Source organism: Rhizobium sp. 32-5/1 (assembly GCF_029537235.1).
Lineage (GTDB): Bacteria > Pseudomonadota > Alphaproteobacteria > Rhizobiales > Rhizobiaceae > Pararhizobium.
In genome coordinates, this window is sequence record NZ_CP120638.1 from 3196201 (window position 1) to 3251267 (window position 55067).

General features: G+C 60.0%; 51 protein-coding genes, 1 other RNA gene and 14 pseudogenes (2 of these 66 only partly in view). 33 read left to right on the forward strand and 33 right to left on the reverse strand.

Going from position 1 to position 55067, the window contains the following annotated elements; all coding sequences use genetic code 11:
• Window positions 1-42: the 5' end (the start) of a Cu(I)-responsive transcriptional regulator gene (cueR, locus tag P6U16_RS15970; RefSeq protein WP_277701361.1), read on the reverse strand. The gene continues 402 nt to the left of window position 1, outside the view; the window shows 42 of its 444 coding nt (coding positions 1-42); the start codon lies at window positions 40-42; its stop codon lies beyond the left edge, outside the window.
• 54 nt (window positions 43-96) lie between these two features.
• Window positions 97-2579, reverse strand: a pseudogene (locus tag P6U16_RS15975) (heavy metal translocating P-type ATPase).
• Between the two features lie 287 nt (window positions 2580-2866).
• On the opposite strand from P6U16_RS15975, the pseudogene P6U16_RS15980 reads away from it, so the two are divergent.
• A pseudogene (locus tag P6U16_RS15980) lies at window positions 2867-3367 on the forward strand (IS5 family transposase); the annotation flags it as partial.
• A 240-nt stretch (window positions 3368-3607) separates the two neighbouring features.
• Here P6U16_RS15980 and P6U16_RS15985 read toward each other — a convergent pair.
• The 3 genes and pseudogenes from P6U16_RS15985 to P6U16_RS15995 all read right to left on the reverse strand — a co-directional run.
• Window positions 3608-3870: pseudogene (locus tag P6U16_RS15985) on the reverse strand (DUF2312 domain-containing protein).
• Between the two features lie 96 nt (window positions 3871-3966).
• Window positions 3967-4272, reverse strand: a complete 306-nt coding sequence (locus P6U16_RS15990; RefSeq protein ID WP_277701362.1) for a DUF1244 domain-containing protein — start codon at window positions 4270-4272, stop codon at window positions 3967-3969.
• A gap of 28 nt (window positions 4273-4300) precedes the next feature.
• Window positions 4301-5097 (reverse strand): annotated as a pseudogene (locus tag P6U16_RS15995) (N-formylglutamate amidohydrolase); the annotation flags it as partial.
• Window positions 5098-5392: 295 nt separating this feature from the next.
• On the opposite strand from P6U16_RS15995, the pseudogene P6U16_RS16000 reads away from it, so the two are divergent.
• Window positions 5393-5764 (forward strand): annotated as a pseudogene (locus P6U16_RS16000) (DUF1036 domain-containing protein); the annotation flags it as partial.
• Complete coding sequence (gene pyk / locus P6U16_RS16005) at window positions 5764-7203, forward strand: pyruvate kinase (protein ID WP_277701363.1); 1440 nt, start codon at window positions 5764-5766, stop codon at window positions 7201-7203. The pseudogene P6U16_RS16000 and the gene pyk, both read left to right, overlap by 1 nt.
• A 69-nt stretch (window positions 7204-7272) precedes the next feature.
• Here pyk and P6U16_RS16010 read toward each other — a convergent pair whose 3' ends face one another.
• From P6U16_RS16010 to P6U16_RS16035, 6 genes and pseudogenes are all read right to left on the reverse strand, one after another.
• Entirely contained in the window at window positions 7273-8238 is a 966-nt protein-coding gene (locus tag P6U16_RS16010) for an alpha/beta hydrolase (RefSeq protein ID WP_277701364.1), read from the reverse strand.
• A 162-nt stretch (window positions 8239-8400) separates the two neighbouring features.
• Window positions 8401-9006: a hypothetical protein gene (locus P6U16_RS16015; protein WP_277703872.1), complete on the reverse strand. Its 606-nt coding sequence runs from the start codon at window positions 9004-9006 to the stop codon at window positions 8401-8403.
• A 170-nt stretch (window positions 9007-9176) separates the two neighbouring features.
• Window positions 9177-9302, reverse strand: a complete 126-nt coding sequence (ykgO, locus tag P6U16_RS16020) for a type B 50S ribosomal protein L36 (protein WP_113242037.1) — start codon at window positions 9300-9302, stop codon at window positions 9177-9179.
• A gap of 192 nt (window positions 9303-9494) precedes the next feature.
• On the reverse strand, window positions 9495-10544 hold the full coding sequence (locus P6U16_RS16025; protein WP_277701365.1) for a 5-(carboxyamino)imidazole ribonucleotide synthase: 1050 nt from the start codon (window positions 10542-10544) through the stop codon (window positions 9495-9497).
• Window positions 10544-11008, reverse strand: coding sequence for a 5-(carboxyamino)imidazole ribonucleotide mutase (gene purE / locus P6U16_RS16030; protein WP_277703873.1), 465 nt, complete (start codon window positions 11006-11008; stop codon window positions 10544-10546). Before purE ends, P6U16_RS16025 begins: the two co-directional genes overlap by 1 nt.
• 49 nt (window positions 11009-11057) lie before the next feature.
• Window positions 11058-11260 (reverse strand): annotated as a pseudogene (locus P6U16_RS16035) (YdcH family protein).
• Between the two features lie 213 nt (window positions 11261-11473).
• Between P6U16_RS16035 and P6U16_RS16040 the strand changes: the two are divergent.
• On the forward strand, window positions 11474-11647 hold the full coding sequence (locus P6U16_RS16040; RefSeq protein WP_158474859.1) for a DUF465 domain-containing protein: 174 nt from the start codon (window positions 11474-11476) through the stop codon (window positions 11645-11647).
• Window positions 11648-11834: 187 nt separating this feature from the next.
• On the opposite strand, the gene P6U16_RS16045 is transcribed toward P6U16_RS16040, so the two are convergent.
• A complete protein-coding gene (locus P6U16_RS16045) occupies window positions 11835-12095 on the reverse strand; it encodes a metalloregulator ArsR/SmtB family transcription factor (RefSeq protein WP_277701366.1) in 261 nt (86 codons plus the stop codon).
• Between the two features lie 100 nt (window positions 12096-12195).
• Complete coding sequence (locus P6U16_RS16050) at window positions 12196-12975, reverse strand: sulfite exporter TauE/SafE family protein (protein ID WP_277701367.1); 780 nt, start codon at window positions 12973-12975, stop codon at window positions 12196-12198.
• Window positions 12976-13078: 103 nt separating this feature from the next.
• Here P6U16_RS16050 and P6U16_RS16055 point away from each other — a divergent pair, with 103 nt between their 5' ends.
• The 7 genes and pseudogenes from P6U16_RS16055 to P6U16_RS16085 form a co-directional block, all read left to right on the forward strand.
• Window positions 13079-13732, forward strand: a complete 654-nt coding sequence (locus P6U16_RS16055) for a thiamine phosphate synthase (protein WP_277701368.1) — start codon at window positions 13079-13081, stop codon at window positions 13730-13732.
• Between the two features lie 33 nt (window positions 13733-13765).
• Window positions 13766-14889, forward strand: a pseudogene (locus tag P6U16_RS16060) (tetratricopeptide repeat protein).
• 120 nt (window positions 14890-15009) lie between these two features.
• Window positions 15010-15573 carry an elongation factor P gene (gene efp / locus P6U16_RS16065; RefSeq protein WP_277701369.1) on the forward strand — a complete coding sequence of 188 codons (564 nt, stop codon included), beginning with the start codon at window positions 15010-15012 and terminating at the stop codon, window positions 15571-15573.
• Window positions 15574-15644: 71 nt separating this feature from the next.
• Entirely contained in the window at window positions 15645-16445 is an 801-nt protein-coding gene (locus P6U16_RS16070) for an inositol monophosphatase family protein (protein ID WP_277701370.1), read from the forward strand.
• 175 nt (window positions 16446-16620) lie between these two features.
• Window positions 16621-17727: a MotA/TolQ/ExbB proton channel family protein gene (locus tag P6U16_RS16075; protein WP_277701371.1), complete on the forward strand. Its 1107-nt coding sequence runs from the start codon at window positions 16621-16623 to the stop codon at window positions 17725-17727.
• Window positions 17728-17730: 3 nt separating this feature from the next.
• The gene (locus P6U16_RS16080) at window positions 17731-18762 is read left to right on the forward strand and encodes a peptidoglycan -binding protein (protein WP_277701372.1); all 1032 of its coding nucleotides are present in this window, start codon (window positions 17731-17733) and stop codon (window positions 18760-18762) included.
• 108 nt (window positions 18763-18870) lie between these two features.
• Window positions 18871-20502, forward strand: a pseudogene (locus P6U16_RS16085) (FAD-binding dehydrogenase); the annotation flags it as partial.
• Window positions 20503-20524: 22 nt separating this feature from the next.
• Here P6U16_RS16085 and P6U16_RS16090 read toward each other — a convergent pair.
• Window positions 20525-21517 carry a tripartite tricarboxylate transporter substrate binding protein gene (locus P6U16_RS16090; RefSeq protein WP_277701373.1) on the reverse strand — a complete coding sequence of 331 codons (993 nt, stop codon included), beginning with the start codon at window positions 21515-21517 and terminating at the stop codon, window positions 20525-20527.
• A gap of 178 nt (window positions 21518-21695) precedes the next feature.
• Window positions 21696-23425, reverse strand: a pseudogene (locus P6U16_RS16095) (ABC transporter transmembrane domain-containing protein).
• Window positions 23426-23717: 292 nt separating this feature from the next.
• Between P6U16_RS16095 and rpmE the strand changes: the two are divergent.
• The gene (rpmE, locus tag P6U16_RS16100) at window positions 23718-23939 is read left to right on the forward strand and encodes a 50S ribosomal protein L31 (protein WP_158474842.1); all 222 of its coding nucleotides are present in this window, start codon (window positions 23718-23720) and stop codon (window positions 23937-23939) included.
• 244 nt (window positions 23940-24183) lie between these two features.
• On the opposite strand, the gene P6U16_RS16105 is transcribed toward rpmE, so the two are convergent.
• The 3 genes from P6U16_RS16105 to P6U16_RS16115 form a co-directional block, all read right to left on the reverse strand.
• Window positions 24184-24702 (reverse strand): DUF1465 family protein, encoded by a 519-nt coding sequence (locus P6U16_RS16105; RefSeq protein WP_277701374.1) that lies wholly within the window; start codon window positions 24700-24702, stop codon window positions 24184-24186.
• A gap of 347 nt (window positions 24703-25049) precedes the next feature.
• A complete protein-coding gene (locus P6U16_RS16110; protein ID WP_277701375.1) occupies window positions 25050-25238 on the reverse strand; it encodes a DUF1192 domain-containing protein in 189 nt (62 codons plus the stop codon).
• Complete coding sequence (locus P6U16_RS16115; protein ID WP_277701376.1) at window positions 25235-26548, reverse strand: MFS transporter; 1314 nt, start codon at window positions 26546-26548, stop codon at window positions 25235-25237. The genes P6U16_RS16110 and P6U16_RS16115 overlap by 4 nt, the downstream gene beginning before the upstream one ends.
• 167 nt (window positions 26549-26715) lie before the next feature.
• Between P6U16_RS16115 and P6U16_RS16120 the strand changes: the two genes are divergently transcribed.
• On the forward strand, window positions 26716-26871 hold the full coding sequence (locus tag P6U16_RS16120; RefSeq protein WP_277701377.1) for a hypothetical protein: 156 nt from the start codon (window positions 26716-26718) through the stop codon (window positions 26869-26871).
• 135 nt (window positions 26872-27006) lie between these two features.
• Here the strand turns inward: P6U16_RS16120 and P6U16_RS16125 are convergent, their stop codons facing one another.
• From P6U16_RS16125 to tkt, 4 genes and pseudogenes are all read right to left on the reverse strand, one after another.
• Window positions 27007-28032 carry a class I fructose-bisphosphate aldolase gene (locus P6U16_RS16125; RefSeq protein ID WP_277701378.1) on the reverse strand — a complete coding sequence of 342 codons (1026 nt, stop codon included), beginning with the start codon at window positions 28030-28032 and terminating at the stop codon, window positions 27007-27009.
• A 234-nt stretch (window positions 28033-28266) separates the two neighbouring features.
• Window positions 28267-29465, reverse strand: a pseudogene (locus P6U16_RS16130) (phosphoglycerate kinase).
• A gap of 171 nt (window positions 29466-29636) precedes the next feature.
• Window positions 29637-30638: a type I glyceraldehyde-3-phosphate dehydrogenase gene (gene gap, locus P6U16_RS16135; RefSeq protein ID WP_277701379.1), complete on the reverse strand. Its 1002-nt coding sequence runs from the start codon at window positions 30636-30638 to the stop codon at window positions 29637-29639.
• Between the two features lie 72 nt (window positions 30639-30710).
• Window positions 30711-32693 (reverse strand): transketolase, encoded by a 1983-nt coding sequence (gene tkt / locus P6U16_RS16140; protein WP_277701380.1) that lies wholly within the window; start codon window positions 32691-32693, stop codon window positions 30711-30713.
• A 338-nt stretch (window positions 32694-33031) separates the two neighbouring features.
• On the opposite strand from tkt, the gene P6U16_RS16145 reads away from it, so the two are divergent.
• From P6U16_RS16145 to ssrS, 3 genes are all read left to right on the forward strand, one after another.
• Window positions 33032-33304: a DUF4164 domain-containing protein gene (locus P6U16_RS16145; protein WP_277701381.1), complete on the forward strand. Its 273-nt coding sequence runs from the start codon at window positions 33032-33034 to the stop codon at window positions 33302-33304.
• A gap of 46 nt (window positions 33305-33350) precedes the next feature.
• A complete protein-coding gene (locus P6U16_RS16150) occupies window positions 33351-33728 on the forward strand; it encodes a cell division protein ZapA (protein WP_277701382.1) in 378 nt (125 codons plus the stop codon).
• Window positions 33729-33787: 59 nt separating this feature from the next.
• Window positions 33788-33946, forward strand: a non-coding RNA gene (ssrS, locus tag P6U16_RS16155) — 6S RNA.
• A gap of 599 nt (window positions 33947-34545) precedes the next feature.
• Here ssrS and P6U16_RS16160 read toward each other — a convergent pair.
• Window positions 34546-34764 carry a transcriptional regulator gene (locus P6U16_RS16160; RefSeq protein ID WP_277701383.1) on the reverse strand — a complete coding sequence of 73 codons (219 nt, stop codon included), beginning with the start codon at window positions 34762-34764 and terminating at the stop codon, window positions 34546-34548.
• Between the two features lie 269 nt (window positions 34765-35033).
• Between P6U16_RS16160 and P6U16_RS16165 the strand changes: the two genes are divergently transcribed.
• The 6 genes from P6U16_RS16165 (at window position 35034) to P6U16_RS16190 (ending at window position 39211) form a co-directional block, all read left to right on the forward strand.
• Window positions 35034-35609 (forward strand): 5-formyltetrahydrofolate cyclo-ligase, encoded by a 576-nt coding sequence (locus P6U16_RS16165; protein WP_277701384.1) that lies wholly within the window; start codon window positions 35034-35036, stop codon window positions 35607-35609.
• 13 nt (window positions 35610-35622) lie between these two features.
• On the forward strand, window positions 35623-36447 hold the full coding sequence (locus P6U16_RS16170; protein ID WP_277701385.1) for a TIGR00282 family metallophosphoesterase: 825 nt from the start codon (window positions 35623-35625) through the stop codon (window positions 36445-36447).
• 184 nt (window positions 36448-36631) lie between these two features.
• On the forward strand, window positions 36632-37420 hold the full coding sequence (locus tag P6U16_RS16175) for an MBL fold metallo-hydrolase (RefSeq protein ID WP_277703874.1): 789 nt from the start codon (window positions 36632-36634) through the stop codon (window positions 37418-37420).
• Between the two features lie 16 nt (window positions 37421-37436).
• On the forward strand, window positions 37437-37940 hold the full coding sequence (locus tag P6U16_RS16180; RefSeq protein WP_277701386.1) for a DUF6636 domain-containing protein: 504 nt from the start codon (window positions 37437-37439) through the stop codon (window positions 37938-37940).
• Window positions 37941-38025: 85 nt separating this feature from the next.
• A complete protein-coding gene (locus P6U16_RS16185; RefSeq protein WP_277701387.1) occupies window positions 38026-38772 on the forward strand; it encodes a YebC/PmpR family DNA-binding transcriptional regulator in 747 nt (248 codons plus the stop codon).
• An 88-nt stretch (window positions 38773-38860) separates the two neighbouring features.
• Window positions 38861-39211, forward strand: a complete 351-nt coding sequence (locus P6U16_RS16190; RefSeq protein ID WP_277701388.1) for a cupin domain-containing protein — start codon at window positions 38861-38863, stop codon at window positions 39209-39211.
• A 56-nt stretch (window positions 39212-39267) separates the two neighbouring features.
• Here P6U16_RS16190 and P6U16_RS16195 read toward each other — a convergent pair whose 3' ends face one another.
• A complete protein-coding gene (locus P6U16_RS16195) occupies window positions 39268-40269 on the reverse strand; it encodes an LLM class flavin-dependent oxidoreductase (RefSeq protein ID WP_277701389.1) in 1002 nt (333 codons plus the stop codon).
• Between the two features lie 172 nt (window positions 40270-40441).
• Here P6U16_RS16195 and ruvC point away from each other — a divergent pair, with 172 nt between their 5' ends.
• The 9 genes from ruvC (at window position 40442) to P6U16_RS16240 (ending at window position 45496) form a co-directional block, all read left to right on the forward strand.
• Window positions 40442-40954: a crossover junction endodeoxyribonuclease RuvC gene (ruvC, locus tag P6U16_RS16200; RefSeq protein WP_277701390.1), complete on the forward strand. Its 513-nt coding sequence runs from the start codon at window positions 40442-40444 to the stop codon at window positions 40952-40954.
• 55 nt (window positions 40955-41009) lie between these two features.
• A complete protein-coding gene (locus P6U16_RS16205) occupies window positions 41010-41276 on the forward strand; it encodes an AbrB/MazE/SpoVT family DNA-binding domain-containing protein (RefSeq protein WP_277701391.1) in 267 nt (88 codons plus the stop codon).
• Window positions 41260-41685 carry a type II toxin-antitoxin system VapC family toxin gene (locus P6U16_RS16210; RefSeq protein WP_277701392.1) on the forward strand — a complete coding sequence of 142 codons (426 nt, stop codon included), beginning with the start codon at window positions 41260-41262 and terminating at the stop codon, window positions 41683-41685. Before P6U16_RS16205 ends, P6U16_RS16210 begins: the two co-directional genes overlap by 17 nt.
• A gap of 3 nt (window positions 41686-41688) precedes the next feature.
• The gene (ruvA, locus tag P6U16_RS16215) at window positions 41689-42306 is read left to right on the forward strand and encodes a Holliday junction branch migration protein RuvA (RefSeq protein WP_277701393.1); all 618 of its coding nucleotides are present in this window, start codon (window positions 41689-41691) and stop codon (window positions 42304-42306) included.
• 74 nt (window positions 42307-42380) lie between these two features.
• Window positions 42381-42665 (forward strand): AbrB/MazE/SpoVT family DNA-binding domain-containing protein, encoded by a 285-nt coding sequence (locus P6U16_RS16220; protein ID WP_277701394.1) that lies wholly within the window; start codon window positions 42381-42383, stop codon window positions 42663-42665.
• The gene (locus P6U16_RS16225) at window positions 42662-43066 is read left to right on the forward strand and encodes a type II toxin-antitoxin system VapC family toxin (RefSeq protein WP_277701395.1); all 405 of its coding nucleotides are present in this window, start codon (window positions 42662-42664) and stop codon (window positions 43064-43066) included. Before P6U16_RS16220 ends, P6U16_RS16225 begins: the two co-directional genes overlap by 4 nt.
• A complete protein-coding gene (ruvB, locus tag P6U16_RS16230; RefSeq protein ID WP_277701396.1) occupies window positions 43063-44103 on the forward strand; it encodes a Holliday junction branch migration DNA helicase RuvB in 1041 nt (346 codons plus the stop codon). Before P6U16_RS16225 ends, ruvB begins: the two co-directional genes overlap by 4 nt.
• Window positions 44104-44976: a metallophosphoesterase gene (locus tag P6U16_RS16235; protein WP_277701397.1), complete on the forward strand. Its 873-nt coding sequence runs from the start codon at window positions 44104-44106 to the stop codon at window positions 44974-44976.
• A gap of 4 nt (window positions 44977-44980) precedes the next feature.
• A complete protein-coding gene (locus P6U16_RS16240; RefSeq protein WP_277701398.1) occupies window positions 44981-45496 on the forward strand; it encodes an NUDIX hydrolase in 516 nt (171 codons plus the stop codon).
• A 55-nt stretch (window positions 45497-45551) separates the two neighbouring features.
• Here the strand turns inward: P6U16_RS16240 and P6U16_RS16245 are convergent, their stop codons facing one another.
• The 5 genes and pseudogenes from P6U16_RS16245 to P6U16_RS16265 all read right to left on the reverse strand — a co-directional run bounded on the left by P6U16_RS16245 (window position 45552) and on the right by P6U16_RS16265 (window position 49908).
• A complete protein-coding gene (locus P6U16_RS16245; RefSeq protein WP_277701399.1) occupies window positions 45552-46481 on the reverse strand; it encodes a hypothetical protein in 930 nt (309 codons plus the stop codon).
• On the reverse strand, window positions 46478-46762 hold the full coding sequence (locus P6U16_RS16250) for a hypothetical protein (RefSeq protein WP_277701400.1): 285 nt from the start codon (window positions 46760-46762) through the stop codon (window positions 46478-46480). The genes P6U16_RS16245 and P6U16_RS16250 overlap by 4 nt, the downstream gene beginning before the upstream one ends.
• Window positions 46763-46921: 159 nt before the next feature.
• On the reverse strand, window positions 46922-47821 hold the full coding sequence (locus P6U16_RS16255; RefSeq protein ID WP_277701401.1) for an NAD(P)-dependent oxidoreductase: 900 nt from the start codon (window positions 47819-47821) through the stop codon (window positions 46922-46924).
• Window positions 47818-48692 (reverse strand): annotated as a pseudogene (locus tag P6U16_RS16260) (glycosyltransferase). Before P6U16_RS16260 ends, P6U16_RS16255 begins: the two are co-directional and overlap by 4 nt.
• Window positions 48689-49908: pseudogene (locus tag P6U16_RS16265) on the reverse strand (NAD-dependent epimerase/dehydratase family protein). The pseudogenes P6U16_RS16260 and P6U16_RS16265 overlap by 4 nt, the downstream one beginning before the upstream one ends.
• Before the next feature lie 128 nt (window positions 49909-50036).
• Between P6U16_RS16265 and ybgC the strand changes: the two are divergent.
• Window positions 50037-50510 (forward strand): tol-pal system-associated acyl-CoA thioesterase, encoded by a 474-nt coding sequence (gene ybgC, locus P6U16_RS16270; RefSeq protein ID WP_277701402.1) that lies wholly within the window; start codon window positions 50037-50039, stop codon window positions 50508-50510.
• Here the strand turns inward: ybgC and ligD are convergent.
• The 4 genes and pseudogenes from ligD to P6U16_RS16290 form a co-directional block, all read right to left on the reverse strand.
• Window positions 50484-53082 (reverse strand): annotated as a pseudogene (gene ligD / locus P6U16_RS16275) (DNA ligase D). The gene ybgC and the pseudogene ligD overlap by 27 nt on opposite strands.
• A 19-nt stretch (window positions 53083-53101) precedes the next feature.
• Window positions 53102-53959, reverse strand: a pseudogene (locus P6U16_RS16280) (Ku protein); the annotation flags it as partial.
• A 23-nt stretch (window positions 53960-53982) separates the two neighbouring features.
• Window positions 53983-54249 carry a hypothetical protein gene (locus P6U16_RS16285; RefSeq protein WP_277701403.1) on the reverse strand — a complete coding sequence of 89 codons (267 nt, stop codon included), beginning with the start codon at window positions 54247-54249 and terminating at the stop codon, window positions 53983-53985.
• 113 nt (window positions 54250-54362) lie between these two features.
• Entirely contained in the window at window positions 54363-54611 is a 249-nt protein-coding gene (locus P6U16_RS16290; protein ID WP_277701404.1) for a hypothetical protein, read from the reverse strand.
• A gap of 360 nt (window positions 54612-54971) precedes the next feature.
• Here P6U16_RS16290 and tolQ point away from each other — a divergent pair, with 360 nt between their 5' ends.
• A protein-coding gene (gene tolQ, locus P6U16_RS16295) for a protein TolQ (protein ID WP_277701405.1) crosses the window boundary here: on the forward strand, window positions 54972-55067 show its beginning. The gene runs 621 nt beyond the window's last position; the window shows 96 of its 717 coding nt (coding positions 1-96); it begins with the start codon at window positions 54972-54974; its stop codon lies beyond the right edge, outside the window.

Consider the following 55067-nt stretch of genomic DNA (forward strand, 5'->3'; position numbering starts at 1 on the left):
TGTCGAAACGCCGGTCGCTTTCGAGGCTTGCCCGATATTCATTTTGATATCCTTCCATGAGAGATGGGCGGCCAGCCGGAGCCGAACGCCCAGTTTTCAAGCGGGATTTGCCCGACGAAGCCGGAGCGCATTGCCGAGTACAAACACACTCGACATTGCCATCGCAGCCGCTGCGAATATAGGCGACATTAGGGTACCGTTCACGGGGTACAATACGCCAGCTGCAACCGGAATCAGCAGGACGTTGTAGGCGAATGCCCAAAACAAGTTCTGCTTGATGTTGAGGATGGTTGCCTTGCTGAGCGCGATTGCCTTCGGCACACCGTTCAAGTCTCCGGACATGAGCACGACATCGGCACTTTCAATCGCGATATCGGTTCCTGTCCCTACCGCCAGGCCGACATCGGCTTCGGTCAGAGCTGGGGCATCGTTGATACCATCACCGATGAAGGCCACCTTTCGGTTGTCGTGCCGGAGTCTCTTGATCGCCTCGACCTTTCCCTCCGGCAAGACCTCGGCGATCACCTCGTCGATGCCAAGTTGCCTGGCAATTGCCTCGGCCGTACGACGGTTGTCTCCGGTGATCATCGCCACTTTAAGGCCGAGGTTATGCAAGGCTTTGATCGCCTGAGGTGTCGTTTCCTTGATCGGATCGGAGACCGCGATGATGGCCGCCAGACGTCCGTCGATTGCCGCGTAGAGCGGAGACTTGCCGCTGTCGCCAAGCCGCTCGGCTTCGCGGGCGAACCTCGAAACATCGATCTTGTGGAGCTGCAGGGCGCGGTCGGCACCAACAAGGATGTCCGATCCGTCCACTGTCCCGCGCACACCAAATCCAGGTGTCGCCACGAAATTCGTCACGGTGGCCAAACCAACGCCCTTCGCCTTTGCTGCCGATACGATGGCTTCGGCAATCGGATGCTCGGACAAAGACTCCAGGCTGGCAACCAGAGCCAGAACCCGGTCGGCATCGAAACTGTCGGCGATGATGAAGTCTGTCAGCTCGGGGCGTCCCTTGGTCAGCGTTCCGGTCTTGTCGAGCGCGACGACATCTGTCTCACGCAGGCTTTGCAAAGCCTCACCCTTGCGGAACAGAATACCGAGTTCAGCCGCACGACCAGTGCCGACCATGATCGAGGTCGGTGTTGCCAAACCCATCGCACAGGGGCAGGCGATGATGAGAACCGCGACCGCGTTGACCAACGCAAATGTCAGCGCAGGAGAGGGGCCAAAGACGTACCAGGCAACGAAGGTGAGGACAGCCGCGAGGATCACCGCCGGGACGAACCAGCCGGTCACCTTGTCGACGAGCGCCTGGATCGGCAGTTTCGAACCCTGCGCGGCCTCGACCATCTTGATGATCTGAGCAATCAGCGTGTCGCTGCCGACCTTGGTAGCCTTGAAGGTGAAAGACCCTGTCTTGTTGATGGTGCCGCCAACAACCTCGCTACCCGACGACTTCTGAACGGGTACGGGCTCTCCGGTGATCATGGATTCGTCGATGTACGAGCTACCCTCCACCACAGTGCCATCGACCGGAATTTTCTCACCCGGTCTGATCCGGATGACGTCGCCGACGACAACTTCGCTGATCTGAATCTCGACGAACTCCCCGCCATGCGAGACGAAGGCCGTCTTGGGTTGCAGTCCGACAAGGCGCTTGATCGCCTGGCTGGTCCGGCCCTTGGCGCGCGCTTCCAGGTAACGGCCGAGCAAGATCAGCGTAACGATAACGGCCGCCGCCTCGTAATAGACGTTCGCGGTCCCTGGAGGCAGAAGGCCAGGCATAAAGGTTGCAACGACCGAATAACCCCAGGCCGCAGACGTACCAAGCACGACAAGCGAATTCATATCAGGCGTCCAGCGTAACAGGTTTGGCACGCCCTTCTGGAAGAACCTCAGGCCCGGACCAAACAGAACCACAGTCGCCAGCCCAAACTGGAGATACAGATTGTTGCGCATCCCGATGGTGTCCATGATCAGTTCGTGGACGCCGGGAATGAAGTGGGAGCCCATTTCCAACACGAAGAGCGGAAGCGTCAGCAACGCCGAAAAAACAGCAGGTTCTTGAGGGTACGTATCTCGGCCGTACGATGATCCGCACCTTCATCGCTGACGTCAGCGGTGGCCACCTTGCGGACGTCATATCCGGCACCCCGGATGGCCGCCTCAAGCGCTGTGGTCTCTGTCGCTCCGGAAATCAGACGAACGGTCGCCTTTTCCGTAGCAAGGTTCACAGAAGCGTCGATGACGCCGGGAACTGCCTTCAGCGCCTTTTCCACACGAGAAACGCACGAGGCGCAGGTCATGCCTTCGACCCTGAGTTCATGGATGACAATCTTGGGCTCGTACCCGGCCTTTTCGATCGCACGGAGTACGCCATTGGTGTCCGGCGAACCGTTGAAACGAACGGTCGCTCGTTCCGTAGCTAAATTCACATTGGCTGAAGCTACGCCGGGGACGGCAGCAATGGCTTTTTCCACGCGCACGACGCAGGACGCGCATGTCATTCCCTCGATGCCAAAATCGGTCGAGACGGGCACTGGAAACGCTGGTGTGATCTTCGATATTGCAGTCATCGGATAGTGTCCTTTTCCTTAACTGCATAGATAGATGCACCTTCCCAGCGTAGTAAGGTCAAGCGACGTTTTGCAAGCGGGTGGATGAAAGTTGCACATGTAGCGAATGCGGTGTTTGCTACGGATCAAATCTTCGAGCGATGGAGGGCGATATGAGGCAGCAAGAGGATTCAGCGACATCATCGGCCACAGTTGCGTTCATAGATATCGCGGGGTTTAGCGCCATTTTCGGACGTTTATGGTGACGCGGCTGCACTTGTCGTGCTTGAAGTATTCGAGAGCATGTCTTGTCAGGCGAGCGGGATTTCGAATTCGCGATGATCGACGGCACGATCATCCGCGTTCATCAGCACGGCATGGGGGCAAAGGGGGCTTGCCGTCAGGCCATCGGCCGCTCGCGCGGCGGCTTGACGACCGTCGCCCTCGTCGATGCGCTCGGAAATCTTGCCCGCTTCGTCCTGCTTCCCGGACAGCGCCACGACAGCATAACGGCACCCGACCTGATCGAAGGCATCAACATGGAGGCGCTGCTGGCCGACAAGGGGTTCGACAACAATCGTCTGCGTCAAATACTCTGCGAAACGCAAACACAGGCCGTCATCCCGTCGAAAGTGGATCGCAAAGACCTCATCCCTTGTGATTTCGCCATGTATCGCTGGCGGCATCTCGTCGAGAACTTCTTCTGCGATCTCAAACACTTCAGAGTCATAGCAACGCGTTACGACAAGACTGATGAAAGCTTCGCCGCTTTCATCTTCCTTCGCGCGATCCTGCTCGCAATCAAATGAATGTCAACGGGCCTTAGAGGGCTGGTCGCGGCCAGGCATGTCCAGTTCAGTCGGCGGCGGGCGTCCGCGAATCGTAGAACAGTTGGACGATGAGGCCGTACTGCGAGCCTTTATCGAACATGTTCGCAGTGGGCTCTTCGGATAGCGTAAGGAAATGTGGAGGAGATTATTCCTCCTCCACATTTTGGTTAGGGGCTGGGGGCAAACCAGCGGTTTTTTGTTTGTGCAAATGGCTGACGCCTATTCGGCTTCCGGCGCGTCGATCATGCCCAGTGCTGCGAGATAGGTGTCGAGGATGGCTTCCTGTTCCATGCGCTCATCCTTGTCCTGCTTGCGGATCGCGATGACCTTTTTCAGGATTTTCGTGTCGAAGCCCGTTCCTTGGCCTCGCCGTAGACATCCTTGATGTCGTCGGCGATGGTCTTCTTTTCTTCTTCCAGGCGCTCGATGCGCTCGATGAACGACCGAAGCTGGTCGCGTGCGACGCCGTGGGCATCCGACATGGTGTTCTCCTTTTCGGGATTGAATTTGTGGTGGTGACGTGCCGCGAACGCCCGGCAAGGTCAAGGCCCATTGCGCAACAGCACGGGAATTTCGGTCTATTCCTTCGGGCGGTTGATCTCAAAAGCCGCTTTCTGGCTGTCCGATGCTTCGCGCTGGTGCAGGGCCTGCCAGGCGTCGTAGGGCATGCCGTAAACGATCTCGCGCGATTCTTCCTTGCTGATCGGGATGTCGGCCTTTTCGGCCGCCTCGCGGTACCAGTTGGACAGGCAGTTGCGGCAGAAGCCGGCGAGATTCATCAGATCGATGTTTTGTACGTCGCTGCGTTCACGCAGGTGCTGAAGCAGGCGGCGGAAGGCGGCAGCCTCGAATTCGGTCTGCTGCGTCCGGGTGAGATCGGTCATCGCTTTGTTCCTTTGTCCGTGAGAACGCGTAGGGTCCCGTACGAGATGGATGGCGTTGGGTCGTATGGAGTTCGGGCATGGCGTTGAGTGCGGAAAAGATCGGTGCCAGGCGGTTTTCCCATTCCATAACGCCTGCCTCGTCGGCGATCAGGTCCTGTCGGACCTCGATCAGTGCGTGGGGGTGCCTGTCTCCATGCAATGCCGATACATCGTATCGCCGCGCAGGGCGCCGTCATAGGGTTCGTTGTCGCCAACGAGAATGTCGCCTTCCGCCTCGAGTGCCGCGATCAGCGGGCGCACGGCGCGGGGGTCGTTGTCCCACAGCACTGCCGCGTGCCAAGGGCGGGGAACGCCTTTCCAGGCCGGCGTGTAGGAATGCACCGAGATCACCAGAGGGGTCGCACCGCTGGCGACCGACACCGCGGCGAGCGTCTCGGACGCGGCGCGATGGTAGGGCCGGTGGAAGCGGTTCAGCCGGCTCTCCCATTCCTTGGCCGTAATCGGGTGGTTTCCGGGGATAATCGCGCCATCGGAGATCTTCATGATCAGCGTCGGATCGTCCTCGCCGCGGTTGGGATCGATCAGGAGACGCGAAAAACAGCCGAGCACCGCGGGTACGTCAAGCCGTGCCGACAGGCGCCGGACCAGCGGTTCGACACCGATATCATAGGCGATGTGGCGGGCAAACGCCGTCTCCGGCAGTCCCAGCCTGCCATATTCCGCCGGCAGCCGGTTCATGGCATGATCGGCCAGAAGCACGAGGCCGCGACGCGCATCGCCGGGAAGAATTTCGAAAGCCTGCTCGAAAGCCTGATTGTTCTGCATCGGTCTCTACTGTTGTTTTGCGCCTGTCACGGTTTGATGGCATGCAGTCCGGGCAATCGCAAGGCAGAGGGGCATTTGTCTGATTTACGCCAACAAAAAGCCGGATGTAATCGATTAGACTTGCGTTGACATTCACGGCGCACCGTCGCAAGAAAGTGCCACGACAAATCGCAATGGAGACCCATTGGAAACCGTGTCCAGACATGCTTTTCCCAGTTTGAACCGGCTCTGGCCTTTTGCCAGCACTGTCCTGTTTTTTCTGGCTTCCTTCCTGCCGCTGACGCTTGCCAGCGAGGCGCGCGCCGATTTCCGGGTCTGCAACGGAACGCAGAACTTGGTCGGGGTCGCCATTGGCTATCGCGCCAAGGACGGCTGGATGACGGAAGGCTGGTGGCAGGTTCCGGCAACGACCTGTGCGACCCTGATCGAGGGCGAGCTGCAGTCGCGCTATTATTACCTCTATGCGGAAGATGCCGCTCGCGGCGGTCGCTGGACGGGCGATGTCAACATGTGCGTTGCCGAAAACGAATTCAAGATCACCGGTGTGCAGGATTGCTTCGCACGCGGTTTCCAGCGCATGGGATTCAAGGAATACGACACGGGGCGTCAGGGGAGCTGGATGGTTCAGTTGTCCGATGCGCCAGGGACTCAAGAAAGTCAGAACTGATGAAGCGGAACAGAAAAGTTAAGATCCTCGCGACGCTGGGGCCGGCGTCCAGTGAAGAAGCGATGATCCAGAAACTGCACGAGGCGGGCGCTGATCTCTTCCGGATCAACATGAGCCATGCCAGCCACGACATGATGCGCACGCTGATCAAGCGTATCCGCAACGTCGAGGCACGCTGCGGCCGGCCGATTGGCATCCTGGCCGACCTGCAGGGCCCGAAGCTGCGCGTCGGCAAGTTCGTTGACGGCAAGGCCGACCTGGTGGCCGGCCAGACCTTCACGCTCGACAACAACGAAGCCCCCGGCGACAACGCGCGCGTTTTCCTGCCGCATCCGGAAATCCTGGAATCGGTCAAGGCCGGGCATCGGCTGCTGATCGACGACGGCAAGCTGCACCTGCGCGCTGAAAAATGTGACGGCAAGAGCATCGTCTGCACCGTCGTTTCAGGCACTAAAATCTCCGACCGCAAGGGCGTCAGCCTGCCCGATACGCTGCTCGCTGTCGGTGCCTTGACCGAGAAGGACCGCGCCGACCTTGATGCCGTGCTCGAAACCGACGATGTCGATTGGGTTGCGCTCTCCTTCATCCAGCGCCCGGAAGATCTGTCGGAAGTGCGCAAGGTCTCGCGCGGCCGCGTCGGCCTGATGTCGAAGATCGAAAAGCCGCAGGCTATCGAGCGCATCGACGAGATCATCGAACTGTCCGACGCCCTGATGGTCGCCCGTGGTGACCTCGGTGTAGAAATGCCGCTGGAATCGGTTCCGGGCCTGCAGAAGCAATTGATCCGCGCCTGCCGCCGCGCCGGCAAGCCGGTGGTCGTCGCCACCCAGATGCTGGAATCGATGATTTCGGCACCGGTTCCGACCCGTGCCGAAGTGTCCGACGTTGCCACCGCCGTGTTCGAAGGGGCCGATGCGATCATGCTGTCGGCCGAGTCGGCGTCCGGCGATTATCCGGTCGAATCGGTTGCGACCATGGCGTCCATCGCCAGCAAGATCGAGACAGACCTGCATTATCCGGGCATCATCTATGCGCAGCGCACACCGCCGGAAGCAACCGGCGCCGATGCGATATCGCTTGCCGCCCACCAGATTGCAGAGACGCTGAAGCTGTCGGCGATCGTCTGTTATACCTCGTCCGGCACAACCGGACTGCGCGCTGCCCGCGAACGTCCGCAGGTGCCGATCCTGGCTCTGTCGCCGGTCATCCAGACGGCCCGCCGCCTGGCGGTCGTGTGGGGCCTGCACTGCGTGGTCACCAGCGATGCCACGGATCTTGACGATATGGTCAACCGCGCCTGCCGCATCGTCGTTGACGAAGGCTTCGGCAAGCCGGGCGACCGCGTCATCATTTCGGCCGGGGTGCCGCTCGGAACGCCGGGTGCCACCAATATGCTGCGGATCGCCTATATCGGTTCGGACGGCCTCAGCGGCGTCTGATCGCGTTCCTATCGGAATCACCGAGGCCGCGCGTCCGAAAGGATCGCGCGGCTTTTACTTGGCTGATTCTCAGTTAAAATTGTCTGTCGCGATGCGCGCTTCCGCCTTTCGAGCCAGCCCATCCAGATTGCGCTTTTTCCCGGCAACCGTCTCGATGGCGGCAATGGCCAAATCTGTGACGACATAGTCGGGCTTGTGACCCAGATTGTGGACGGTGATCAGCCTCGACCCAGCTATGGCGTCATGCAGTCCCCGCGAGTGGATCTCGGGCAGGACGACATTGTCCCTGTCGCCGGTGATTATGATGGTCGGCACCTTGATCTCGCGGTAGCGGTGCGCAGTCTTCTTTACATATTCAAGCAGGTTTGCGACATCTATGGCATTGTTGCGGAAGGCGCGGGGCCGCAGCGCCAGATAGGCGCCTGTGCGCTCGATATAGTCGTCCGGCCGGCGGTTGGGCGCGAAGACCGACTTTGTCGCCTTGTCGATCACCACAAGGCCGGCCGGTGGCGCGACCAACGTCGCGAAAAGCCAGCCAACCACCGGGGCCTTCGTCACCTTGTAGTACCATTCGATGCCGCCGGGCCACGGGTGCGTGGCGGGCGAGAGGAAGACCAACCCCTCGACCATCTCCTTGTGGTTCAAGGCGAACGTAGCGGCGACCGCGCCGCCGAAGGAATGGCTGACGATGATTGCCTTCTTGATGCCCCGCTTCTTCATCAAGGCTGCAATCGCGTCTGCCTGGCCGTCCGGATAGCCGTTCTGCGGGCCGCCGCGCTCGGAAAATCCAAGGCCCGGACGATCGAGAAACAGCATGTCGGCGCGGCCCTCGAGCTTGTCGCGGAAAGCACCCATGGGATCGCGCAGATTGGCGCTGGCTCCGTGGATGAAGACCAGCGTCGGCAGGTCGGCAGATTTTGGGCGGGGGATGTAGACGCTGTTCATCCGGTAGCCGCCGACGTCGATCAGGTCTCCCTGAAGGCCGGTTTCTTTCTCAAATGCTGAGGCTTGATAGGAGCTGAAGGCAAAAGCCATGACTAAGGCGCCGGCGAAAAGCGAGGAAACATAAAACATGATTGTCCTGAAGGCTGGTCGCATCAAACACTCTCCAACTGAAGGCGCATGCTTTCAGCGGCCTGCAATGTTGTTTATGGATTGATACGATAATTGCAGCGGGCTAGTTTCCTGCCGCGAGGATTATGTGCGATTTCCCGCCAGTTTTTCCTCAAGTTCGCCCAGTTGCGATTGCGCATTGCGATCGGCGGGGTAGATGGCGAGAAACTGTTCCCAGGCCTTGAGTGCCAATTCGTCCTGCCCGGCGGATGTCAGGATTGCCGCCATGCCGGCAAGTGCACCGAAATGACGCGGCTCGATGGCCAGCACGCGATTAATGTCCGACATCGACTTGCGGTAATTGCCCATCTGGAAATGCAGGGTGGCGCGCTGATTCCAGCCCTCGACATATTGCGGAGCGAGGTAGATGACCTGGTCAAAAATATCCATGGCCGCCGGCTGTCGGCTGGTCTGGATCGCCTTGGAAGCCCATTGCATCAGCAGATTGACCGAGGCGCTGCCCGAATCCTGCCATTCCGTTCGGATGCGATCGGAAATTTCCCGTGCCTTGTCCGCGTCGCGCTCACGCTTCAATTCGACAAAGAGCGAATCAAGACGCTGCTTCGGCGTCGTCATTTCGGCGGCGGCAGGTTCGTTTGCCGTGTCTGCGGAGAGAGCCGGCGCTGTACCAAGAAGCAGCAAGGCCAGGCTTGCTGCGGGAATCAGAAGTGAAGACATGATTTTAGCCATGCCGGACATGGTAATCCGCCATGGCTGAAGATCAAATCAAATTTAGGACATCGGTCCGTTTGTAAACGGAAACGCCGCCTGATGCCGTTGGCACACGGATGTGCGTAGACAGGCGGCGTTCAAGCATTCCAATCCGAAATCAAGACAGTTTCGGATCGTGCCTGCGCAAATCAGCCCTGACGGGCCTTAAAGCGCGGGTTCAGCTTGTTGATGATGTAAACGCGGCCCTTGCGGCGAACCAGGCGGTTCTCGCGGTGACGGCTCTTGAGCGACTTGAGCGAATTTTTGATCTTCATTTTTCTGATCCGCAGTTTCGGGGAAAACATTCGCCCGGCTTTGACAATCAAAAGCGCGCCGCAGACCGATAAGGCCGAGCGCGCTCTTAGGGTGGCAGGCAAATAACCCGGCGTCGTAAAAGTGTCAACCGCAGCAGGCCTGTTTTCCTAGCCAGAACCGGCTTTTCTGTGGGTTTCCCCATCGTCTTTCCGTCAGACGAGCCAGGTGACGTGGCCCATCTTGCGGCCCGGACGCGCTTCCGCTTTGCCGTAGAGGTGAACGAGCGCATTCGGCCGCGAAAGCCAGGCGGGAACGTTGTCGATGTCTTCGCCGATCAGATTCTGCATCACGCAATCGGAATGCCGGGCGCCATCCGACAGCGGCAGGCCGGTGATCGCGCGGATATGCTGCTCGAACTGGGAAACGACGCAGGCCGCCTCCGTCCAGTGGCCCGAATTGTGCACGCGGGGCGCTATTTCGTTGGCAACCAGGCTGCCATCAGGCAGGACGAAGAATTCCACGCCTATGACGCCGACATAACCGAGCGAATCAAGAATGGCCTTGGCAGCACCGCGCGCCTTTTCAGCCGTGTCCGCACCAAGCGAGGCGGGCACAGTCGACGTATGGAGGATGCCGTTGCGATGGATGTTTTCGCCAGGGTCAAAGCACGAAACGGTGCCGTCGATCCCGCGTGCGGCGATGATCGAGACTTCGCGGTCGAAGGCAACGAAACTTTCGAGAATCAGCGGCACGCCGCCCAGTTCGTTGAAGGCGCCGGCCGGCAGATCCTGCGGCCCCCTGAATACCTTCTGGCCCTTGCCGTCATAGCCGAGCCTGCGGGTTTTCAGCACGCCTTTGCCTTCGAAATCCGCGAGCGCCGCTTCCAGCCCGGCCTGGTCGTCGACGGCGTGAAAGTCTGCGGTGGGGATGCCGCAATTCTGGATGAAGCGTTTTTCCGTCACGCGGTCCTGCGCCACTTCCAGTGCTTTCGGCGGCGGATAGACGGGTTTCGACCGGGCGAGAAATTCGGCGGCCGAAACCGGCACGTTCTCAAATTCATAGGTGATCACGTCGCAGCTTTGCGCCAGCGCTGCGAGGGCTGCCTCGTCGTCGTAGGCCGCAACAATCTGGCCGTTGGCGACCTGCGTCGCCGGGCAGTCGGCCTGTGGCTCAAGAATGATGGTGCGGAAGTTGAGGCGGGCTGCCGCAATGGCGAGCATGCGGCCAAGCTGCCCGCCGCCGATGATGCCGACCGTCCGCATCAGACTTCGTCCACCGGATATTCGGCCACGGCCTTCGTCTGGCGTTCGCGCCAGTCGTCGAGGCGGTCTGCGAGTTCAGGATCGCTAAGCGCCAGCACGGCCGCGGTCAGAAGGGCGGCATTAACCGCGCCGGCACGGCCGATGGCGAGCGTGCCGACAGGAATTCCGGCCGGCATCTGCACGATGGACAGCAGGCTGTCCTGGCCCGAGAGCGCCTTGGACTGAACGGGCACGCCGAAGACGGGAAGGGGTGTCATGGATGCGGCCATGCCAGGCAGATGGGCCGCGCCGCCAGCGCCGGCGATGATGACTTTGAAACCTTCGTCGCGCGCGCCCTTGGCGAATTCCACCAGCCGGTCCGGCGTGCGGTGGGCCGAGACGATGCGGGCGTCATAGGCAATGTCGAGCGCATCGAGCGTGTCGGCAGCATTCTTCATGGTTTCCCAGTCGGACTGGCTTCCCATGATGATGGCGACGGGCGGTGTTGATGGTTTCGTCACGTCTGGTTCCGCTTCAGGCGATGATGTCGGGGATGACCTGGTCTTCGATCGAGGTGATCCGGTCCTTGATCGAGAGCTTTTCTTCTTCATGCGCTGGATACGCAGGGCATCGCAGCCTGTCTGGATCATGGCATTTATAGCGACATCATAATCTTCATGTTCCTGCCTCAAACGCGCAACTTGCAGTCTGAGTTCGGCATGGTCCTGGTCTGGCATCCCTCAAGTCCCTGTCAGTACCGGTGGCGGCTGGACCGCCGTCCGGATCATTTCGTGCGTCGCTCTAGCATAGAATGTTTGGTAACGGGAAGTTATCCTTCGTCATCATTTGGCCTTCGACAAATGAAAAATAGCGTGGCACACTTGTTGTGTTACGACCTGGAACATCCGGCATTTACGGACCGGATGCAAGCAAAAGGAAGGGACTGCCAAATGACCATTGAGGCTCATCTTGCAACGCTTGAGAAAAAACATGGTGCTCTGGAACAGGAGCTCCACTCGGCCCTTATCCATCCTTCTTCCGAGGATCAGAAAATCGCCGATATCAAGCGCCGTAAGTTGCGTTTGAAGGACGAAATCGAAAAGCTTCGTTCATCGATTCACTGATCACCAACAGCATTCCAAGTTGCATCGGGAGACCTATAACCAGCGCCGGGATGAAATACAGGTTCTGCTATGAGGCTGTATTGCCCGGCGAGCGGCAGTGTTTAGCGTGGATATGATATCCGCAACGTACCGCAGGGAAACTGGTTTCCCGATGTAGGCTTGAGACGGTGGGGACGGGGCAGGTGTTCTAGGACCAGAACTGGTCGAGCCATAGATTGACCCGGTCGAAGCCGGGCTTGTTGATTGCGTAGATCCGACGCGTGCCACTGGCTGAAACGGATACAAGATTGCAATCCAGAAGCGCCTTCAGATGCTGAGAGACGGCCGGCCGGCTGATTGGCAGTCCGTGTGCAAGCTCATTCACCGTTTTCGGCGCACGACGCAGTTCCTCCAGCAGGTAGCGCCGGTTCGGATCCGCAATCGCATCGAAGGGGTCGGTTGTGGACATTGGGAAAAGCTAGGAGAAATCCGGCGCTCCGGCAAGCAAATTGTGCGGTGCCACAACGCAATTTTGCCTTGCAGCAACGTCAGCGGGCGAGCACTGCGCGTCACGCGCCGGCTATGACAACGGCAACGCCATCCCAGACCAGCTTTAGGCCCGCGAAAAACGCCATCGTGTACATGAACGGGTAGAAGACATCCGGCCGCATCCTGCGCACCAGCCAGGCGCCGCAGACGGTTGCCAGCATGGCCAGCGGGAATAGCGTCAGCGAGGTCTTGAGGTTGCTGAGATCGAGCTGGCCGAGCGCAAAATAGGGGATGAGCTTCACGACGTTGAGGACGGCAAAAAAGCGGATGATCGTGCCGGTATATTCCCGCGGCGGCAGTTTCAGCGGAAGCGCATAGATCTGGAAGGGCGGCCCTCCGGCATGGGCGACAAAACTGCCGTAGCCGGCAAAGGCGCCAAACAAGGTTGCCGGCACCGCGCGATGTCCCTTGGCTGGAATGATGACGCCTTGGCGCGCGCGCCAAAGGTTGTAGACGTAGCGCAGCACGAAGAGCACGGTGATCAAGCCGATGATCAGCCGCAGCGCATCGCGCGGCACATAGGCGGCGGTTGCCCAGCCGATGGCTATACCGACCATGGCGCCTGGCAGCATGATCTTCAGGGTTTTCATGTCCGCGTGTTTGCGCCACATCCAGAGCGAGACGAGGTCCATGGCAATGAGGATCGGCAGCAGAAGGGCTGCCGCCTGAACCGGCGAAACCGCGAGCGAGAGAAGCGGCACGCCCATCAGCGCCAGGGCCTCGCCCATGCCGCCTTTGGCCAGCCCGACAAGAAGAACCGCCGGAATGGCGATGGCATAAAAGTGCAGGTCTGGAAGCATGGGTATCGGTTGATCCTTTTGTCCGCAGGGTCTATCGCTTTTCTCCACTGAAATCGAGTAGGGGTTGCCGGATGGATGCCGGAAACCCGCAGGAACAGAAAACATGAGCCAGACCGACAATCGCTGCCGCCTCGTTCTCGTGGTGCCTGATATCGCCGATATCGCCGAGCGGACAAAGGTGCTGGGTGACGCCCTGCGCGGCGGGGACGTCGCCTCGGTCATCGTGCCGCAATACGGTCTCGACGACCAGACATTCCAGAAGCATGCCGAGGCGCTGGTTCCGCTGATCCAGAATGCCGGTGCTGCAGCGCTTCTCGCCGGCGATACCCGCGTTGCCGGTCGCGCCAAGGCCGATGGGCTACATATCGAAGGCAATGCCGAGGCGCTTGCCGAGGCCATGGAAAAATTCTCGCCGAAGCTGATCGTCGGCGGCGGCAATGCGAACGACCGTCATCATGCTCTGGAAGTCGGCGAAGCGCGGCCGGATTATATCTTCTTCGGCAAGGTGGAGGGTGACATCAAGCCGGAAGCGCATCCGAAAAATCTCGCTTTGGCCGAATGGTGGGCCTCGATGATTGAAATCCCCTGCATCGTCATGGGCGGCACCGATCCGGAATCGGCGCTGGCCGTGGCCGAAACGGGGGCGGAGTTCGTCGCGCTCCGGCTGGCTGTTTTCGGCGATGCCGCACAGGCCGCAAGTGTGGTCGCCAATGTCAATGCGCTTCTGGACGAAAAAGCGCCACGGTTTGAAGATTAAGACATTTGCATGTTGAACCGCTCCCGTCTTTCGATGCACCTTTTTCGATGCTTCCTGCTCTGCACCGTCCTGATCGTGCCGTCATTGGCTGCACGAGCGCAGGGCGCCGCGGAGGATGATACCGGTGCGGCGACGGACGGTGTCGATCCCAAGCGCGGTCGCATCACGCCCTTCAACGGCGCGGTGCTGCCGGAAGGCGAGCAGACGGTGGCGAAGCCGCCGGTGGATGAAACAAAGAAGGACGAGAAGCCGTCCGGTGGTGTCAACGTGCTGGATCGCATGGGCGCTACGCTTCCGGATCTGCCCCAGGAAAAGCCGTTTGACGGCAAGCCGGATGAAGCTTACGGCGCCTTCCAGCGCGGCTATTATCTGACGGCGATGGATCTGGCCCTTCCGCGGGCGCAGCTCGGTGATTCCGCAGCGCAGACCCTCGTTGCGGAAATCCTGTCGCAAGGGCTTGGCGTTGCCAAAAGCCCAAGGAAGCGGCCTTCTGGTACGGGCAGGCCGCCAAAAGCGGTGATCCGACCGCGATGTTCAAATACGCGCTTCTCCTGATGGAGGGCCGCGACGTCCCGCGCGACAAGAAGACCTCGGAAGAACTGATGAAGAAGGCGGCCGATCTCGGCAATTCTTCGGCGCAGTTCAACTATGGCCAGCTTCTGGTGGCCGACATGCCAGGCGAACGTGGATTGAAAGCGGCCATGCCATACTATGAGAAATCCGCCGAGCAGGGTATTGCCGATGCGCAATATGCCCTGTCGCAGATCTACCTGAATGTCGACGGCATCGACGAAAATAAGCGCTCCAAGGCCCGGGAATGGCTGCTGCGCGCGGCCCATGCCGGTTTTGATACCGCGCAGCTCGATGCGGCGATCTGGCTGATCGAGGGGATCGGCGGCGACCGCAATCTGGAGGATGGCTTCGGCTGGATGCGTCGTGCGGCGGAAAGCGGCAACACCGTCGCGCAGAACAAGCTTTCGCATCTCTATGTCAATGCCATCGGCACGCGGCCCGATCCAGTGGAAGCCGCGAAGTGGTACGTGCTGTCGCGCCGGGCCGGTCTCAAGGATTTGGCACTTGAGGATTTCTATCTCGGTCTGGACGACGATCAGCAGAAGGCCGCCCTTGCCGCCGCCAACAAATACAGAAGCTCCTGACGGTCATTTGCAGGCAAGACTTGAACTTTAGGGGTTTTTGTGGTCTTGAGGCCGAAAATTGGCCCGTTCCTGCGGTGCCGACGTCTTTAGGGAATGTTTTCCCAGGAAAACCGACAGACCATGAAAATCAACGGCAATGAAATACGCCCGGGTAGCGTTATCGAGCACAATGGCGGGCTCTGGGCCGCCGTGAAGTCGACGACGGTTAAGCCTGGCAAGGGCGGTGCCTTCAATCAGGTCGAGCTGAAGAACCTGATCGACGGAACGAAGCTCAACGAGCGCTTTCGTTCCTCCGAGACGGTCGAACTCGTCAGCCTCGAACTGAAGGAATTCCAGTTCCTGTTCGAGCAGGGCGAGGCGCTGGTTTTCATGAACATCGAGAACTACGAGCAGCTGGAGCTGCAGAAGGATTTCGTCGGCGACCGCGCCACCTTCCTGCAGGACGGCATGATGGTAACGGTCAAGCTCTATGATGAAAAGCCGATTGGCATCTCGCTGCCGGACCAAGTCGTTCTGACGATCGCCGAGGCCGATCCGGTGGTCAAGGGCCAGACGGCCGCCTCTTCCTACAAGCCGGCGATCATGGAAAATGGCGTGCGCGTCATGGTTCCGCCGTTCATCGCCACCGGCGAGCGCATTCTCGTCGATACCAACGAAATCACCTATCTTCGCCGCGCGGACTGATCTGCGGCGGCACAGTCAATTGATCCCGTCGGTTCACCCGGTCGTCGGTTCATAGTCCAAGGAAAGCCAAGATGGCACGTTCTGCTCTTCTCAATGTCATGGTTCAAGCCGCCTTCAAGGCCGGCAAGTCTCTGTCGCGCGATTTCGGCGAAGTGCAGAACCTGCAGGTTTCGCTGAAAGGTCCCGGCGACTACGTCTCCCAGGCCGACCGCAAGGCTGAGAAACTGATCCGCGAGGAACTGCTGAAGGCTCGCCCGACCTATGGTTTTCTTGGCGAGGAGAGCAAAGAAATCATCGGCACGGATGGCGCCCATCGCTGGATCGTCGATCCGCTGGATGGCACGACGAACTTCCTGCACGGCATCCCGCATTTTGCGATCTCGATCGCGCTCGAGCGCCAAGGCGAGATTGCCTGTGCTGTCATCCTCAACCCGGCAACAGACGAACTCTACACCGCCGAGCGCGGCGGCGGCGCCTTCCTCAATGATCGCCGGCTGCGCGTCGCAGCCCGCAAGAGCCTGTCGGACGCCGTCATCGCCACCGGCACGCCGCATCTCGGCCATGGCAATCACGGGACCTATCTTGTCGAACAGCGCCATGTAATGGGCGAAGTCGCCGGCATGCGCTGCCTCGGTGCCGCCTCGCTGAACCTGGCTTACGTGGCAGCCGGCCGTGTCGACGGTTACTGGGAGCGCGGCCTGTCGTCCTGGGACATTGCCGCCGGCATGCTGCTGATTCGCGAGGCGGGTGGCTGGGTGACCGATCTCGATGGCGGCAACAAGTCGATGGAAGACGGAACCATCGTTGCCGGCAACGAATATATCCGCAAGGCGTTGCAGGAAGTCGTGCGTCGCCCGATCCCCGGCAAGTAACGAAAAAATTCGCTAAATTCCGGCATCGGGCGCACTTGCCTGAATGTCGGCAATGCGTTGTTTTCCCTTCAATTCGGCACAAAGTTGATCTAGTCTCCCGGCAAGTGCGCAAGGGCCATCGGCCCGGGCGCCCTTTATCATGTGCATTCGTGCCTTAATCGGAGAGCAACGTCCTATGGCGAAACTGAAACTGTCGGGATGGGATGCCGCCGGAGAGACCGGGGAAGGTTACAATCCCAACAAGCTCTCCAGCCCGATGAGCTTCTTCTGGACGATGATTATCTTCCTCATCATCGTCGGCTTCGTTGGCGCCATCCTGTTTCGCCAGGCCCAGACCGCCTTCCTCGCCAATCCCGGACTGAACGGGCTGATCGCCGGTGTGCTGCTGATCGGTGCCCTTCTGGTCTTCAGCCATGTGCTCAGTCTCAGGCCGGAAGTGCGCTGGTTCAATTCGTTCCGCGCGGCGGGCAGTGCCGACAAGGTCGGTCGCGACCCGGTGCTTCTGGCACCGATGCGGGCGCTGATCGGTCAGCGTCATTCGATGACGATCTCGACCACTGCGTTGCGCTCGATCCTCGATTCGATCGCGACCCGTCTCGACGAATCCCGCGATACCTCGCGCTATCTCATCGGTCTTCTTGTCTTTCTCGGCCTGCTCGGTACCTTCTGGGGCCTGCTTGGCACCATCGGCTCGATCAACACCGTCATCCAGTCGCTTGATGCCGGATCCGGCGGCACGGAAGATGTGCTGGCGGCACTCAAAAGCGGACTTTCGGCGCCGCTATCTGGAATGGGCACGGCCTTTTCGACATCGCTCTTCGGCCTTTCCGGCTCGCTGATCCTCGGCTTCCTCGACCTTCAGGCCGGCAGGGCGCAAAATCGCTTCTATACCGAGCTTGAAAACTGGCTTTCCTCCGTCACCGACGTCAGCTCGGATCTTTCCTCTTCTTCTGACGGCCAAGGCATGGTTGCGCCGATCGAAGGGCTGCGCGAACTCACCGAGCAACTGTCGCGGCTCAATCATGATGGCGGGATGAACCAGCGGACCACGGCGGCCATGGCCAGCCTTGCCGAAGGCATTCAGGGTCTTGTCAAGAACATGCGCGGCGAGCAGCAGATGCTGCGCGACTGGATCGAGGCGCAGCAGGAAGAGGCGCGCTCCATGCGCAAGACGCTCGACAAGCTTGCCGCGCGCATCGGCCACACCGACAAGATTGCGGTCCATGCCGAAAAACCTGCGCATACCAAGCATGTGCGCGCCGACGAAGTCGGAGGGGAATAGCCGATGGCGCTGGCGCGGAAGGGCCGTTCCCAGAGAACCATTGATTACTGGCCGGGCTTCGTCGATGCCCTATCGACGCTGCTGCTCTCGATCATGTTCCTGCTCACCGTTTTCGTGCTTGGCCAGTTCCTGCTCAGCCGTGAGATTAGCGGTAAGGATGATGTGCTGAACCGGCTGAACAGCCAGATCAACGAATTGACGCAACTGCTCGCGCTCGAAAAGGGCAGCAACCAGGATCTCGAGGATTCGCTGGCCAATCTTCAGGCGTCGCTTGCCACCTCGGAAGGCGAGCGCTCGCGTCTGCAGTCTCTGCTCGATCAGGGCAGCGGCAGTTCGGAAGCTGCGACCCAGCGGATCGGCGACCTGACCGGCCAGCTGGAATCGGCCAATGAGGCCAGCACACGAGCGATGAGCCAGATCGACCTGCTCAACCAGCAGATCGCCGCCCTGCGCAGCCAGATCGCGGCAATAGAGGGCGCGCTCCAGGCCTCGGAGGCCAAGGACGAGTCGTCGCAGACGAAGATCGCCGATCTCGGCCGGCGCCTGAATGTCGCGCTGGCGCAGCGCGTGCAGGAACTCAATCGTTATCGCTCGGACTTCTTCGGTCGGCTGCGCGAAATCCTCTCGGACCGCGAGAATATCCGCATCGTCGGCGACCGCTTCGTCTTCCAGTCGGAAGTCCTGTTTCCCTCCGGCGGCAACGAGCTCAACCCGGCGGGCCAGGAAGAGATGGGCAAACTTGCGGCCGCCCTTCTCGACCTTGCCAAGGAAATTCCCGCCGAAATCAACTGGGTCCTGCGTGTCGATGGGCATACCGACAATGTGCCGCTCTCCGGTACCGGCCGCTACGTGGATAACTGGGAGCTTTCCTCCGCACGCGCGACATCGGTCGTCAAGTTCCTTATCTCCCGCGGCGTGCCTGCGGACCGCCTGGTCGCTGCAGGCTTCGGTGAATTCCAGCCGATTGCCGAGGGCGACAGCAAGGAAGCCCGCGACCAGAACCGCAGGATCGAGCTGAAGCTTACCGAGAAGTAGCGGTTCCCGGTGTTCTATTGGGCAGGAACAGTGTTCTGCCTGATTGCGCTTACGTTTACGTGTTCGTAAGCTGATGATCGATGCGGACAGGGAGGAGATGCGGATGAATTGCGACGTGCTTGTCGTTGGGGCAGGGCTTGCGGGGCTGGTTGCGGCCACGGAGGCTGCGGATCGCGGCCGCAAGGTGATCGTGCTCGACCAGGAGGGAGAGCAGAACCTCGGCGGGCAGGCCTTCTGGTCGCTGGGCGGCCTGTTTTTCATCGACAGCCCTGAGCAGCGCCTGATGCGCATCCGTGACAGCCATGATCTGGCCTTTCAGGACTGGATGGGGTCGGCGGGCTTCGACCGGCCGGAGGATCACTGGCCACGGCTCTGGGCCGAGGCCTATCTGAATTTTGCTGCCGGTGAGAAGCGCTCGTGGCTGCATGCCATGGGCATGCGCTGGTTTCCCGTCGTCGGCTGGGCCGAGCGGGGCGGGGGCTTGCCCATGGCCACGGCAACTCGGTCCCCCGGTTCCATGTGACCTGGGGCACGGGACCTGCGGTACTCGAACCCTTCATTCGCCGCGCCCGCGAAGCCGAAAGCCGGGGACTGATCCGCTTCCGCTTTCGCCACCAGGTCGATGAACTCATCATCATCAACGGCCGGGTCGTGGGTGCGCGCGGCTCGGAACTGCGGCAGGACGATTGCCTGCGCGGGCAAAGGAGCAACCGCGAAATTACCGGTGATTTCGAGATTGCGGCCGGTTCCGTGATCGTCACTGCCGGCGGTATCGGCGGCAATCACGATCTGGTGCGCCGCAACTGGCCGGTGGAGCGGCTGGGGCCAGCGCCGCAATCCATGGTCAGCGGCGTACCGCACCATGTCGATGGCCGCATGCTGGAGATCTCTGGTCGCGCACGCGGCGCGATCATCAATGCCGACCGGATGTGGCACTATACCGAAGGCATCCGAAATTTCGATCCGATCTGGCCGAACCATGGCATCCGCATTCTTCCCGGCCCATCCTCCTTCTGGTGCGATGCGGATGGAAAACGCTTTTCGGCGCCCGCCATGCCCGGCTTCGATACGCTGGGTACACTGAAGGCGATCCGCCAAGGCGGCAATGAATACAGCTGGTTCATCCTGACCAAGGCGATCATCAAAAAGGAGTTCGCGCTTTCGGGGTCGGAGCAGAACCCGGATATTACCGGGAAAGACATCCGCCTGCTGCTGAAGCGGCTCGGGAAGAGCCCGCCGGCCCCGGTACAGGCCTTTATGGACAAAGGCGAGGACTTCGTCGTGCGCAATCGTCTGGAGGAGCTTGTGCAGGGGATGAATGCCATCACCGGCGAGGACAGGCTTTCCGTGCGGCATCTTCGCCACCAACTTGAGGCACGCGACCGGGAGGTGGCAAATGCCTTTTCCAAGGATGCGCAGGTCACTGCGATTCGAGGTGCGAGGGGCTATCTTGGCGACCGCCTGATGCGCACCGCCAAGCCGCATCGCATTCTCGATCCGAAGGCAGGGCCGCTGATTGCCGTGCGGCTGCATATCCTCACCCGCAAGACGCTGGGTGGATTACAGACCGATTTGTCCGGACGGGTGCTCGAGCTTTCCGGCGAGCCGGTGCCGGGGCTTTACGCAGCGGGCGAGATCGCCGGCTTCGGCGGTGGCGGCATGCACGGCTACAATGCGCTGGAAGGTACCTTTCTCGGCGGCTGCATCTTCTCCGGCCGTGTCGCCGGCCGGAGCGTCTGATCCAGACTGTGAAGGCTGACGATCAATCCATCTGGACGTTGGCGTCCTTGACGACCGGCGTCCACTTGGCAAGTTCGGCCTTCACATGCGCCGCCAGTTCTTCGGGCGTGGAGCCGACGATGGTGGCACTGAATTCCTTCATGCGTTCCATCACGGTCGGGTCCTTCATGGCATTGTTGGCAGCAGTATTGAGACGCGCGACGATTTCTGGCGGCGTTCCGGCCGGCGCAAACAGGGCGTTCCAGGTGTAAGTCTCGTAGCCGGGCACGCCTGACTCCGCCATGGTCGGAACATCGGGGAAGGACGGTGCCCGTTCGGCGGTTGTCACCGCAAGCGCCCGTAGCGTGCCGGCCTTGATGTGGCCCGAGGACGAGGGCAGGTTGTCGAACATGATCGGCACCTGGTTGCCGATGACATCGTTCAGCGCCGGACCTGAGCCTTTGTAGGGCACATGCTGCAGGTTGACGCCGGCCATGCTCTTGAAAAGCTCTCCCGAAAGATGCAGCGGCGTGCCATTGCCGGACGAGGCATAGCTGTACTTGTCGGGGTTTGCCTTGAGGAGTGCTACCAGTTCCTCCACGGTCTTGACTGGCAGTTCCGGGTTGACGACAAGAACGTTCGGCACCAGCACCAGCAGCGAGATCGGCGCGAAATCCTTTTCCGCATCATAGGGCTTGGTCTTGAGGATCAGCGGGTTCAGCGCGTGGGTGGCGACGGTCGCCATCAGGATCGTATAACCATCCGGGTCGGCCCGCGCCACATTGGCGGCCCCGAGACTGCCACCGGCACCGCCGACGTTCTGGACGACCACCTGCTGGCCAAGCTCGTCCGACATCTTCTGCGCGATGATGCGGCCGACGACATCCGTCGATCCGCCGGCGGCAAAGGGAATGACGAGGGTTACCGGGCGATCCGGAAAACTCTGGGCTTGAGCCGGCATGCCAAAGGCTGCCGAGGCCAGCAGCGAAATACCAAGCGCCAGACCGGCGCGACGGGTTGTCTTGAAAACGGCCATTCGAATCTCCTCCCAGAAATCAACAGGCAAACTATCCGTCCCCCGCAGGGCGATCGAAAAAAGCATATCGGGCAATGATCGGCAAAAACAAGGGCTGCCCGGGCGGCGGGCTTCAGTCTATCGACTAAAGTCTTGTGTCTTTCGGATGTGGCGCCATGGCAAGCTGATACGGCGGGCCTCAGCCGCCGGCGGCCAGCAGCAGATTATCAGATCCCTGATCGAACTGCAGGCGGGCGAGCTTGGCATAGAGGCCTCCCTGACGCACGAGGGCTGCATGGGTGCCTTCCTCGACGATGCGGCCCTGATCCATGACGAGGATGCGGTCGGCCTTCAGCACGGTTGCCAGCCTGTGGGCGATGACCAGCGTGGTGCGGTTCTGCATCAGGCCGTCGAGTGCCTTTTGAACGAGCGTTTCGCTCTCCGCATCCAACGCGGAGGTCGCTTCATCGAGCAGCAGGATCGGCGCATCCTTGAGGATGGCGCGGGCGATGGCAATGCGCTGGCGCTGGCCCCGGAGAGCGTGATGCCGCGCTCTCCGACCGGCGTGTCATAGCCCTGATCGAGCCTTGCGATGAATTCATCGGCCTGAGCCGCAACCGCTGCGGCCTGCACCAGTTCGCGAGACGCCCCGGGCGAGCCGAAAGCGATATTGTCATGGATTGAGCTGGCGAAGATGGTGACATCCTGCGGCACGATGGCGATGCGGGCGCGCAGATCCTTCGGGTCGACCGCGCGCGCATCCACACCGTCAACGGTGATGGCGCCGCCGACGGGATCGTAGAAGCGCAAGAGCAGTGAGAAGACCGTACTCTTGCCGGCGCCTGATGGCCCGACAATGGCGACGGTTTCGCCTGAATTCACCGTGAAGCTCAGGCCATGCACGCTCTTGTAATCCGGTCGCGACGGATAGGCGAAGTGCACGTCATCAAAGGCAACGCCGCCGCTGGCCGGTTGCGGCATCGAAAGCGGATGTTCCGGCGCCACGATCTCAGGCACCTCGGCCAGAAGTTCGTTCAATCGCTCGGCTGCGCCGGCTGCCTGTGAGAGTTCGCCCCAGACCTCCGAGAGCGCGCCAAGCGCACCGGCGGCAAAGACGGAGTACAGCAGGAACTGGCCAAGCGTGCCTGGCGAAAGATTGCCCGCAAGTACATCCTGTGCGCCGAACCACAGCACGGCAACGACGCTGCCGAAAACCATGGTGATGGCAAAGGCGGTGAGCACCGAGCGCGCCTTGATGGCGGCGCGGGCGGCATTATAGGCGCTTTCCACCGCGCTGCCGTAGCGGGCCTGGGCGGCGGCCTCGCCATTGAAGGCCTGCATGGTTCGGGCTGCGGAAATTGCCTCTCCAGCATAGGCCGATGCGGTTGCCAGCGTATCCTGCGCCTCGCGCGAACGGCGGCGCACCGAGCGGCCGAAGCCGACCAGCGGGAAGACGATGATGGGGATTGCCGCAATCACCAGGCTCGACAGCTTCGGGCTCGTATAGACCATCATGCCGATGGCGCCGAGACACAGGATGGTGTTGCGCAGTGCAACCGAGGCCGTGGCGCCAACCGCGGACTTGATCTGCGTGGCGTCGGCCGTCAGCCGCGAGACGATCTCGCCCGACTGGTTGACGTCGAAGAAGGAGGGCGAAAGACGCGTGACATGATCGAAGACTTCGCGGCGCAGATCCGAGACAATGCGTTCGCCGAGCGTGATGACGAAATAGTATCGGGCAGCGCTGGCCAGCGCCAGGACGATGGCGAGCACCATCAGCATGGTGAAATAGGTGTTGATGAAGCCGGAATCGGAATTGGAGAAACCATGGTCGATCATTCGGCGCACAGCCATGGGCAGGGTGAGCGTCGTGGCAGCGGCTATCGAGAGCGAAATAACGGCGCCGATGACGAGATACCGATAACGCATGATATACGGCAACAGCTTGGCCAGCGGCCGGACAGATTTGCGCTCAGCCGGCGAAACGACCTTGTTTGACACGTAACCCCCAATCGCCAAGGGAAAGCCGGCTTTTCTCGCACAACTCGCCATTCGCGGTACTTGTTATCCTGATAGTCATCCTGTATAGGCACGGCATCAAATTGGGAAGCCGTAGCCAGTCAGGCGGTCTGCGGCATCATTTACGTGTTTGGTCCGGATGCTGCAATGGCCCGCAATGGGGCTTGCGACAATTGGACCCTGGACCTGCAGGAAGATTGTTATGAAGGCGAATATCCATCCCGCGTACCACATGATCAAGGTTGTCATGACTGATGGCACCGAATACGAAACCCGCTCGACCTGGGGTTCGGAAGGTCAGACCATGAATTTGGAAATCGACCCGACCTCGCACCCGGCCTGGACCGGCGGCAACCAGCAGATGCTGGACCGTGGTGGCCGTGTTTCGAAGTTCAAGAAGCGCTTCGAAGGCCTCGGCCTCTAAGATCTGTTTTCAGAGATATATCTTCGAAAGAGCCCGGTTTGTCCGGGCTTTTTTGTGTGCGCAACGGGTATCCCATAGTTCCGTACACCCCCGTCGTTCCACAATTCAACACGATGACCAAACTGCGCGAAAGCCGGTGAGCGGTTCTCCGCTCCATCATCCTGTCTTCTGCGACCGCAACTGTTCCAACAAAAAACCCGGCGCAACGGCCGGGTTGATCAGACATCATTTCATATATTGACGTTCAGCTTGCGCCAAAGGCCGTCTGCAAGAGGCTAAGCTGTGCCTTGACGCCATTCTGGTTGTCCGGAACGAAAGCCGACAGATCCTGCGGGCGGTAGATTTCGCGGTCGAGGATGGCGACGCGATTCTGCAGGCGCAGCGAACGGTCGATCAGATCGCGGAAACCTTCCGGCAGATCGTTCCAGCCCGGTGCCGTGCGATCGACATTGAAGCTGTCGAGGCGAACCTTGTTTTTCTCGGACAGGACCTGATCGCGGCTCATCTCGCCATTGTTGACGGCGCGCTGCAGCAGAAGCCAGGAAGCCATCTGCATCAGACGTGTCGTGAGGCGCATCGATTCGGCCGCGTACAACACCGAGGCCATGCGCGGCATGACTTTTGACGCAGCGCGGCCGGGACCATCGAGATAGCTCGCTGTTTCTTCAACCAGACCCATGCCTTCGGAATAGAGCGCCTTGAACTGCGCAGAAGACGCAGCGTGCCCCGCGAAGCTCACAGTATTCAATCCCCGTTCGGACATGTGTTATTTCCCTGGTTAAACGCATCACTTCTAGGTCAGGTAACGGCCGGGTTAACAAAAAGTTTCTTTGGCCCGGCGTCTACAGTCCAAGAATGATCCCATAGCGCATTTCACGCAAGCCTATTCTTAAGAAAGGGTTAATCTCCACAAGTCTTTGGCGGCTCAGGAAAAAAACACAAAAAAAGAGCCGCAAAGCGGCTCTCAAGGTAAAACAGGGAGAAAAATCAGACAATTCGCCAATCGGTAAACATCTGAGTCCAGAGCGATCTGGATGGGATAGTAATATCCTGTCAGGCTTAATGGTCGGTTAATGCACCCGGATTCACGCGGATGTGAAGACTGAAATGTCAGCGAAAAAGGCTTTCTGCCGCAGAACGGCTGGCCATCTTGCTCTGGCGCTCCGATTCGAGACGGGCGATCTCCTCTTTCAGGAGGTCGATTCGCGCCGTAAGTTCGTCGGCCGAAAGCAGCGACAGGTCGCAGCCGATCTCGTGTGCCTTGGGTTTCTTGGGGCGATCATCTTCGAAAAGCGTCATGCTCTGGCCTTTCTGGTTTCATCCGATTCCGGCACGCTCGCGGATGTGGGCTCCCCGAACGGCGCGGCGCGGGGCGAGAGCTGCAAGCTTTCCGGCGTCGTCATTGTGCCGGGGTTGATGGTCGAATAGGCGTCGCGTTCGCTGGCCGGTACTGCGGCGCGCATGCGGCTGCGGAAGATCGCGTAGATCGTGATCAGCACATGGGCGCAGGCCGTAATCATGAACAGGCCATAGGGGCCTGTTGCGGTCATGATCGGACCGCCGATCGTCGGGCCGATGATCGTGCCGATCCCGTACAGCAACAGCAGTCCACCGGAAATCTTTACGAAATCCTCAGGCGTTGCAAAGTCGTTGGCGTGGGACACCGCTATCGGATAGAGCGCATTGGCCGTGGCGCCGTAAATACCGACGAGGACCATCAACATGATCACGCTGCTCGGTTCGACGAGAAAGATCGAAAGGCCGGCAAGAGCCGCAATGGCGGCGAGTGCCGCCAAGACATAGCGACGGTCGATCCGGTCGGAGAGCCGACCGGCTGGGAACTGCATGACGGCGCCTGCGAAGATCGTCGTGGACATCATCAGGGCAACGTTGCTGTCGGTGAGGCCGGCCTGTCGGCCAAAGACCGCGCCCAGTGTTCCATAGGCGCCGTTGGAGATGCCGATCAGCAGGATGCCGAGAAAGGAGATCGGCGAATTTCGATAGAGCCCCCGCAGATCCAGGCTGACCTGCTTCAGCGGTTGTGGCGAGGCGGCGGTGGACAGAAGGGTCGGCAGCATGGCGAGGCAATAGACGATGCCGCAGATCATGAAGAACAAGGCTGTCGAGGTATCCCCGAACGGGATCATCAACTGCCCGCCGACGACGCCCATCAGGGTGATGGCGATATAGAGCGAGAAGATCGCGCCGCGGCTTTCATTGGTGGCACGCTCGTTCAGCCAGCTTTCGATGATCATCGAGGTGCCGGCCGTGGAAAAACCGGTGACGGCACGCAGAACGACCCACCAGATGGGATCGACCAGAAGCCCGGTGAGCAGCGCGATGATCGCCAGCAGCGACGTGAAACCGGAGAAAGCCCTGACATGGCCGATGCGCTGCACCACCTTTGGCGCCAGCAGGCATCCCAGTACGAAGCCGGACGCCCAGGAGGTTCCGAGCAGGCCAAGCAGCGTCGTCGAATAGCCTTCCGTCGTTCCGCGCACAGGCAGCAGCAGGCTGTGCAGCCCATTCCCGAGAAATAGGAAGAGCGTGCCAAGCAGTAGTGCTGCGACCGGCAGGAGGTTTTTCTCATGGATATTCGCTCGATTCAAACTGTGTTCGAAAATTAAGGCCATGCGCCTGCAATTGCCAGCCGCAAATTTAAATTCAGCGGCGATTGCAAAACCTTACCCGGCGGACTAGCCCTGTTGACGCGTAAAAGTGACATGTGTGTGACGCAACAGCGTTACAGGCCTTTTTCACAACAACGGGAAAAACCATGTCGAAGGCCATGACGATCATTCTTCTTCTGGCGATGGTGATCCAGCTTCTGAAGCCGCTTGGCCTGCCGGGTTTGAAGCAGCGCCGGGATTTCTGGAAGATCGCAGTTTTCGCCATCGCGGTCATGATGGTGACGGTGCTGGTTCGGCCCTAGGTGGAATTGAACCAAAACGCAATGACGCCGCCGTGCGGGGGCCTTTTGAAGAGAAATGTTGTCACCGGGACAATCAAAAGCCCGGCCGCTTGCGCGGACCGGGCTCTCTTCTCCTCCCCAGGATTGGAATAGTGGTCAGGCGGCCTTTTCGAGGTCCTTCTTCCAGCCGCCGGTGGCGGCCAGGCTGCACATGCGGGCGCGATGGGAAAAGGCGCGCTGGCCGGCAGCGACATTTTCCTGCTTGCCGCCCCAGGCGTTGAGCGCCTCGGTCTGCAGCGCGCGACCGTAGGAATAGGTCATGCCCCAGGGCAGGTCGTATCCGGCCTTCATCGCGGAAAGATGGGCGGTGGCTTCCTCGGTCGACTGGCCGCCGGAGAGGAAGGCGATGCCGGGAACAGCTGACGGTACGGTGCGCTTCAGCACCCGGACGGTGCGTTCGGCCACTTCGGCGACGCCGGCCTTGCGGGCCTTCTTGCCGTCGATGACCATGCTCGGCTTCAGGATAATGCCTTCGAGGCTCACATTGGCATCGGCGAGTTCGTCGAAGACGATGCGCAAAGTGAGTTCCGTGACCTCTTCGGAGCGTTCGATCGAATGATCGCCCGGCGTGCCGTCCATCAGGACTTCAGGCTCGACGATCGGCACGATGCCGGCTTCCTGGCAGAGGGCTGCATAACGGGCGAGCGCATGGGCATTGGCCTTGATCGAGCCGAAGCTCGGCAGAACGTCGGAGACCGCGATCACGCCGCGCCATTTGGCGAAACGGGCGCCGGCGTCGTAGTAGGTCTTCAGGCGGCCTGCGAGGCCGTCAAGGCCTTCGGTGACGGTTTCGCCGGGGAAGAGTGCCATGGACTTTGCGCCAGCATCGACCTTGATGCCGGGAATGGCGCCGGCTGCACGGATCACGTCGACGAAGGGTGTGCCGTCGGCGGCCTTCTGGAACAGGGTTTCTTCAAAGAGGATGACGCCGGAGATGTAGGCTTTCATGGCCTCGTCCGCCCGAAACAGCATCTCGCGATAATCGCGGCGCGATGTTTCCGTGGAAGCGAGCCCGATCGTATCGAAGCGCTTGCCGATCGTTGCCGTGGATTCATCCGCAGCCAGGAGGCCCTTGCCGGTTGCCACCATCGCCGCTGCGATATCTTCCAGTCTCTCGCTCATTCCCGATCTCCAATTCTGATTTTGGAGTCTGAAATAGCAGAAGGTGGAAGGCACGAAAACAGCAATTCAATTTGTTAAAACGATTGAAAAAATTTTAATCGATTGAAATCGCTCAGTTAAATCGGAGCAGATGCTCCTCGTGTGAGCAAAAGACCTGATTGGCGAGGTTTTGGAAATGAACGAAGCGCAAGGTGTAAACCATGCGCTTCAAAAGGTGCTTTCAGCCAGCGGCGATTACTTCTGCAGGTGCAGGATATCGACGCCGGGCAGGGGTTTGCCTTCCATCCATTCCAAGAAAGCGCCACCTGCGGTCGATACATAGCTCAGGTCGTCGGCCACGTCCGCGTGGTTCATCGCCGAGACCGTATCGCCGCCGCCGGCAACGGAGACGAGTGCGCCGCTCTTGGTGCGGGACGCGGCATGTTTGGCCACGGCAACCGTCGCCTTATCGAACGGCGCGATTTCGAAGGCGCCGAGCGGGCCGTTCCAGACCAGCGTCGCGGCCTTGCTCACCCACTCGTTGACGGCCGCAATCGACTTCGGTCCGACATCGAGAACCATGGCATCGGCCGGGATCGCTTCGATATCGACGACCTCGTTCTCGGCGCCGGCCTTGAATTCACGGGCAACGACGCCGTCGACCGGCAGCACGATGGCGCAGCCTGCGGTCGCGGCTTCGATCATGATCTGCTTGGCGGTGTCGGCGAGGTCATGCTCGCAGAGCGACTTGCCGACATTGGTGCCGCGTGCAGCGATGAAGGTGTTGGCCATGCCGCCACCGATGACCAGCGCGTCGACCTGTTTCACGAGGTTCATCAGGAGGTCGATCTTGGTGGAAACCTTGGCGCCGCCGACGATGGCAACGACCGGGCGGGTCGGATTACCCAAACCTTTTTCCAACGCTTCCAGTTCGGCCTGCATGGTGCGTCCGGCGTAAGCCGGCAGGATGTGAGCCAGGCCCTCGGTCGAGGAATGTGCGCGGTGGGCGGCAGAAAAGGCATCGTTGACGTAGATATCGCCATTGGCAGCCAAGGCCTTGGTGAAGTCTGCGTCGTTTTTTCCTCGCCCTTGTGGAAGCGGGTGTTTTCCAGAAGCAGGATATCGCCGTCATTCATGCCGGCAATCGCCGCTGTCGCCTTCTCGCCGATGCAGTCTGCGGCGAAATGGACATGCTGGTCGAGAATGTCCTCGACGGCCGGTGCGATCAGCGACAGCGACATGTCGGCGACAGGCTCACCCTTGGGGCGGCCGAAATGGGCAAGCAGGATGACCTTGGCGCCCTTTTCCGAGAGTTCGCGAATAGTCGGCACGACACGCTCGATGCGGGTGGCATCGGTCACCTTGCCGTCCTTGACCGGGACATTGAGATCGACACGCACGAGCACGCGCTTGCCGGCGATGTCTGTGAGGTCGTCGAGGGTCTTGAAAGTCATGGGTGTTCTCCGCTGATGGTGGTGTGTCGCAACGAGGCTCGATCAAACTATGAGAGCGTGCGGCAGTCCCGGATAGTCTTGCGCCCTTGTGGGAAGGATGGCCCGAAGGGTCGGGAGAGGGGCTCGCTTATGAAACTCCCTCCCCGCAAGGGGAGGGAGAGCATTCGGATTCTAGATCAGCTTGCCCATGGCAACAGCGGTGTCGGACATGCGGTTGGAGAAGCCCCACTCGTTGTCGTACCAGGACAGGATGCGCACCAGATCGCCATCGAGGACCTTGGTCTGGTCGGCGGCGAAGTTGGACGAGTGGCTGTCGTGGTTGAAGTCGATCGAGACCAGCGGGCCGGTGACGTAGTCGAGAATGCCCTTCAGTTCACCTTCGGCTGCAGCCTTGATGGCGTTGTTGATTTCGGCAGCCGTGACCTTGCGGGACGGCACGAACTTCAGATCGACCACAGAGACGTTCGGGGTCGGAACGCGGATGGCCGAGCCATCGAGCTTGCCGGCAAGCTGCGGCAGGACGAGGCCAACGGCCTTGGCTGCACCGGTCGAGGTCGGGATCATCGACAGGGCTGCCGCGCGGCCGCGGTACAGGTCCTTGTGCATGGTGTCGAGCGTCGGCTGGTCACCCGTATAGGAGTGGATGGTCGTCATGTAGCCCTTCTCGATGCCGAAGGCCTTGTCGAGAACATAGGCAACCGGTGCCAGGCAATTTGTCGTGCAGGACGCATTGGAGATGACGAGGTCATCCTTGGTCAGCGTGTTGTGATTGACGCCAAAAACGATTGTCTTGTCGGCATTGTCGCACGGTGCCGAAACGATGACGCGCTTGGAGCCGTTCGCCAGATGTGCGGCAGCCTTTTCGCGGGTCGTGAACAGGCCGGTGCATTCCAGCGCGATATCGACGTCGCTCCAGGGCAGATCCTTGGGGTCGCGGATCGCGGTGACGCGGATTGGGCCGCGGCCGACGTCGATCGTGTCGCCGGAAACCGTAACCGTACCGGGGAACTTGCCGTGCACGCTGTCGTAGCGCACGAGATGTGCATTGGTCTCGACCGGGCCGAGGTCGTTGACGGCCACGACTTCGATGTCGGTGCGGCCGGATTCGACGATGGCGCGAAGGACGTTGCGGCCGATGCGGCCAAAGCCGTTGATGGCAACTTTTACAGTCATTTCAGGTCTCTCCCTGTCTAAGGTCTCGATGTGGAAAACGGAGCGCGTGGTGCCGCGCTCCGAAACGGAAAATCAGGCGAGCTTCTTTTCCGCGGCGGCGACGATCGCCTCCACGGTGATGCCGAAGTGCTTGTAGAGGTCCTTGGCCGGACCCGAGGCGCCGAAGGAGTGCATGCCGACGAAGTCTCCGTCGTTACCGATGAAATAATCCCAGCCCTGGCGGACGGCGGCTTCTGCGGCAATCTTGACCGGCGCATCGCCGATGACCGACTTGCGGTACTCGTCCGGCTGTTCGGCAAAGAGTTCGAAGCAGGGAACCGAGACGACGCGCGCGGCAATGCCCTTGGCGTTCAGCTGTTCGGCGGCCTTCACGGCCAGTTCGACCTCGGAGCCCGATGCGAAGATCGAGACCTTGGCGTTGTCGGCGGCGCGTAACTCGTAGGCACCTTTGGCGCAGAGGTTTTCAGCGACATAGTCGAGACGCGACGGCGCAAGGTTCTGGCGGGTGAGCGCGAGGCCCGACGGGCGATGCTGCTCTTTCAGAGCCAGATGCCAGCATTCCGCGGTTTCGACCGCATCTGCCGGGCGGAACATCAGAAGGTTCGGGATGGCACGGAGCGCTGCCATGTGCTCGACAGGCTCATGGGTCGGGCCGTCTTCGCCCACACCGATGGAATCATGGGTCAAAACATGGATGACGCGGATGCCCATCAGGGCTGCAAGCCGGATCGACGGACGGCAATAGTCCGAGAAGATCATGAAGCCGCCGGCATAGGGGATGAGACCCCCATGCAAGGAGATGCCGTTCATCGCGGCGGCCATGCCGTGTTCGCGGATGCCCCAATGCATGTACCGACCGGAGAAATCGGTCGGGGTGATCGACGTCATCTGGCTGGTCTTGGTGTTGTTGGACGGCGTCAGGTCGGCCGAGCCGCCCAGCGTTTCGGGCAGGGTGCCGTTGATCACTTCGAGTGCATCTTCCGATGCCTTGCGGGTGGCGATTGCCGGAGGGCTGCCGGCCAGCTTTTTCTTGTAGGCATCCATGGCGCCATCGAGACCAGCCGGAAGTTCGCCGGCGAAACGGCGGGTGAACTCGGACTTCTTCGTCGTTTCAGTGGCGGCCAGGCGGCCATCCCAGGCCTTGTTAGCATCCACCGAGCGCGTACCGGCAGCACGCCATGCGTCGAGCACGTCTGCCGGAATGCTGAAGGCTTCGGCATCCCAGTTTAGTGCCTTGCGCGTGGCTGCGATTTCCTCAGCGCCGAGCGGCGAGCCATGCACCTTGTGCGTGCCCTGCTTGTTCGGTGCGCCGAAGCCGATGACGGTCTTGCAGGCGATGAAGGTCGGGCGGTCGGATTTGTGCGCGGCTTCGATGGCGGCGGCAATCTCATCCGGATTATGACCATCAACGCGGATCGTGTTCCAGTGCACGGCCTGGAAGCGGGCGATCTGGTCGGTCGAATCCGACAGAGAAACGGCGCCGTCGATGGTGATGTTGTTGTCGTCCCAGAACAGCACGAGCTTGTTGAGCCTCAGGTGGCCGGCAAGGGCGATCGCCTCGTGGCTGATGCCCTCCATCAGGCAGCCGTCGCCGCAGAGCGCATAGGTGTAGTGGTCCTGCAGGTCGGAGCCGAACTCTTCGGCGAGCTTGCGCTCCGCAATCGCCATGCCGACGGCATTGGCAATGCCCTGGCCGAGCGGGCCGGTCGTCGTCTCGATGCCGGAGGCGTGGCCGTATTCCGGGTGACCGGCGGTCTTCGATCCGAGCTGGCGGAACTGCTTGAGATCCTCGATGGTCATGTCCTCATAACCGGTGAGGTAGAGCAGCGAATAGATCAGCATCGAGCCGTGGCCGGCCGACAGCACGAAACGGTCGCGATCCGCCCAGAGCGGCGCCTTTGGATTGAACTTCAGATACCGGGAAAAGAGAACAGTCGCCACGTCGGCAGCGCCCATCGGCAGGCCGGGGTGGCCGGAGTTTGCCTTTTCGACGGCATCCATCGAAAGGAAACGGATCGCATTTGCCATCCGGTCGTGTTTTTCGCGAGAGATCATGACTGTTCCGCTTAAGTTCGGTTGTCAGGGAACGGTCTCTATCCTCCAAGACCGTATGAGAAGCGGCTGACACATAGCAGGTGCTTCGACGGTGTCAATAAAAACGGCCCTTTTCAAGCGGTTTCGGCGGTCTATTCGGGGGTGGCGCAGGCGTGTTCGCGCCCATGGGACTGGAACCATGCGAATCGATTTAAAAGCTGTTGATCCACAGCTTCCATGAGCCGGGCGACGGCAGGGCGTTGTTGACGCTTGCCGATTGGGTTTAATAGTGTGATTGGCTGGAAACACAGGTGAAGCGCGTCGATTCGAGTGTTTGCGGCGTGCGTCGGGAAAGAGTGATGGCGGCAGGTAAGACAGTCAAATCGGCGATCGAGGAGTTGCGCAACGCCGTGACGGGTCTCGACAATGCCATTGACAGCCGTCTGGACCGCGAACGGGACAGGGGCGAGATCGAGGGCGAGGTTCGCCGCGTCAATACCGACCGGTCGCGGCTTGCCCAGGAACTCGACCAGTCGCAGTTTCGGGCCAATCGCCTGGAAGAGGTTAACCGCGAAGTCTCGCGCCGTCTGGTGACGGCGATGGAAACGATCAGGGCCGTGCTGGACCGCTAGGATTAGCCGACTGGTTCAGGCCCGCATGCAGGTTCAGGTGACGTGAATGGCGCAAGTAACTGTTATGATCGACGGCAAGGCCTATCGCATGGCCTGCGAGGAGGGCCAGGAGCCGCACCTGACGGAACTCGCCGGTCGTTTCGACCAGTATGTCGGCCATCTGAAGACGCAGTTCGGTGAAATCGGTGATCTGAGGCTGACCGTCATGGCCGGGATCATGGTGATGGACGAACTGAGCGAAGTGAACCGGAAGCTGAAGAGCCTCGAAGCCGAGACCGACAATCTGAAGCGCGCCCGCGATTCTGTCCTGTCCGATCACGTCAAGACCGAGGAAGCACTAGCTTTGGCGCTGTCGGAGGTGACCACGCAGATCCACGGCATCGCCGCCAAGCTCAATGGCCTGCCGGCAACGGTTGCCAACTGAAATTGCACAAGTCTGCCATCAGCACTGGCGGAACCTGCTGAAGCACTCTATATTCAACGTGCGGTCTGCGCTCCTCGACAGGAACCACAATCCCTGGGGCCATACTCGATCCAAAGGGAGCTGTCCCTGGCCAGGCCCGTGGGCTTGGACATATGGCACCCACCTACGTTTGTAGGCACCCAGGATCGTAAAAAATCCATCGGTTGCGTGGATCGCACTTTTTCTTTTGATTTCAATGATTTCGGTTCTAGAAGAGCTAAATTAATGCCGATAAATCAAAATTTGATCTGCGGAATTTAATACGGTGAAGTCCAAAACCTAAAGCCGGCTTGCGGTTATCATTAAGACGGTCATCGCGGAACCCACTTGCTGCTGGACGCCTACGCTTCCGCCAAAGCTTAACCGAGATTTTTACCAAGAATGCGTGAGCCTATTCCGTATTCGAAATTGAATATATCAATTTCTACCTGGCGCGGGTTTTGATTTTCAAAAGCCTCTTTTTGGGCTGAATGACTAATACCACAGCAATCGCCGCAACCGCCAAAATCAACGCATTGATGCCTGTTGCTACGCTAAGAAACGCGGATATCAATACCGCACCGCACATGTAAAGCGGAGTTGAAAATGGACCTACGAAAAACCCCCAACGGAATTCGCGGCAATGGTGATGCCACCTAACGTGCTTAAGTCCCATCAGGAACCTCCCCTCACTTTTCTACAAGCATTATTGTGGTGGTCCTTAAAGATCGGTGTAGCCTGGGTTTCGGTTTCCAGTCCCTCGCGGCAAAGCAGGCAGAAATGCCACGCATAGTCCCGCTCAGGAAATCAAATCCATCCTTGCGGCGCGAAAGATGGCTTCGGCGACATTGTCGGCCTGCAGCTTTGCCATCGCCTGGGTGAAGGCGGCGTCGATGCGGTCGTGGGGGATGTCGGTTTCGCGGGTGATGTCTTCGCGGGTCCGGCCACGGGCCGCCAGTGACAGGCAGCGCAGTTCCAGAGGGTCGAGTTCGTGAAGCATCTTGTCCTTCATGGACATGCCGGGCTCCGTCTTCTGTCAGTGCAAACTTCCCGTCAAGGAGAAGCAGAGCGCACTCTTTCAATCATTGAAATCCTGTGCACCTTTGGCACAGCCAGCAGCCGGGAAGGAAGCAGAACCCTGTACCATGCTGAACAGGCCCTTAATGCTGTGCCATTTAGGACAACCACGCAAAACGGTCGCAAAAAGTTTCAGATGGGGCGGTAGCGTGGTTTCAATCCTATCGTGCTTTGCTCTAGGAAAGACGCTGATCTTCGAGGAGGAACGCCATGACAAATCCGAGGGAAGAAAAAGCTGTCATCCGCAACGAGCGGCTGGCGCTGCGGGATGCGCTTTCGCCGGAGCAGCGCATCGAAGCGAGCCTTGCCATGCTGGAACATGCCGGCGATCAGCTTGCCTTCGAACCCGGACAGGTGATCTCCGGCTTCTGGCCGATCCGCTCCGAGGCCGATATCCGGCCGCTGATGGCGCGGCTGAAGGCGCGCGGCGCCCGCCTCTGCCTGCCGGTGGTGATGGACCGCGAGACTATTATCTTTCGCGAACTCGTGACCGGCGCGCCCGCGGTCAAGACTGGCTTCGGCACCACCGGACCTGGACCGGAGGCGGCGGTGCTTAATCCCGAAATCCTGCTCGTGCCGCTGTCTGCCTTTGACGCGCAGGGCAACCGGATCGGCTATGGCGCCGGGCATTACGACCGGGCGATCACCCGTCTGCGCGAGAAAGGCCTGGTTCCCCGGCTGATCGGGATTGCATTCGACTGCCAGGAAGTGGCATCAGTGCCGGCGGAGCCGCATGATGTGGCGCTCGAGGCGGTGCTGACGGAAAGCGGTCTCAGGGTTTTTTAGAGCAGGATAGAATATGCGGCTTTTGTTTCTGGGCGACATGGTGGGCAAGACCGGCCGAACGGCAGTCTGGAACCGGTTGCCCGGCCTGATCAGTGACCTGAAGCTCGATTTCGTCATCGTCAACGGCGAAAATGCCGCCGGCGGTTTCGGCATCACCGAGGACATCTTTCTCGAAACGATCAACGCCGGTGCCGATGTCGTGACGACCGGCAATCACGTCTGGGACCAGAAGGAAGCCGTTTCTTTCTGCGAGCGTCACGACCAGTTCCTGCGGCCCGCGAATTATCCGGCTGGCACGCCTGGCCGCGGGTCCAATCTCTATTTCGCCCGTAACGGCGCCCGCGTCCTCGTTGCCAATGTCATGGGCCGTGTCTTCATGCACCCGGAGCTCGATGATCCCTTCAAGGCCGCCGAGGCGATTCTCGCAGCCTGCCCGCTGAAGGAACAGGCCGACGCGATCATCTTCGATTTCCATGCGGAAGCCACCAGCGAAAAGCAGTGTTTCGGCCATTTCGTCGATGGGCGCGCCAGCTTTGTCGTCGGTACGCACACCCATGTTCCGACAGCCGACGCGCAGATCCTGAACGGCGGCACGGGCTATATGTCTGACGCCGGCATGTGCGGCGATTATGATTCTTCGCTCGGCATGGAAAAAGAAGAGCCGCTCAACCGCTTCATCTCCAAGATGCCGAAGGGCCGCTTCGAGGCGGCGCATGGTCCCGCGACAATCTGCGGTGTCGGCGTCGAGATTTCTGACCGCACCGGTCTCGCCGAAAAGATCGCCCCGCTCAGGATCGGTCCGCGGCTGGCGGAGACGATTCCGGAGTTTTGGCGGTAGCCGCGTCCGTATGCTCAGAAATCAGAATGAAGAGATCGTAATAACGCAATCGTGAGCGCTGGCGGCGCTTTGAGGCTGGACGGGGCAAGTGGCTCGCCTATCCTTCGCATCTGCAAAACCCTTGGGTGAGGTGCATGATGCCGCAATCTTTGCCTCCGTCTTCGCCGCAATCACACTGCTGCATATGGTGGCTGCCGGATCGGCTTATGCACAGGACGCACGGCCACCCGTCAGCCAGTGCCAGGCGATTGCCCAGGCCGTTCCCAACGTCTTGTTCGCCAGTTTCAAACCCGATGCTGCTTTTCCCGTGCAGGCGGCAGCCGAAGAGGTAACCATCACCTATGCGGGGCATTCAACATTCGTGATCGAGACGCCCGGCGGCATTTCCATCGCCACGGATTTCAACGGCTGGTACGGGGGTGAGACACCGCCGACCGTCGTGACGATGAACAAGGCGCATTCCAGCCACTATACGCTTGCGCCGGACCCTGCGATCAAGCATGTGCTGCGTGGCTGGAGCGATGATGCCAATCCGGCGGATCACGATGTCGTCGTGGGTGATGCCTATATCCGCAATGTGACGACGGACATCCGCGGGGGCTATGGTGGCGCCATGGAGCCGAACGGCAATTCGATCTTCATCTTCGAAGTGGCGGGGCTGTGCATCGGGCATCTGGGCCATCTGCATCACGAGCTGACCGACAGCCACTATGCCGAGATCGGCCGGCTGGATGTCTTGATGGTGCCGGTCGATGGTGGTTTGACCATGGGAGCCGAAAGCATGAGCCGGGTGGTGACGCGGCTGCGCTCAGCGCTGATCCTGCCGATGCACCGGCGTGGTCCGCCGATCGACAATTTTCTGCAGATGTTTGGTGAAAGCTTCGACCGCAGCTTTGCCGACACAACCAATGTCAGGGTGTCATTGCGTTCCTTGCCAAAGAAGCCGCTGATTTATATCCTCAAGGGTGTGTAGCAGCTGGATTGTTTTTATGAGATTGCACCTGATAGCCTGCCTTGCCGGGTTTTTCGCCGCGACGACGGCTCTTGGCCAAGGCGCGCCGGCGCCGCGCATGCCATCGGCAGACGGCAGTGCCGTCAAGACGCCGGAGGTGGAGCCGCAGCCTCAAACCAAGACGCGCTCCATCGGCGGTGGGAAACAGGAGCAGTTCGTGCTGCCGTCCGGAAACATCGGCTGCATCTATACGCCGGAAGGCGGCACGCCGACCTATCGCCCTTTGGATGGCGGGCCGGAACTTGCCTGCGACCGGGTGGAGCCGCGCTATGTCCGCGCGACGCTTTCGGCAAGCGGCCCGGCGAGCCTTGACCGACAGGTCGGCGATGCAAGCTGCTGCTCGGCGACGTCAGTGCTGGATTATGGCCAGACCTGGCGGCAGGGGCCGTTCAGTTGCACCTCGACGCGCACGGGCCTGACCTGCGAGCGCGAGGACGGCCATTCCTTCTTTCTCAGCCGCCGGCGGATCGACGCCAACTGAAAAGCGTGCCGCCCTGCTGGACGGACGGCGGCAATGAAACTATAAGGCGCCATCTCAAAAAGAAGACGATTTTTCGGAGGGCGCCATGGCCGGCCATTCACAGTTCAAAAACATCATGCACCGCAAGGGCCGTCAGGATTCCGTGCGGTCGAAAATGTTCTCCAAGCTGGCGCGCGAAATCACCGTCGCGGCAAAGGCCGGCCTGCCGGACCCGTCGATGAATGCGAGCCTGCGTCTGGCGATTCAGAATGCCAAGGCGCAGTCTATGCCGAAGGACAATATCGACCGGGCCATCAAGAAGGCGTCGGGTAGCGACGGCGAGAATTACGAGCAGATCCGCTACGAAGGTTATGGCCCGGGCGGCACGGCCGTCATCGTCGAAGCGCTGACCGACAACCGCAACCGCACCGCCTCGAATGTCCGTTCGACCTTCACCAAGGCCGGCGGCGCGCTCGGCGAAACGGGTTCGGTGTCCTTCTCCTTCGACCATGTCGGCGAGATCACCTACAAGCTGGCTGTTGGCGATGCGGACAAGGTCATGGAAGCAGCGATCGAAGCCGGTGCCGACGACGTCACCACCGATGAAGACGGCCACACGATCATCTGCGGTTTCGAGGCGCTGAACGAAGTCTCCAAGGCGCTCGAAAGCGCGCTCGGCGAAGCCGAAACCGTCAAGATCGTCTGGAAGCCGCAGAACACGATTCCGGTGGACGAAGAAAAGGCCCTCTCGGTCATGAAGTTGATCGACGTGCTTGAAGACGACGACGACGTTCAGGCCGTCTATTCGAACTTCGAAGTCTCCGACGAGGTCATGGCCAAGCTTTCGGCCTGAACCATCCACCGTCATTGTCTGTCGGTATCGGCGGCGCGCGTTCGGCGGCCGGACGATAGTGTCCGGTTTTCTGAAGAGGATATTGATCATGCAGACTGTGACGAAACTTGCAAAGCCGGTTCCGGCAGACGGCGATCCGGCGACTTTGGACGGCTGGGTAATCGTTGCGGGCGCGCCGACGATGAAGACCTGGGCGCTGCACACGGCATCCGACGGTTCGATGGTGTCAGGCTATTGGGAAGCCACACCCGGCACCTATCACGCGACCTACACTGCCTATGAGTTTGTGCATCTGATTGCCGGCAAGATCATCATTACCCCTGACGGAGGCACGCCCGTTACCGTTGAAGCGGGCGATGCCTTCGTTGTCGAAGCCGATTTCAAGGGCACCTGGGAAATCATCGAGCCGGTGCGCAAGCATTTCGATTTCAAGGTCTGAGAGCAGGCCTTTAGCCGAGATCGCGTTTGTTGAGCCCCGGAGTGATCCGGGGCTTTTTACGCCGCCTTCTGCATCTGTTGCTGTGCAGCCGCAAACAGCCGCACGGATTTCAGGCGGGCATCCATGTCGAAGATCGGCATGGAAATGATGAGTTCGTCGGCAGCGGTCTGGTCGAGAAAGCGGGCGATCTTCGTGCGGATTGTCTCCGGTCCGCCGACGACCGCGTATGTCATGGCGTGATCGACGAAAATCTGCTCCTGATCGCTCCAGAGACCGTCCATGCTTTCGACCGGCGGCGGGAACTGGCCGCGGGCATTGCGTCGCAGCGCCACGAAGGACTGTTGCATCGAGGTGAACAGGTAGTCGGCCTCCGCATCGGTATCCGCTGCGACCCCCATTATGCCGACCATGGCATAGGGCTTGTCCAGATATTCCGATGGCGTGAAGCGTTCGCGGTAGATTTCCAGCGCCGATAAAAGCATGTCGGGCGCAAAATGCGAGGCGAAGGCGAAGGGAAGGCCGAGCATGCCGGCGAGATGGGCGCTGTAATGGCTGGAGCCCAGGAGCCAGATCGGCACGTTGCTGTCGGCGCCGGGCACGGCAAGCAGCGTCTGGTCCGCGTCCGCCGGTCCGAGCAGAGCCTGCAATTCGACGACATCATTCCGGAAATTATTGGCGCTCGCTTCCATGTTGCGGCGAAGGGCGGATGCGGTGCGCATATCCGTCCCCGGCGCGCGTCCCAGACCGAGATCGATGCGGCCGGGATAGAGGGCTGCCAACGTGCCGAACTGTTCGGCAATGACCAGCGGCGAGTGATTGGGCAGCATGATGCCGCCGGAGCCGACACGGATCGTCTTGGTGCCGGCGGCGACATGGGAGATGACGATCGAGGTTGCAGCGCTTGCAATACCTTTCATCCCGTGATGTTCGGCCAGCCAGAAGCGGGTGTAACCCGCAGCTTCCGCCTCCTGTGCCAGTCGGCGCGAATTGGCAAGCGCCTGTCCGGCCGTGCTCCCTTGCGTGATCGGGGAGAGATCGAGAATCGAAAAGGGAACCATGGGATTAGCCTTCATCAACAAAATATCTGAAACCTATGTAAGCGCTGATCCCGCGAATTAAAGATGCGGGCCCTCAGCAAATCGAACGGCCGCTCGGTCCTTGTTGTTCGATGTTTTTGTTTTGTTCACATTTTGCTGGCAGCGTCCCGGCATGAGTATTAAGCTTCCCACCATGCAAAACACGATTCGAATCATCGGCATCGATCCCGGCCTTCGCCGCACCGGCTGGGGCGTGATCGACACGCTCGGCAATTCCCTGCGCTTTGTCGGCTCGGGAACGATCATGTCGGATGGCGACATGGATCTCGCCTCGCGGCTTTGCCAGTTGCATGATGGTCTTGCCGAGGTCATCCACCTGCACAAGCCGGATGAGGCAGCGGTCGAGCAGACCTTCGTCAACAAGGATGCTGTGGCGACGCTGAAGCTCGGCCAGGCCCGCGGCATTGCCATGCTGGTGCCGGCGCGTGCCGGACTTCCGGTTGCGGAATATGCGCCGAATGCAGTGAAGAAATCCGTGATCGGCGTTGGCCATGGCGAAAAGCAGCAGATTCATATGATGCTGAAAATCCTGATGCCAAAGGCCGAATTCAAGGGCAATGATGCCGCCGACGCGCTGGCCATCGCCATCTGCCACGCCCACAATCGCGGCGGCGCCCGCATGCGCATGGCGGCCCTTGCTGGATAGTTTGTTCTTGACTTGTTCTGTTTCGGCGGGTAAGTAATACCTGAGAGGTATTACTATGCGCGTTACTGAAAAAGGCCAAGTGACCATACCGAAGGAAATTCGGGATCGTTTCAATATCGTGCCGGGAACCGAGGTCGACTTCGTTGCGTCGAAAGGCGGAGCCTTGTTGATCCGGGTCGATACTCGCGACGACGATAGCTCCATCCGCGATTTTGATGACTGGGCCGAGCGTGTCCGGGGAACATTTGATACGGGTGGAATGAGCACGGACGAATTTATGATTTTTCTCCGAGGGGAGCGCGACGATGTCGACTCTGGTTGATACCAACGTCTTTATCGATGTGCTGGGTCCGGACGCCCCATTTCGAAAATGGTCCGTCGATGTTCTCAAGCAGTGCACGCAGGAGGGTGAGATCATTCTCAGTCCGATCGTTTGGTCGGAACTTGCGGCATCGACAATTTCCGAGGCGGACTTGCTTGCGGCGTTGAGTTGGTTGGCGCCGAAACGCGAAACCATTCCGTTCGAAGCAGCCTTTCGTGCCGGAAAAGCGCATCGTGCCTATCGCGTTGCCGGTGGCCAGAGAGAGCGAACTCTGCCGGATTTTCTGATTGGTGCGCATGCTGAATGGCGTCGCCATCGTCTTCTGACGCGCGACGGCAGCCGCTACGTTTCTTACTTCCCGGCTGTGGATCTCATCACCCCCGAAACCCACCCCTTGCCAAGGATCTGACGCATGATCGGCAAACTCAAGGGCACGATCGATGAAATCGGCGATGATCACGTCGTCGTCGATGTGCATGGCGTCGGCTATGTCGCCCATTGCTCGGCACGAACCCTGTCGCGGCTCGGATCGGCGGGCGAGGCGGTGGTGCTGTTCATAGAAACCTATGTCCGTGAGGACCAACTGCGGCTCTTCGGCTTCCTGAGCGCGCTGGAGCGCGAATGGTTTAGGTTGTTGCAAAGCGTGCAGGGTGTTGGTTCCAAAGTGGCGCTGGCCGTGCTTTCGACGCTGACACCCGGCGAACTCGCCAATGCAATCGCATTGCAGGACAAGACGGCTGTTTCGCGCGCACCTGGCGTTGGTCCGAAGGTTGCCATACGGATCATGACCGAGCTCAAAAACAAGGCGCCGGCCTTTGCCGGCGAAGCGGCGGGCACCATCGAGTTTAAGCAGGAGCTTGGCGAAGGCCTTGCCTCCGGACCGGTCACGGATGCGGTCTCGGCGCTGAGCAATCTCGGCTATTCCCGCGATCAGGCAGCCAATGCGGTCGCGGCGGCCTTGAAGAACGGCGGCGAGGGGGCGGATAGCGCCAAGCTGATCCGGCTGGGGCTGAAGGAGCTTTCAAAGTAGCGCGGAAGAAATTCATTTTTTCCGCGACATCTGATAAAATCCTCCCAACTCAGAATTTTCCGAAGGATTGAGTTATGCACTGGGAACTGACGCTCTCCTCCAAAGGTCAACTCACCATTCCGAAGGATATGCGTGAAGCGCTTCATCTTCGGCCCGGCGACCGCGTTATTTACAGCATCATTGACGGACAGTTTGTAATCACCCCGAAGAACGTCGATTTCAACGATTTGGCGGGAATACTTGGTACAGCTCCCAAGGGACCAGCGTCGCTGGACGAGATTGACCGGTCCGTTTTGGCTGCGGCCGGCGCCAATGTGGTCGACGGGATCGACTATGACGAACCGGATGTCGCTGCGTGAAAACCTTCGGTCTCGATACGAATGTCGTTTTGCGTCTCATTCTCGACGACCATCCAGCGCAGCATAGCGCTGCGTTAAGATTTGGCGCCGGGCTCGGCAAAGACTATAATGCCTTTCTTTCGTTGATCGCTCTTCTCGAACTGGACTGGGCGCTTCGCTCCCAATATGGATTCCAGAGAAAAGACGTCGCAGCGATAATCGGAAAACTATTGCGGACCCGCGGACTGTTTGTTGAAAATCATACGGTGGTCTTGAAGGCTCTGAGACTGATAGCTGCTCAGAATGTCGATTTTGCGGACGCTCTTATTGCCTGTCGTTCTCAAGAGGAAGGCTGTGACGCTATCAAGACGTTCGATCAAAAAGCCGCCAAACGCATCCCCGGAATGGAACTTCTCGCATGACCGACGCCGCCCGCCTGATTACGCCGGAGAAGCGTGGCGAAGACCTCGATACGACGCTGCGGCCGCAGTCGCTGGACGAATTCACCGGCCAGGCGGAAGCGCGCGCCAACCTGAAAGTCTTCATCGAAGCGGCGAAGAACCGCGGCGAGGCGCTCGATCATGTGCTGTTTGTCGGGCCTCCGGGTCTTGGCAAGACGACGCTGGCGCAGATCATGGCAAAGGAGCTGGGCGTCAACTTTCGTTCGACCTCGGGTCCTGTCATCGCCAAGGCCGGCGATCTGGCAGCCCTTCTGACCAATCTCGAAGATCGCGACGTTTTGTTTATTGATGAAATCCACCGGTTGAGCCCGGCGGTGGAAGAAATTCTCTATCCGGCCATGGAGGACTTCCAGCTCGACCTGATCATCGGCGAGGGGCCGTCCGCGCGCTCCGTGAAGATCGACCTGTCGAAATTCACGCTGGTTGCGGCAACCACGCGGCTCGGTCTTCTGACGACGCCGCTGCGCGACCGCTTCGGCATTCCAGTGCGCCTGAATTTCTATACGGTCGAGGAACTGGAGTTTATCGTGCGGCGCGGTGCCCGGCTGATGGGGCTCGGCATGACCGATGACGGCGCCCGCGAAATCGCACGTCGCGCCCGCGGTACGCCGCGCATTGCCGGGCGTCTTTTGCGCCGGGTGCGGGACTTCGCCGAGGTCGCGAAGGCAGAGGCCGTGACAAGGCAGATCGCCGATGAGGCCCTGACGCGGCTGCTCGTCGACAATATGGGGCTGGACCAGCTCGACAAACGCTATCTCACAATGATCGCGCTCAATTTCGGCGGGGGGCCCGTGGGTATCGAGACGATTGCGGCAGGCCTTTCGGAGCCGCGCGATGCGATAGAGGACATCATCGAGCCCTACATGATCCAGCAGGGTTTTATCCAGCGCACGCCGCGCGGGCGTATTTTAACCGCAAATGCGTGGAAACACCTCGGACTGCAGATACCGAAGGACCTGGAGGCGACCCAGTTCCGGCTGTTCCAGGAGGAAGACTGAGTGGTTTCGCGTCGCGGGTTTTTCCGGACCCTTGGAGGGCTGATCCTGAGTGGCGCGGCGACAGGCGCCTATGCCGTGGGCATCGAGCCGAGGGGAAATCCCCGCGTGACGCGCTATCGTCTCGTTCCACCCAATTGGCCGTCCGGGTTGAAGCTGAAACTGGTCATCCTCGCCGATATCCATGCGTGCAAACCCTGGATGTCACCGAAACGCATCGGTGAAATCTGTGCGCAGGCAAATATGCTTGGTGGCGATATGGTGCTTCTTCTGGGGGATTTCCTCTCGGGCATGCGGCTGAGGACAGGCTATGTCGAGCCGAAGGATTGGGCGCAGGAGCTTTCGCGTCTGTCGGCTCCGCTCGGTGTCCATGCCGTGCTTGGCAATCATGATTGGCTCGACGATCCAGGCGCCATGGCGGCCGGAAAGGGACCGACGTTCGCGCATACGGCGCTCGAATCGATCGGCGTCCCTGTCTACGACAATCGTGCCGTGCGCTTCGAAAAGGATGGCATGACATTCTGGCTGGCGGGCCTTGCCGACCAGATCGGTCCTTGGGAGGGCCACGACGATCTGCCGGGAACGCTGGCACAAGTAGACGACGATGCACCTGTTATCCTGATGGCGCACGAACCGGATATTTTCCCCAAGGTTCCCGATCGTGTGGCTTTGACCCTATCCGGCCACACCCATGGCGGCCAGATTCGTTTGCTTGGTTATTCTCCGGTCGTGCCGTCGCGGTATAAAAATCGCTATGCTTACGGGCATGTCGTAGAAAACGAACGCAACCTGATCGTATCGGGCGGGCTCGGAACCTCCATTCTTCCCATTCGTTTCGGCTCGCCGCCGGAGATCGTCGTTGTCGATCTCGGATAGACCCATGGCGAAACGCAGGATGATCCGGTTGGATTCAGGCGAGCGGCGGTTCAATTTCCGCATTGCCGGGCTCGGTTTTCGCGACGGCTACGTGCTGGTTCATCGGGCAACGCATGAGGCCTTCTGGACCTTTCCTGGAGGCCGCGCGGAGATCGGCGAGACCTCGACCGAAACACTGAAGCGCGAGATGATCGAAGAACTGGGCGTCGAGGTAACCGTCGGGCCAATGCTCTGGACCGTCGAGAATTTCTTCCGTTACGAGCAGCGCGACTATCACGAGATCGGCTTCTACTACCGCATGGAGATCCCGGCGGAGTTCCCCTTCCATGAAACGGACATCGTCCACCGCCTGCGCGACGGCAAAAACAATCTGGAGTTCAAATGGGCAAAGGCGACCGTCGCCGCGCTGCGGGCGCTTGATATCCCGCCCTATTTCATTGCCGAACAGATCGAAAACCTGCCGGACAGGCCGCAACACATCATCTGGCACGATGGCGATCTGGACAGGCGTGATATGTGAACTCTGACCGAACGATCCCGACCCTAAGTGCTGGCCGGGATCGTTCCTGCAAGGGTCAGCCCGTAGCGCCGGTGATCATGTCGCCGAGGCCGGCCTTAAGTTTTGCATCCGGGGCGTAGCAGTCGGACACGAACAGCGTGCCATCGGCGCAATCGTACCATTCGCCATTGCCGACCGCCGCGGCCTTGATCTTGGCAAGCGTCGTCTGCCACGCGCTTTTCGGCGGCAGGCTGATGACGCGCTCGGTGACCCAGTCGGTCAGCCAGCGCTGGTTGGCAAGGGAGGATGCGGCGAGCGCGACAGACGGGTTTGCCTCGAAATAGGCTTCGATGGCGGTGTTGGTCGGGGCGATGACGAACTGTTCAAGATTGCTGTCGCCGAAGGCACCGGCAAGGCCGGTCTGGAGCAGGGCGGCCAGAAACGTATCGGTCTTGCCGGCGGTTTCCGGTCCCCTGGCAAGTCTGTGCAGGGTCTCGAGAATGGTCGGCAAAGTTCCTGCGCTGTCGGTCGCCCCGATTTTCCCCGCGACAGGCTGGTAGACGAGGTCGAGGACCGGGGTGAACGACCGCTTGCGGATGCCGCGCGTCCAGTTGAATTCAAAATCGACTTCCAGCTGTCCGCTCAGGGCCGGCACTTTGCCTTGCGGCACCTCGAAGATCACCGCCGGGTTCCAGATGTAGCCGGCATAGGACGTCCTGCCCGGATTGGCCGGCACCGCCGGGCTGATCCAGCCGACATGCGGAAGGCTCGTGTGCCATTCGATGGAGCCGGTCGCCGGGCGGGCAGCGAACGAGACTTCGGAGGCCGTGAAGCTGATCCCGACGCTGGTGTTGATGGAAGCGCCGACTTTCGTCTTGCCTTCCTCCCGCTCAACACCCAGTTCCCCGCCAACGGAAAAGCTGATGGCCACCTCCTCGATGGTGCTGTTGGGGCCAAAGCTCGTCAGCCGCGTTTCGGGCGATCCAGAACTGATGCGCAACTTCATGTAGTTCGCATAGAAGCCGACCGAGACCCAGTTGCTGCCGGGGCTTGTGGGGAGCCCTGGATGCCGTGATAGACATCGCCGGTCACGAGGTAATAATCCTTGGTCAGGCTCTGGTCGCCCTGCTGCAGCTTGTAGACCGCGAGTACGGCGTTTGCGGTTAAAGTCTGGGGTTCGGTTGCCACTGTGCCCCAGCCATAATCGCTGCCGCCATTGGCATTCCAGTTTGCGTCGAGATTGCCCACCAGTTTCCAGGCGGCAGCATCCAGCGTGTCGATCGGCATCTACATCTCTCCCGTGTTGACGAAGCGTTCCGGGAACGCAGCGTTTGAAGCTCAGGGCCAAGACGGCCCGAGACAGCGGACGGTAGAATAAAATGGCGAATGCAACTATTGGTAATTTTTAGAGGTAATGCAGCTTTTGCGCGTGTTTTCCGCAGACGATCAGGCGAGAAGGCCCAGGTCGTCGTGGAGGGTTTGCTGGAGCCTCTCCCTGCCTCCGGGCGTCCAGCCCAGCGCACCGATCTTGCAGGTGCTCATCTTGTTGTAGTCAGTCGCATCGGCGGTATCGGGCAGGGGATGGGGACAGTGAGTCCTTTCCTTCAGCGGCGCGAGGATCATGCGGTTGTCGATCAGTATATCGGAGACGTTGAAGGTCTCGCCGCTGACCCGGATGGAATCGGTGTCCAGCATCAACCGCACGGCGCTTGCGACGTCAGCGCCATGGACCTCCGTGCCCGCGCGCCGCGCAACCGGTCTGCCGGCGAGGTAGTCTTCGAACAATCCTTGCCATTTGTGCGGCTGCCCCAGTCGGGCGGAGCCATAGACGCCCGTGACGCGCAGGCTCGCCGTCACGAAACCGTGGCCGCAGAGGGAATGCAGGGAGCGCTCGGCCATCAGCTTGACGGAACCGTACAGGGTGTCGGGCCGGCAAAGCAGGCCTTCCGTCAGCAGCGTGCCTGACGGTTGCGTACCATAGGCGGCACGGCTGGAAAGAAAGCAGGTACGGCGAACGCCTGCGTCCTTCGCCGCCTCGAACAACCGGACAGTGCCGTCGAGGTTTTTCGCCTGAAAGCCTTTCGGATCGTCGCCTTCGCCGCCGCGGTATTTTCCGGGCAGATGGTCGAAGGCGGCATGCACGAAATAGTAGATATTGTCGAAGGCCTCGATCTGGTCGGCTTCCGGATCGAGATGCAAGGGAACGAACGAGACAGGCTTTGAGAACGCGTTCAGTGAAGGCGGGGTGCGGCCACCAACCGTCACCTTATAGCCGTTTGTCAGCAGATGCTCGACGATGAAGCTGCCAACAAGACCGGTACCGCCTGAAACGAGAACGCGTGTCATAAATTTCCCGGTTCGATTTTCCTAGGATTGGGCAGATCGGCAACAGCCGGGATGGTCTCCCCAGCGTAAAAGGAATACCACAGGTCGATCAGCAGCTGCAGCCTCTCAGCCTTCGGGTGGTCTTTCTCCCAGGGTTTTTCATACTGGTAGTGCAGCACGCCGATCACGGCCCAATCCCAGAGTTCTGGCATGTTGAACCAGACATATTGCAGCATGTTCATGGTGACCGGCAGGCCGTGCCAATCCGGAAAGAAGGCCTGCAAAAAGGTCTGGTCGGTGCGCGGCCAGAAGGCGTCCGGTACATCGAGGCGCTCAAGCATCGCATCGTAAGTGGCAAGCGACGGTTCGGCGACGAAGACGCCGGAGTTCAGGCGGTGGAAATCCGCAAGGCTTTCATAGACATTGGGGGCTGCGGAAAATTCCGGATAGGCGAAATACCGATCGATCGGCTTCAGCACCAGCGCGTCGGCGTCGACGAAGATGCAGCGCTCGTATTCGGTCAATTGCCAGAGCCGCAGCTTGCAGAAATTGTCGAGCGGGAGTGAAACTCCGGCTTGCGGCCTTTGCTAAACGGCGCATTTTCATGAACGTTGCGGCGCGCATGCCGTTGGTTGAAGGCGTCCGACAGGGGCAGCAGGTCTGTTGCAACCAGCCGGCAGCCGAGCGATGCAAGCGGCTCCAAAGCCTGTTCCGATACGCCGCCCGTGTGGAGAACGACGATATCGGCCGGTGTGTTCGTGTGGCGGATCGAGCGGGCAAGTGCGGTTGCCCCCATCGCATAGTCGGCATTCGTTACCAGCGTCACGAAGGCGTGCCTCGATCGCGCCGGCTGTGTTGCAAACAGCCCTTCGGATAGTTGCGTGACGCTCATGATACCGATTTCAGGCGCTTTCCTTCCGGATCGTGATTGATCTTTGCGGCGATGTCCTTGGTCCAGGCGGACACTGCCGGAACCCGGCTTCGATCGACACGATAGGCATATTTGCGGGCGACCTCAACGATCTCATCGAGCAAGCCATTTTGCAGAGTGGTCGGATCAAGGCCGAGTGCCCGGAACTTTTCGTTGCGCACGATCAGTTCGTTTTCGGCGGCTTCCTTGCGCGGGTTGGGCAGCCAGGCGATGTCGGAGCCTGTCATACCGGCAATCATTTCGGCGAGATCACGGACCCGGTGCGTTTCGGTCATCTGGTTGAAGATCTCGACCTTGGCGCCGCGGGTCGGTGGGTTTTTCAGGGCAAGATCGATGCAGCGGACCGAATCCTGGATGTGGATGAAGGCGCGGGTCTGGCCGCCGGTGCCGTGAACAGTCAGCGGATAGCCGATTGCCGCCTGGATCAGGAAGCGGTTGAGCACGGTGCCGTAGTCACCATCATAGTCGAAACGGTTGATCAGTTGCGTGTGCCGGCGCGTTTGCTCCGTATGGGTGCCCCAGACGATGCCCTGATGCAGGTCGGTGATCCGCAGGCCATCATTCATGGCGTAGAACTGGAACAGCAGCTGATCGAGGCATTTGGTCATGTGATAGATCGAGCCGGGATTGGACGGATAGAGAATATCCTGGCTCACCGTCTCGCCGCTCACCGTTTCGATGCCGACGGGGAGGTAGCCCTCCGGGATCGCTGCGCCGATCGTCGAATAGCCGTAGACCCCCATGGTGCCCAAGTGCACCAGATGGGCGTCGAGACCGATCTCGACCATGGCGTTAAGCAGGTTGTGCGTTGCGTTGACGTTATTGTTGACGGTGTAGTTCTTGTGCCGATCGCTCTTCATCGAATAGGCGCGGCGCGCTGCTCGGCGAAATGGATGATGGCATCCGGGCGGTTTTCAGCCAGCCAGTTTTTCAGGAGCTCGTAGTCGCGCGCCAGATCGATCAGATGGAAATGGATGCGGCGGCCGGTTTCGGCATGCCAGATGCGGGTGCGTTCCTGGATCGAGTCCATCGGGGTCAGCGACTGGACGCCGAGTTCGGTGTCGATCCAGCGTCGCGAGAGGTTGTCGAGAATGTGGATATCATGGCCGGCATCCGAGAGATGCAGGGCTGTGGGCCAGCCAACGAAACCATCACCGCCAAGGACAGCAATCTTCATGTGCGGTTCTCCTGTTGATCCGCCGTAAATGATGGGAAGTTGATAAGGCCGGAATGTGACAGGACGACGATGCTTGCCAAACGGCTTTGGTTCCGCCACAGGAAAAAGAAAACGCATAGAGGACCGGCATGACATTGATTGCGCTTTCCGGCGAACTCACCGATACGGGGCATCGGCTGATCCAGCGTGTCTATTACGAGGACACGGATTTTTCCGGTGTAGTCTATCACGCCCGTTATCTGCATTTCATGGAGCGCGCCCGCACGGACTATCTGCGGCTTCTCGGCGTGGAGCAGGCGACGCTGGCGATCGAGGGTGATTCGGAAGGGCTGGTGTTCGTCGTTCATCGCATGGAGATCGATTTTAAGGGCCCGGCGCGCATGGATGATGTGCTGACCATTACCACTGCGACAGAAAAGGCCGGCGGCGCGAAGATGGTGCTCAATCAGGAAGTACGGCGGGAGGGTACGCTTCTCATCGCCGCCAAGGTCATCATCGCCGTCATCAATGGAAGCGGCCGCCCTAGGCGCCTGCCGGAAGCGCTGGGCAGAAAATTTCTCGGTAAAGGCTCAGGCTCAGGCATCGGCGCCAACCGCCTTTAGCATTTTCTTCGTCAGCCCCTGTTTCCAGTCACCGGCTTTTTCCCACGGGTCGTCTCTCTCCAGCCGATCGAGAATGTCTGGAATGTGAAACCCGTTTGCCCTGTCGATAGCGCCGAGTTCTTCCCAGGTAACCGGCGTTGCCACAGGCCCGCCGGCCCGCGCCCGGACAGAGTAGGGCGCGATCGCCGTCGAGCCGCGCTCGTTGCGCAGCCAGTCGATGAAGATCCTACCCTTGCGTTTGGCCTTGGACATGGTGGCGATGTAATTCTCCGGGTCCTCGTCGGCGATCGTTACGGCAAGACCCTTGGCGAAAACCTTGGCATCCTCCCATGCGGCGCGGCGTGACAGGGGCACGATCACATGGACGCCCTTGCCGCCAGATACCATCGCAACCGATTTCAGCCCAAGCGACGCCAACCGATCACGGACGGCGATAGCGGCTGTTTTCACGGTCTCGAACGTGACGCTCGGGTCCGGATCCAGATCGAAGACCAGCCGGTCAGCCGCCTCCAGCCTGTCGACGGTCGAACCCCAGACGTGGAACTCGATCGTTCCCATCTGGACCGCCGCCACGAGGCCTTTGGCATCATTGATGTAAAGATAGTTTGCAGTATCGCCGTCGGATTCCTCGATCGGCACCTGCGGGATTTCGTCGGGAAAGCCGTCGCCTGCATGTTTCTGGTAGAAACATTGATGATCCGGCCCCTGCGGGCAGCGCAGGATCGAGGTCGGATGTTTTGCGGCAAAGGGCAACATGCGGCTGGCAACAACGCCGTAGTAGCGGGCCAGATCAATCTTGGTGATATCAGGATCGGAAAACAGCTGGCGATCTGCATGGGTTACGCGCAGACCAAGCACTTCGCCCTCGGTTTCTGCCTCGCGGCGAGGGGTCTTCTTTTTGACCGCAGGTTTTTTCGGCTCCTCCGGCTTTGGCGCAACGGGCGTCTTCTTGCTGGTTTCCGGTTTCACCGCCGAAGCCTCCTTGTCTTCTCGCAGACCTTCAAAAGCGCCATGGCGGATATGGCCGTCATCGGTGAATTCCGCAAAATCCACCTCGGCTACCAGCGTTGGGGCCAGCCATATCGCATTCCGGGCAATGACTGCCGGAACCATAGCAAAAGGTGAGGTCTTGCGCTTCAGTTTTGCAAATCTGCCGGCCAGGTCGACCATGGTGTCTTCGTCGAAGCCGGTGCCGACGCGGCCCTGATAGACGAACTTATCATCTTCGAAAGCGCCGACCAGCAGGGAGGCGAAGGGACGCCCCCGCTTGTCCGAGGGGGAATATCCACCGATCACGAATTCCTGTCTACGGGTGCATTTCACCTTCAGCCAGTTGGTGTTTCTTCCTCCCGATAGGGCGCGTCCGCCTGCTTGGCGATGATGCCTTCCTGGCCGGCCTTGCACATGGCCTGGAAAACCTTTTCGGCACTGCCGCGGACATGCTCGCTATAACGGATAGTCTGATTGACCGGCAGGGTTTCCACAAGCGTCTTCAGCGCCTCCTTGCGCTCAGTCAACGGCTTGCGGCGTATATCCTTGCCGTCGAGATGCAGGAGATCGAAGGCATAGAAGCGGGTTTCTCCGCCCGTCTTCAGCGCCTTTTGCAAGGCAGAGAATTTCGATCCCTCCTCCGAAGCCGCAACTGCCTCCCCATCGATCAAGGCGCTGTCGCATCCCAGATCGGCAAAGACCTCGCAGATGTCGGGGAATTTCTCCGTCCAGTCGAGGCCCGTACGGGTGAAACAGGTGACGCCGCCCTTGCCGATGGAAATTTGCAGCCGGTAGCCGTCAAATTTTGCTTCGGCCAGCCATGTATCGCCTTCCGGAGCATCGGACACCAGCGTCGCCAGTTGCGGTTTGACGAAGTCTGGGGCTTTTCCGGCGTGTTTCACGGCCTTTTGCGGCAAGGGCTTTTCGTCGGCAATTGCGCCGGCCTTGACGTTTTCGGCGGCGGTTTTGCTTGATTCCCAAACATGGGCTTGTCGCTCGCCCTTTCCGGCAGCAATGTCCTCCATCGCGCGTCCGGTTTTCACGCTGGTGATATTCTTGGAAATCAGGCTTTCACCGTCCTCATCGGCCGCTTCGTCGTCTTCCTTGATCAGCAGCCAGTTCTCGCGCTTTTCGCCGTTGCGCGGTTTCATCCGCACCAGCGTCCAGTCGCCGGCCATGCGGCTGCCATGCAGCGTGAATTTTAGTTTGCCTTCGCGTAACCCTTCCTGAGGATCGTTGAGCGGTTCCCACCAGCCGGTGTCCCAGAGCATGACGGTGCCGCCGCCATATTGTTTCTTCGGGATCGTGCCTTCGAAATCGCCATAGGCGAGGGGTGGTCTTCGGTGCGCACCGCTAGCCGCTTGTCATCCGGGTTGACGCTTGGCCCGCGGGTGACGGCCCAACTCAGCAGAACGCCTTTCCACTCCAGGCGAAAGTCGTAGTGGAGCCTGGTTGCGTCGTGCTTCTGGACGAGGAAAATCTTGCCGTCCTTGCTCTTGCGCGCTGAGCCCTTCGGCTCGGACGTCCGTGTGAAATCGCGCTTGCGGTTGTATTCGGAAAGAGGATTCTGCGCCGTCGCCATACTTCACCTCACGCGGTTTTTTCTTTCGGGCCGTGGATGCAGATTTCTTCGGGGCGGGTGCCTTGGCGGAAGCGCCCTTGCCGCTGCTGCCTTCCAGGCTCTTTTTCAGCGCCGACATCAGGTCGATGACATTGTCCTTGCCCTTATCGGCGTCGTCCTCGTCCTCCTCGACCGCAACCTTGGTCTTTTTCCCCTTCAGCTTCTTCTGAACGAGATCCTTGAGCGCGGCCGAATAGTTGTCCTTGAAACTGGTTGCGTCGAACGGGGCCGTCTTGCGCTCGATTAGCGCGGTCGCTACCTCCAGCAGGTCCTTTTCGGACGTGCAGCCTGACAGGCCCGAAAACATTGGATCGGCCTTGCGCAGCTCGTCGGCGTAATGCAGCGTTTCGAGCAGCAGCCCGTCGCCGCAGGGCTTGATCGCAGCGATATATTCGCGACCGCGAAGAGTCAGCTGACCCAGACCAATCTTGCCCGCCTTGCGAAGAGCGTCGCGCACTACGCGGTAGGCGTCTTCGGCGAGGTCATCCGCGGGCACGAGATAATAGGGTTTGTCATAGTAGATCGGCGATATCTCGGACGAATCGACGAACTGCACAAGTTCGAGGGTTTTCTTAGTCTCCAGCTTCACAGCGTCGATTTCGTCTGGATCGAGCAGGACATACTTGCCGTCCTCGTATTCATAGCCCTTGACGATGTCGTCGGTATCGACGGGTCCGATGCCGGTCACGACCTTGTCGTAATGAACGGGCTTGCCCGAGGGTTCGTGGATCTGGCGAAAAGAAAAGCGGGCGCCCGTCTTGGTGGCGCTGAAAAGCTCAACGGGAATAGAGACCAGCGAGAGCCGGAGCTGACCTTTCCAGAGTGCACGCGATACCATCAGCTATCCCCTGTCATCACCGGCTAGTGTTTGAGCGTTTTCGCATATCTGTCGCCAGCCAACAGGCGCTCGAGCGCCGCCACGTCGTCGTCGGTGATGACGGGAACAGGGTCGGATACCATGGCCTGGAGCACCTCGGTGGAAAGAGCCCCGTTTCCAATCGCCCATTCCATTGCGTCGCGCGTCTCCCGCTCGGCTTTCAATTGCGCATAAAGCGCCAGGATCAGTCGATCGCGGTGGTCCATCGGCTTTTCGGCTTTCGGGGCGTTTTTTCGTGTGATTGTGCTCATGTGCCGGTAACGTAGTCGGTGGGGTAAAGTTCCGCCAACTTCCGCCAGACAAGCCGAAACCCGGTCGCAGGGGCGACCGGGCTCTGGGGAGGTCAGTTCGTTGTTGTATGGGCTCAGTAGCCGTAGCCGTAGTTGATGACGACCTTGGCCTTGTAGTGCTTCTTGTAGCCGTAAGGCTTGTAGCTGTGGCTCTTGTAGCCGTACTGCTTGTGGCCATAGCTCTTCTTGTAGCCGTAGGACTTGTGGCCGTAGCTCTTGGAGTAACCGTAGCTCTTGTAGCCATAACCACCGGCCTGCGAGGGAGCGGCGATAGAGACGGCGGCGACTGCGGCGACGATGGCGGAGATGATGAACTTGCGCATGGTGTAAATCCTTTGATCCGGGTTGCGGATGAGTTCGTCTCATCCAGTGACCCGACAATGCCATGGCGTTCAGGATCGTGCTGTTTCGCATGGAACAGGCCTCGGATACTCCCGATGCTGCGCTTGCTAACACTCTCTTAACCATAATGATGTCTTAATGAACGTATTAGGGTTTTGTGCGCTGCACGTCATCCTTTGACCAAGATTGGCCGCAAGAAGGCAGGCAGGACGCTTTAAGACACGCCAGTGCGCGGTCTGCGGCAGCTGCCGGGTAATCTTGTAACAGTGACGTTTAAGCCACCTGGCGAAGAGCATGACTTAAGCTCTTGCCGGGCGTTTGGATTCGGGGACTTAGGAACGATGGAACAGGTTGGATTGGCAGCAACGAGCGATGTTTCGCTCTGGTCGCTTTTCATGCAGGCGGGCTTCGTTGTGAAGCTGGTCATGCTCGGACTG

Excerpts from the sequence above, each read along its gene's own strand:
- P6U16_RS16165 (WP_277701384.1), top strand. The coding sequence starts at position 35,034 with ATGACAAATCCGAGGGAAGAAAAAGCTGTCATCCGCAACGAGCGGCTG.
- P6U16_RS16125 (WP_277701378.1), bottom strand. The coding sequence starts at position 28,032 with ATGAGCGAGAGACTGGAAGATATCGCAGCGGCGATGGTGGCAACCGGC.
- P6U16_RS16250 (WP_277701400.1), bottom strand. The coding sequence starts at position 46,762 with ATGCCGATCGACACGCTGGATGCTGCCGCCTGGAAACTGGTGGGCAAT.
- P6U16_RS16070 (WP_277701370.1), top strand. The coding sequence starts at position 15,645 with ATGGCACGTTCTGCTCTTCTCAATGTCATGGTTCAAGCCGCCTTCAAG.
- P6U16_RS16025 (WP_277701365.1), bottom strand. The coding sequence starts at position 10,544 with ATGCGGACGGTCGGCATCATCGGCGGCGGGCAGCTTGGCCGCATGCTC.
- P6U16_RS16045 (WP_277701366.1), bottom strand. The coding sequence starts at position 12,095 with ATGTCCACAACCGACCCCTTCGATGCGATTGCGGATCCGAACCGGCGC.
- ykgO (WP_113242037.1), bottom strand. The coding sequence starts at position 9,302 with ATGAAGATCAAAAATTCGCTCAAGTCGCTCAAGAGCCGTCACCGCGAG.
- P6U16_RS16040 (WP_158474859.1), top strand. The coding sequence starts at position 11,474 with ATGACCATTGAGGCTCATCTTGCAACGCTTGAGAAAAAACATGGTGCT.
- P6U16_RS16245 (WP_277701399.1), bottom strand. The coding sequence starts at position 46,481 with ATGAAGTTGCGCATCAGTTCTGGATCGCCCGAAACGCGGCTGACGAGC.
- gap (WP_277701379.1), bottom strand. The coding sequence starts at position 30,638 with ATGACTGTAAAAGTTGCCATCAACGGCTTTGGCCGCATCGGCCGCAAC.
- ybgC (WP_277701402.1), top strand. The coding sequence starts at position 50,037 with ATGACATTGATTGCGCTTTCCGGCGAACTCACCGATACGGGGCATCGG.
- efp (WP_277701369.1), top strand. The coding sequence starts at position 15,010 with ATGAAAATCAACGGCAATGAAATACGCCCGGGTAGCGTTATCGAGCAC.
- P6U16_RS16205 (WP_277701391.1), top strand. The coding sequence starts at position 41,010 with ATGCGCGTTACTGAAAAAGGCCAAGTGACCATACCGAAGGAAATTCGG.
- P6U16_RS16170 (WP_277701385.1), top strand. The coding sequence starts at position 35,623 with ATGCGGCTTTTGTTTCTGGGCGACATGGTGGGCAAGACCGGCCGAACG.
- purE (WP_277703873.1), bottom strand. The coding sequence starts at position 11,008 with ATGGGAAGCCAGTCCGACTGGGAAACCATGAAGAATGCTGCCGACACG.
- P6U16_RS16055 (WP_277701368.1), top strand. The coding sequence starts at position 13,079 with ATGAGCCAGACCGACAATCGCTGCCGCCTCGTTCTCGTGGTGCCTGAT.
- P6U16_RS16015 (WP_277703872.1), bottom strand. The coding sequence starts at position 9,006 with ATGGCTAAAATCATGTCTTCACTTCTGATTCCCGCAGCAAGCCTGGCC.
- P6U16_RS16145 (WP_277701381.1), top strand. The coding sequence starts at position 33,032 with ATGGCGGCAGGTAAGACAGTCAAATCGGCGATCGAGGAGTTGCGCAAC.
- P6U16_RS16050 (WP_277701367.1), bottom strand. The coding sequence starts at position 12,975 with ATGCTTCCAGACCTGCACTTTTATGCCATCGCCATTCCGGCGGTTCTT.
- P6U16_RS16220 (WP_277701394.1), top strand. The coding sequence starts at position 42,381 with ATGCACTGGGAACTGACGCTCTCCTCCAAAGGTCAACTCACCATTCCG.
- P6U16_RS16180 (WP_277701386.1), top strand. The coding sequence starts at position 37,437 with ATGAGATTGCACCTGATAGCCTGCCTTGCCGGGTTTTTCGCCGCGACG.
- P6U16_RS16190 (WP_277701388.1), top strand. The coding sequence starts at position 38,861 with ATGCAGACTGTGACGAAACTTGCAAAGCCGGTTCCGGCAGACGGCGAT.
- P6U16_RS16105 (WP_277701374.1), bottom strand. The coding sequence starts at position 24,702 with ATGTCCGAACGGGGATTGAATACTGTGAGCTTCGCGGGGCACGCTGCG.
- P6U16_RS16195 (WP_277701389.1), bottom strand. The coding sequence starts at position 40,269 with ATGGTTCCCTTTTCGATTCTCGATCTCTCCCCGATCACGCAAGGGAGC.
- P6U16_RS16010 (WP_277701364.1), bottom strand. The coding sequence starts at position 8,238 with ATGGCTTTTGCCTTCAGCTCCTATCAAGCCTCAGCATTTGAGAAAGAA.
- ruvB (WP_277701396.1), top strand. The coding sequence starts at position 43,063 with ATGACCGACGCCGCCCGCCTGATTACGCCGGAGAAGCGTGGCGAAGAC.
- P6U16_RS16120 (WP_277701377.1), top strand. The coding sequence starts at position 26,716 with ATGTCGAAGGCCATGACGATCATTCTTCTTCTGGCGATGGTGATCCAG.
- P6U16_RS16090 (WP_277701373.1), bottom strand. The coding sequence starts at position 21,517 with ATGGCCGTTTTCAAGACAACCCGTCGCGCCGGTCTGGCGCTTGGTATT.
- pyk (WP_277701363.1), top strand. The coding sequence starts at position 5,764 with ATGAAGCGGAACAGAAAAGTTAAGATCCTCGCGACGCTGGGGCCGGCG.
- P6U16_RS16110 (WP_277701375.1), bottom strand. The coding sequence starts at position 25,238 with ATGACGCTTTTCGAAGATGATCGCCCCAAGAAACCCAAGGCACACGAG.
- P6U16_RS16080 (WP_277701372.1), top strand. The coding sequence starts at position 17,731 with ATGGCGCTGGCGCGGAAGGGCCGTTCCCAGAGAACCATTGATTACTGG.
- rpmE (WP_158474842.1), top strand. The coding sequence starts at position 23,718 with ATGAAGGCGAATATCCATCCCGCGTACCACATGATCAAGGTTGTCATG.
- P6U16_RS16175 (WP_277703874.1), top strand. The coding sequence starts at position 36,632 with ATGGTGGCTGCCGGATCGGCTTATGCACAGGACGCACGGCCACCCGTC.
- P6U16_RS16240 (WP_277701398.1), top strand. The coding sequence starts at position 44,981 with ATGGCGAAACGCAGGATGATCCGGTTGGATTCAGGCGAGCGGCGGTTC.
- P6U16_RS16075 (WP_277701371.1), top strand. The coding sequence starts at position 16,621 with ATGGCGAAACTGAAACTGTCGGGATGGGATGCCGCCGGAGAGACCGGG.
- P6U16_RS16255 (WP_277701401.1), bottom strand. The coding sequence starts at position 47,821 with ATGACACGCGTTCTCGTTTCAGGCGGTACCGGTCTTGTTGGCAGCTTC.
- P6U16_RS16290 (WP_277701404.1), bottom strand. The coding sequence starts at position 54,611 with ATGCGCAAGTTCATCATCTCCGCCATCGTCGCCGCAGTCGCCGCCGTC.
- ruvA (WP_277701393.1), top strand. The coding sequence starts at position 41,689 with ATGATCGGCAAACTCAAGGGCACGATCGATGAAATCGGCGATGATCAC.
- ruvC (WP_277701390.1), top strand. The coding sequence starts at position 40,442 with ATGCAAAACACGATTCGAATCATCGGCATCGATCCCGGCCTTCGCCGC.
- P6U16_RS15990 (WP_277701362.1), bottom strand. The coding sequence starts at position 4,272 with ATGACCGATCTCACCCGGACGCAGCAGACCGAATTCGAGGCTGCCGCC.
- P6U16_RS16210 (WP_277701392.1), top strand. The coding sequence starts at position 41,260 with ATGTCGACTCTGGTTGATACCAACGTCTTTATCGATGTGCTGGGTCCG.
- P6U16_RS16150 (WP_277701382.1), top strand. The coding sequence starts at position 33,351 with ATGGCGCAAGTAACTGTTATGATCGACGGCAAGGCCTATCGCATGGCC.
- P6U16_RS16285 (WP_277701403.1), bottom strand. The coding sequence starts at position 54,249 with ATGAGCACAATCACACGAAAAAACGCCCCGAAAGCCGAAAAGCCGATG.
- tkt (WP_277701380.1), bottom strand. The coding sequence starts at position 32,693 with ATGATCTCTCGCGAAAAACACGACCGGATGGCAAATGCGATCCGTTTC.
- P6U16_RS16185 (WP_277701387.1), top strand. The coding sequence starts at position 38,026 with ATGGCCGGCCATTCACAGTTCAAAAACATCATGCACCGCAAGGGCCGT.
- P6U16_RS16160 (WP_277701383.1), bottom strand. The coding sequence starts at position 34,764 with ATGTCCATGAAGGACAAGATGCTTCACGAACTCGACCCTCTGGAACTG.